The sequence below is a fragment of the Vibrio kasasachensis genome (assembly GCF_050337565.1).
Classification (GTDB): Bacteria; Pseudomonadota; Gammaproteobacteria; order Enterobacterales; family Vibrionaceae; genus Vibrio; species Vibrio kasasachensis.
The window spans coordinates 1-57671 of record NZ_JAKJTB010000017.1 but is presented as its reverse complement, the minus strand read 5'-3'; the positions used below and the strand labels follow the sequence as shown (position 1 = coordinate 57671).

General features: G+C 42.6%; 49 protein-coding genes, 1 pseudogene and 2 riboswitches (1 of these 52 running past the window's edge). Of the genes and pseudogenes, 23 read left to right on the top strand and 27 right to left on the bottom strand.

Annotation, left to right across the window (positions count from 1 at the left end; genetic code table 11):
* A protein-coding gene (locus tag L4C38_RS14520) for a Na+/H+ antiporter NhaC family protein (protein WP_428798278.1) crosses the window boundary here: on the bottom strand, positions 1-480 show its start. 1122 nt of this gene lie to the left of the window's left edge; the window shows 480 of its 1602 coding nt (coding positions 1-480); the start codon lies at positions 478-480; the stop codon falls past the left edge of the window.
* A gap of 109 nt (positions 481-589) precedes the next feature.
* Positions 590-773, bottom strand: a riboswitch (Lysine riboswitch).
* Positions 774-1316: 543 nt separating this feature from the next.
* Between L4C38_RS14520 and L4C38_RS14515 the strand changes: the two genes are divergently transcribed.
* Positions 1317-1724, top strand: a complete 408-nt coding sequence (locus tag L4C38_RS14515; protein WP_428798277.1) for an H-NS family histone-like protein — start codon at positions 1317-1319, stop codon at positions 1722-1724.
* 116 nt (positions 1725-1840) lie between these two features.
* Here the strand turns inward: L4C38_RS14515 and L4C38_RS14510 are convergent, their stop codons facing one another.
* Both L4C38_RS14510 and L4C38_RS14505 read right to left on the bottom strand, forming a co-directional pair.
* On the bottom strand, positions 1841-3145 hold the full coding sequence (locus L4C38_RS14510) for an inosine/guanosine kinase (RefSeq protein WP_428798276.1): 1305 nt from the start codon (positions 3143-3145) through the stop codon (positions 1841-1843).
* Between the two features lie 92 nt (positions 3146-3237).
* Entirely contained in the window at positions 3238-3507 is a 270-nt protein-coding gene (locus L4C38_RS14505; RefSeq protein ID WP_428798275.1) for a hypothetical protein, read from the bottom strand.
* A 243-nt stretch (positions 3508-3750) separates the two neighbouring features.
* On the opposite strand from L4C38_RS14505, the gene mnmA reads away from it, so the two are divergent.
* The 3 genes from mnmA (at position 3751) to purB (ending at position 7035) form a co-directional block, all read left to right on the top strand.
* Complete coding sequence (gene mnmA / locus L4C38_RS14500) at positions 3751-4872, top strand: tRNA 2-thiouridine(34) synthase MnmA (protein ID WP_428798274.1); 1122 nt, start codon at positions 3751-3753, stop codon at positions 4870-4872.
* Between the two features lie 28 nt (positions 4873-4900).
* Positions 4901-5518 (top strand): high frequency lysogenization protein HflD, encoded by a 618-nt coding sequence (hflD, locus tag L4C38_RS14495; RefSeq protein ID WP_428798273.1) that lies wholly within the window; start codon positions 4901-4903, stop codon positions 5516-5518.
* A gap of 146 nt (positions 5519-5664) precedes the next feature.
* A complete protein-coding gene (gene purB / locus L4C38_RS14490) occupies positions 5665-7035 on the top strand; it encodes an adenylosuccinate lyase (RefSeq protein WP_428798272.1) in 1371 nt (456 codons plus the stop codon).
* A 115-nt stretch (positions 7036-7150) separates the two neighbouring features.
* Here purB and htpX read toward each other — a convergent pair whose 3' ends face one another.
* Complete coding sequence (htpX, locus tag L4C38_RS14485; RefSeq protein ID WP_428798271.1) at positions 7151-8023, bottom strand: protease HtpX; 873 nt, start codon at positions 8021-8023, stop codon at positions 7151-7153.
* Between the two features lie 328 nt (positions 8024-8351).
* On the opposite strand from htpX, the gene L4C38_RS14480 reads away from it, so the two are divergent.
* Positions 8352-8519: a hypothetical protein gene (locus tag L4C38_RS14480; protein WP_428798270.1), complete on the top strand. Its 168-nt coding sequence runs from the start codon at positions 8352-8354 to the stop codon at positions 8517-8519.
* 65 nt (positions 8520-8584) lie between these two features.
* Here the strand turns inward: L4C38_RS14480 and bioD are convergent, their stop codons facing one another.
* From bioD to bioB, 4 genes are read right to left on the bottom strand one after another with little or no spacing between them, the layout of a single operon-like run.
* Complete coding sequence (gene bioD / locus L4C38_RS14475) at positions 8585-9265, bottom strand: dethiobiotin synthase (RefSeq protein WP_428798269.1); 681 nt, start codon at positions 9263-9265, stop codon at positions 8585-8587.
* Entirely contained in the window at positions 9262-10065 is an 804-nt protein-coding gene (gene bioC / locus L4C38_RS14470) for a malonyl-ACP O-methyltransferase BioC (RefSeq protein ID WP_428798268.1), read from the bottom strand. Before bioC ends, bioD begins: the two co-directional genes overlap by 4 nt.
* 3 nt (positions 10066-10068) lie before the next feature.
* Positions 10069-11211 carry an 8-amino-7-oxononanoate synthase gene (bioF, locus tag L4C38_RS14465; protein ID WP_428798267.1) on the bottom strand — a complete coding sequence of 381 codons (1143 nt, stop codon included), beginning with the start codon at positions 11209-11211 and terminating at the stop codon, positions 10069-10071.
* A complete protein-coding gene (gene bioB / locus L4C38_RS14460; RefSeq protein ID WP_428798266.1) occupies positions 11195-12247 on the bottom strand; it encodes a biotin synthase BioB in 1053 nt (350 codons plus the stop codon). The genes bioF and bioB overlap by 17 nt, the downstream gene beginning before the upstream one ends.
* Positions 12248-12405: 158 nt before the next feature.
* Here bioB and bioA point away from each other — a divergent pair, with 158 nt between their 5' ends.
* Complete coding sequence (gene bioA, locus L4C38_RS14455) at positions 12406-13683, top strand: adenosylmethionine--8-amino-7-oxononanoate transaminase (protein ID WP_428798265.1); 1278 nt, start codon at positions 12406-12408, stop codon at positions 13681-13683.
* Between the two features lie 210 nt (positions 13684-13893).
* Here the strand turns inward: bioA and L4C38_RS14450 are convergent, their stop codons facing one another.
* The gene (locus L4C38_RS14450; RefSeq protein WP_428798264.1) at positions 13894-14565 is read right to left on the bottom strand and encodes a YccT family protein; all 672 of its coding nucleotides are present in this window, start codon (positions 14563-14565) and stop codon (positions 13894-13896) included.
* An 89-nt stretch (positions 14566-14654) separates the two neighbouring features.
* Positions 14655-15641 (bottom strand): porin, encoded by a 987-nt coding sequence (locus L4C38_RS14445; RefSeq protein WP_428798263.1) that lies wholly within the window; start codon positions 15639-15641, stop codon positions 14655-14657.
* 511 nt (positions 15642-16152) lie between these two features.
* On the opposite strand from L4C38_RS14445, the gene dinG reads away from it, so the two are divergent.
* The 8 genes from dinG (at position 16153) to L4C38_RS14405 (ending at position 27220) form a co-directional block, all read left to right on the top strand.
* A complete protein-coding gene (gene dinG, locus L4C38_RS14440; RefSeq protein WP_428798262.1) occupies positions 16153-18225 on the top strand; it encodes an ATP-dependent DNA helicase DinG in 2073 nt (690 codons plus the stop codon).
* 49 nt (positions 18226-18274) lie between these two features.
* A complete protein-coding gene (locus L4C38_RS14435; protein ID WP_428798261.1) occupies positions 18275-19054 on the top strand; it encodes a sulfite exporter TauE/SafE family protein in 780 nt (259 codons plus the stop codon).
* Positions 19051-19599, top strand: coding sequence for a primosomal replication protein (locus tag L4C38_RS14430; RefSeq protein WP_428798260.1), 549 nt, complete (start codon positions 19051-19053; stop codon positions 19597-19599). The genes L4C38_RS14435 and L4C38_RS14430 overlap by 4 nt, the downstream gene beginning before the upstream one ends.
* A 1-nt stretch (position 19600) precedes the next feature.
* On the top strand, positions 19601-19762 hold the full coding sequence (rsmS, locus tag L4C38_RS14425; protein ID WP_428798259.1) for a pleiotropic regulatory protein RsmS: 162 nt from the start codon (positions 19601-19603) through the stop codon (positions 19760-19762).
* Between the two features lie 86 nt (positions 19763-19848).
* On the top strand, positions 19849-20658 hold the full coding sequence (gene xthA, locus L4C38_RS14420) for an exodeoxyribonuclease III (RefSeq protein ID WP_428798258.1): 810 nt from the start codon (positions 19849-19851) through the stop codon (positions 20656-20658).
* Positions 20659-20832: 174 nt separating this feature from the next.
* The gene (locus L4C38_RS14415; RefSeq protein WP_428798257.1) at positions 20833-22509 is read left to right on the top strand and encodes a type I secretion system permease/ATPase; all 1677 of its coding nucleotides are present in this window, start codon (positions 20833-20835) and stop codon (positions 22507-22509) included.
* Positions 22499-23848 carry an HlyD family type I secretion periplasmic adaptor subunit gene (locus tag L4C38_RS14410; RefSeq protein ID WP_428798256.1) on the top strand — a complete coding sequence of 450 codons (1350 nt, stop codon included), beginning with the start codon at positions 22499-22501 and terminating at the stop codon, positions 23846-23848. The genes L4C38_RS14415 and L4C38_RS14410 overlap by 11 nt, the downstream gene beginning before the upstream one ends.
* 326 nt (positions 23849-24174) lie before the next feature.
* Positions 24175-24254, top strand: a riboswitch (cyclic di-GMP riboswitch).
* A 32-nt stretch (positions 24255-24286) separates the two neighbouring features.
* Positions 24287-27220, top strand: coding sequence for a calcium-binding protein (locus tag L4C38_RS14405; RefSeq protein ID WP_428798255.1), 2934 nt, complete (start codon positions 24287-24289; stop codon positions 27218-27220).
* 64 nt (positions 27221-27284) lie between these two features.
* On the opposite strand, the gene fabV is transcribed toward L4C38_RS14405, so the two are convergent.
* The 6 genes from fabV to L4C38_RS14375 form a co-directional block, all read right to left on the bottom strand.
* Entirely contained in the window at positions 27285-28487 is a 1203-nt protein-coding gene (gene fabV, locus L4C38_RS14400; protein ID WP_428798254.1) for an enoyl-ACP reductase FabV, read from the bottom strand.
* Between the two features lie 215 nt (positions 28488-28702).
* On the bottom strand, positions 28703-30988 hold the full coding sequence (locus L4C38_RS14395) for an acyl-CoA dehydrogenase (protein WP_428798253.1): 2286 nt from the start codon (positions 30986-30988) through the stop codon (positions 28703-28705).
* 60 nt (positions 30989-31048) lie between these two features.
* Positions 31049-31675, bottom strand: a complete 627-nt coding sequence (psrA, locus tag L4C38_RS14390) for a TetR family transcriptional repressor PsrA (protein WP_428798252.1) — start codon at positions 31673-31675, stop codon at positions 31049-31051.
* Between the two features lie 355 nt (positions 31676-32030).
* Positions 32031-32426 (bottom strand): GtrA family protein, encoded by a 396-nt coding sequence (locus L4C38_RS14385; RefSeq protein ID WP_428798251.1) that lies wholly within the window; start codon positions 32424-32426, stop codon positions 32031-32033.
* Positions 32427-32464: 38 nt separating this feature from the next.
* A complete protein-coding gene (locus tag L4C38_RS14380; RefSeq protein WP_428798250.1) occupies positions 32465-33868 on the bottom strand; it encodes an ArnT family glycosyltransferase in 1404 nt (467 codons plus the stop codon).
* Positions 33865-34869 (bottom strand): glycosyltransferase family 2 protein, encoded by a 1005-nt coding sequence (locus L4C38_RS14375; RefSeq protein ID WP_428798249.1) that lies wholly within the window; start codon positions 34867-34869, stop codon positions 33865-33867. The genes L4C38_RS14380 and L4C38_RS14375 overlap by 4 nt, the downstream gene beginning before the upstream one ends.
* 203 nt (positions 34870-35072) lie before the next feature.
* Between L4C38_RS14375 and L4C38_RS14370 the strand changes: the two genes are divergently transcribed.
* The 6 genes from L4C38_RS14370 to L4C38_RS14345 all read left to right on the top strand — a co-directional run bounded on the left by L4C38_RS14370 (position 35073) and on the right by L4C38_RS14345 (position 39951).
* Complete coding sequence (locus L4C38_RS14370; RefSeq protein WP_428798248.1) at positions 35073-35750, top strand: response regulator transcription factor; 678 nt, start codon at positions 35073-35075, stop codon at positions 35748-35750.
* The gene (locus L4C38_RS14365) at positions 35747-37006 is read left to right on the top strand and encodes a sensor histidine kinase (protein ID WP_428798247.1); all 1260 of its coding nucleotides are present in this window, start codon (positions 35747-35749) and stop codon (positions 37004-37006) included. The genes L4C38_RS14370 and L4C38_RS14365 overlap by 4 nt, the downstream gene beginning before the upstream one ends.
* A gap of 66 nt (positions 37007-37072) precedes the next feature.
* The gene (locus tag L4C38_RS14360; protein ID WP_428798246.1) at positions 37073-37966 is read left to right on the top strand and encodes a 1-aminocyclopropane-1-carboxylate deaminase/D-cysteine desulfhydrase; all 894 of its coding nucleotides are present in this window, start codon (positions 37073-37075) and stop codon (positions 37964-37966) included.
* A 1-nt stretch (position 37967) separates the two neighbouring features.
* Positions 37968-38252: a DUF1496 domain-containing protein gene (locus L4C38_RS14355; RefSeq protein ID WP_428798245.1), complete on the top strand. Its 285-nt coding sequence runs from the start codon at positions 37968-37970 to the stop codon at positions 38250-38252.
* Positions 38252-38860 (top strand): hypothetical protein, encoded by a 609-nt coding sequence (locus L4C38_RS14350; RefSeq protein ID WP_428798244.1) that lies wholly within the window; start codon positions 38252-38254, stop codon positions 38858-38860. The genes L4C38_RS14355 and L4C38_RS14350 overlap by 1 nt, the downstream gene beginning before the upstream one ends.
* Positions 38861-39045: 185 nt before the next feature.
* Positions 39046-39951, top strand: a complete 906-nt coding sequence (locus L4C38_RS14345; RefSeq protein ID WP_428798243.1) for a DMT family transporter — start codon at positions 39046-39048, stop codon at positions 39949-39951.
* Between the two features lie 170 nt (positions 39952-40121).
* Here L4C38_RS14345 and L4C38_RS14340 read toward each other — a convergent pair whose 3' ends face one another.
* Both L4C38_RS14340 and L4C38_RS14335 read right to left on the bottom strand, forming a co-directional pair.
* Positions 40122-41426: a serine hydrolase domain-containing protein gene (locus tag L4C38_RS14340; protein WP_428798242.1), complete on the bottom strand. Its 1305-nt coding sequence runs from the start codon at positions 41424-41426 to the stop codon at positions 40122-40124.
* Between the two features lie 85 nt (positions 41427-41511).
* Positions 41512-42732 carry a serine hydrolase domain-containing protein gene (locus L4C38_RS14335; protein WP_428798241.1) on the bottom strand — a complete coding sequence of 407 codons (1221 nt, stop codon included), beginning with the start codon at positions 42730-42732 and terminating at the stop codon, positions 41512-41514.
* A 307-nt stretch (positions 42733-43039) separates the two neighbouring features.
* Here L4C38_RS14335 and L4C38_RS14330 point away from each other — a divergent pair, with 307 nt between their 5' ends.
* Positions 43040-43288 carry a hypothetical protein gene (locus tag L4C38_RS14330; protein ID WP_428798240.1) on the top strand — a complete coding sequence of 83 codons (249 nt, stop codon included), beginning with the start codon at positions 43040-43042 and terminating at the stop codon, positions 43286-43288.
* 182 nt (positions 43289-43470) lie between these two features.
* Here the strand turns inward: L4C38_RS14330 and L4C38_RS14325 are convergent, their stop codons facing one another.
* The 4 genes from L4C38_RS14325 to malX form a co-directional block, all read right to left on the bottom strand.
* Complete coding sequence (locus L4C38_RS14325) at positions 43471-44766, bottom strand: methyl-accepting chemotaxis protein (protein ID WP_428798239.1); 1296 nt, start codon at positions 44764-44766, stop codon at positions 43471-43473.
* 386 nt (positions 44767-45152) lie between these two features.
* Positions 45153-46253, bottom strand: a complete 1101-nt coding sequence (locus L4C38_RS14320; protein ID WP_428798238.1) for a M20/M25/M40 family metallo-hydrolase — start codon at positions 46251-46253, stop codon at positions 45153-45155.
* A 1-nt stretch (position 46254) separates the two neighbouring features.
* Positions 46255-47421 (bottom strand): MalY/PatB family protein, encoded by a 1167-nt coding sequence (locus L4C38_RS14315; protein WP_428798237.1) that lies wholly within the window; start codon positions 47419-47421, stop codon positions 46255-46257.
* Entirely contained in the window at positions 47418-48953 is a 1536-nt protein-coding gene (malX, locus tag L4C38_RS14310) for a maltose/glucose-specific PTS transporter subunit IIBC (RefSeq protein ID WP_428798236.1), read from the bottom strand. Before malX ends, L4C38_RS14315 begins: the two co-directional genes overlap by 4 nt.
* A 243-nt stretch (positions 48954-49196) precedes the next feature.
* Between malX and L4C38_RS14305 the strand changes: the two genes are divergently transcribed.
* On the top strand, positions 49197-50954 hold the full coding sequence (locus L4C38_RS14305) for a helix-turn-helix domain-containing protein (protein WP_428798235.1): 1758 nt from the start codon (positions 49197-49199) through the stop codon (positions 50952-50954).
* 5 nt (positions 50955-50959) lie between these two features.
* On the opposite strand, the gene L4C38_RS14300 is transcribed toward L4C38_RS14305, so the two are convergent.
* From L4C38_RS14300 to L4C38_RS14280, 5 genes are all read right to left on the bottom strand, one after another.
* On the bottom strand, positions 50960-51862 hold the full coding sequence (locus L4C38_RS14300; protein WP_428798234.1) for a LysR family transcriptional regulator: 903 nt from the start codon (positions 51860-51862) through the stop codon (positions 50960-50962).
* 100 nt (positions 51863-51962) lie between these two features.
* Positions 51963-52724: a LutC/YkgG family protein gene (locus L4C38_RS14295; protein WP_428798233.1), complete on the bottom strand. Its 762-nt coding sequence runs from the start codon at positions 52722-52724 to the stop codon at positions 51963-51965.
* Positions 52725-52735: 11 nt separating this feature from the next.
* Positions 52736-54151: a LutB/LldF family L-lactate oxidation iron-sulfur protein gene (locus L4C38_RS14290; RefSeq protein WP_428798232.1), complete on the bottom strand. Its 1416-nt coding sequence runs from the start codon at positions 54149-54151 to the stop codon at positions 52736-52738.
* A 12-nt stretch (positions 54152-54163) separates the two neighbouring features.
* Positions 54164-54883 (bottom strand): (Fe-S)-binding protein, encoded by a 720-nt coding sequence (locus L4C38_RS14285; RefSeq protein WP_428798231.1) that lies wholly within the window; start codon positions 54881-54883, stop codon positions 54164-54166.
* A 204-nt stretch (positions 54884-55087) separates the two neighbouring features.
* A complete protein-coding gene (locus L4C38_RS14280; protein WP_428798230.1) occupies positions 55088-56671 on the bottom strand; it encodes an L-lactate permease in 1584 nt (527 codons plus the stop codon).
* An 822-nt stretch (positions 56672-57493) separates the two neighbouring features.
* On the opposite strand from L4C38_RS14280, the pseudogene L4C38_RS14275 reads away from it, so the two are divergent.
* Positions 57494-57671 (top strand): annotated as a pseudogene (locus tag L4C38_RS14275) (IS4 family transposase); the annotation flags it as partial.

The following is a 57671-nucleotide window of genomic DNA, read 5'->3' as shown; positions in this document are numbered from 1 at the left end:
GGAGTCTAGAATATAGGCAAGCTTAGCGCGTGATACGTAAAAGCGATCAGTCACTGGGCGAGAAATCGCACCAACAGCAAGGCTGTTAAAGTAATCGTCAATAAAAATGAAAACACCAAGGAACGCAGCAAGTAGTTTCGCTCCTCGTTTACTTTTCACTCGAGATTGAGCCCAGTCAGCAAAAGCTCGGGTACCGCCAGACAATGTCAGAAGTGCTGTCATCATGCCTAAAAGCACTAGAAAGCCGATGATACTCATATTGCCAGCGTTGATGGATCCATCTTCAATGAAAACACCAAACACGGTATTTTTGACGTAAGTTAAAGTATTACCCACTGAGTAATCAGCAAGTAGAATTGCCCCAAGCACAATACCTGTACCTAGAGATAACAACACGCGACGTGTAACAATCGCAAGCGTAAGAGCCACTACTGGAGGCAGTAGTGATAAAGGGGATGATGCAAAATCGATTAAACTCATGATCTTCGAAACCAGTAATAAATTGGTTAGAGATCTACTGCAGATACATAGATACAATTATCCTATGTATGTTGAACATAGCGACAGGGAAGTGAACACTCCACCCAACCCCTACAGTAGCGCTCCATAGTTATACAAATAATAGACTATGGCAGTGTTGCCCCTATTCGAGTGCAACCCCAGCGAATGGCTTAGATATACCAGTTCACTTCGGCGGATAGGACCTTTCACATCTATTCATTGGTATCACCCCAATAAATGCTACTCATTCATTCCGCTCCTCTACCGCGCTGACCAAAGATTAAGCTAGAAACAATACTTGTTAACATAGCATTAACCGATGCAGCGCATTAGGTAACGGTCATTGTACTTATAAAAACCATATTTACAATACATCTAACTAGAATTTTATTACGTTCATCCACATCTATCACCTTCACAATAATCCTGAAAAACATCCTTGATAATTGCACATCCACAATGAAGTAATTTTAACTCTCTCAAACTTTCAATTATAGAACCCGAAAGGTCCTTCGAAACTTTGTACGTTTATTTATCTCATCATTTATAAGGCAAAGGTATTGTTCGCGAACAATCCATTAAATTAGTGTTATTTCATAAACTGACTGGCGGTTATGAAACTAAGCACTATACTTACGTGCTAGTTTTATTACTTCCCCCATAATATTGGCAATAGAATGTGAAGTGAGCTTTAAAAATCTGTCTATTTCACTTTTTTTATTGTCATTTTATTTTAATTTTCAATATTTGAATTGTATTATTCCAATTACGATATTAATATTGGTTTATTGCTTATAATTATTTGGTGAGATTTTATGTCGGAATTAACAAAAACACTTTTAAACATTCGTAGCCTTCGTGCATTTTCTCGTGAACTTACTCTAGAACAATTAGAGGAAGCACTTGAGAAACTAACTATGGTTGTTTCTGAACGTAAAGACGTTGAAGAAGAAGAACGAGCGGCTTTAGCTGAACAAGAAGCGAAATTATCCGCAATCGCAGAACAAATTGCTAAAGACGGAATTGACGTTGAAGCATTAATTAGTGCTCTAGCTGGCGAAACGAAGACAAAAACTAAATCTAAGCGCGCTCCTCGCCCTGCGAAATACAAATACATTGATCCAAATGGCGATGAAAAAACTTGGACAGGTCAAGGTCGTACACCTTCAGCGATCCAAGCGCTATTGGACTCAGGTAAGTCTTTGGAAGAGTTCCTGATCTAATTCTTGATCAAATAAATTTGATTTATAAAAAAAGCTCCCTAGACGGGAGCTTTTTTATTTGGTTACAATTTATATTTATTAATACTTATCTAAACATAAAGTATCGTAATTCTTAATTACCTTTCCCAATACGCTTCTTCCAAGCTATCTTCACGTTCAGGCAAGCCTCGAGATAAACGTGGAGAGTGTTGAACTAATACTTCATAACTAGCTCTATTAGAGTATTTGCATACCTGCGAAAAAGACGAATAGTTTAAAAAGCAGTACGCATGTTTGCTAGAGTTAGGTACATTTTCTTTATGGTATTTGTTTGCAGCCATATCATGTAATAAAGCTGACAGCGCTGCATCACCCGCACCATTGGTATTCTTGATTTTCTCAGGACCACCCATGTATGGCGCAATATGCGAATAAACTTTAATCGGATTCTCACATAATGCTTTAGATGCAGGTCGACTAAATTCATAACGATTAAATTCAGCTATACAACCTGGTAATAATGGCAAGGTGGTTTCACGCTTTGCTTCATCTTCAGTGTAACCCGCCATATATAAACCAACAGGACCCGCAGTACAAAGAACCAAATCAACCCAGTCTAAGGCTTTATTTGATGCAGCTAGAGGATCAGCTTCACCAGTTAATGCTTCCGCTTCATCTTCATTCATTGCAACAACGCTAACGTGATCACGTAGGAAGTCTTGCCAGAATTTAGGGTCATCTTGAATAACAAATTTAGTGCCTAGTGTTAATACCACTGGTACTTGGTGTTTTTTTGCATATTCAATCGCTCGCATCGTTGCTTCTGGCATTGGATCGCCGGGCTTACAACGTACTAAATAAGCGGTTAACACTAACGCGGATGCATTCTTGAAGATTTTTTCTGGAATGCTATCTGCTCGAAGTTGGTTCATTTGTCCTTCGCTAATAGCAAAAGTTCGTTCACCATCTTCTGTAATGAGTGCGAAGCAGCGACCAATCGCCCCTTCGACACCTTGTAAATAGTTCAGATCCATACGACTAGACGTATTACATAAATAACGGTAACCATAGCTACCAATTTTTATATCTTGGCTCATTACACCAAGTAGCGTCGATCTATCATCCGCTAGTACAGAATAGTTATGAAGAGTGTTACCGATCGTACCGCCCGCATATTCATTGGTAATAAGCGTGTTCTCTTTCAATTCATTGTAAAGAGCTTCTGCCGTTTGATCATCAATAACAAGTGAGTGTCCTTTACTCAAACCGTATTTTTCAATTAGCTCCGAGCCAACTTTTGCTTCAATGTCCACCAATGTTTGATCAATACCAATAATATGGGTGCGTGACATTCTCTTACTAGATTGCGCTTGGCTCACTAGGGGATCACGCGCATGTACCGGAAAGTAGTGCTTTGATTTACGTTGACCAGGAAATTTCATAACTATGATTCTGAATAAGGGAGGACAGGAAAGCGGATTCTACCTCGCCATTAAAAGTGCGGCAATATCTGTTATTATAGCAAACGTTTACTCTACTCACCTTCCATAAAACTGAGATCAGGTAGACGCTCTAAATGCTCAGAATAACGTTTTAAGTTGAACTCAGCTTCATTTTTCATTACATCATAAATCTCAATTGAAACAGCACAAGCCATCATTGCCAGCGCATCTTCGCGGCTTGTTCCTGTCATCATTAAACGCATTAAGGTTTCTTTTACTTTAATTGGACTGCCATCTTCCAATTGGTTCTCAATAACTTCAATCAAATCTGATTCTTGAAAAACTTGATTCTCTTCGCTCATGCGCATTTTTACCTAATAAAGTACTAATATTGCCAGTAAACAACCAGAGATAGGTGCTACTAACGCTTGAATTTCACCTACTATGCCATATATAGAAGACTTGTCGTAATCAATAACGCAGGTTTTAACCGATAAAACTGTTAAAAATCACGTTTTTCGAAGTGTGATTTCGATCTCGGATCTGTCCCAGTTAGACGGTTTCTGTTAGAATCTGCCCCCAGTTAATTTTTGTGGTGTTAAGTAATGTCTGAGAACTGTACTGACAACAGTCAAAAGAAAGTCATCGTTGGTATGTCTGGCGGTGTAGATTCATCGGTTTCTGCGTATCTTCTAAAGCAGCAAGGCTATCAAGTTGAAGGTCTGTTTATGAAGAACTGGGAAGAAGATGACAACGAAGAATACTGTACTGCGGCGCAAGATTTAGCCGATGCTCAGGCAGTATGTGACAAGCTTGGCATCCACCTACACAAGATTAATTTCTCCGCTGAATATTGGGATAACGTATTCGAATACTTCCTTGAAGAATACAAAGCAGGTCGTACGCCAAACCCTGATATTCTGTGCAACAAAGAAATCAAATTCAAAGCATTCTTGGAATTCGCTGATGAAGTACTAGATGCCGATTTTATTGCGATGGGTCATTATGTGCGTCGTTCATTCCCTGAGAATGGTGATAAGCCACAAATGCTACGCGGTTTAGACGGTAACAAAGATCAAAGTTACTTCTTATACACACTAAGCCACGAGCAGGTGGCACGCAGCCTATTCCCGGTGGGTGATCTCGAGAAACCAGAAGTTCGTCGTATCGCAGAAGAGCAAGATCTAATCACGGCGAAAAAGAAAGATTCAACCGGTATCTGTTTCATTGGCGAGCGTAAATTCACTGATTTCCTATCTCAGTACTTGCCTGCTCAACCGGGTAAAATTGAGACTCCTGAAGGTATCGTTATCGGTGAACACCAAGGTTTGATGTACCACACTCTCGGTCAACGTAAAGGCCTTCACATTGGCGGTCAAAAAGGCGGCGGTGGTAACGAAGACCCTTGGTACGTTGCAGAAAAAGACCTTAAACGTAATGTGCTTATTGCAGTTCAAGGTGCTGAACACCCACTTTTAAAATCTAATGGGTTAATCGCGTCACAATTACACTGGGTCGATCGCACACCAATTCATGAACCGTTACAATGCTCAGTGAAAACACGTTACCGTCAAAATGACATTCCGTGTACTATCATCCCAATGGATGACAACACTATTAAAGTTATCTTCGATGAGCCTCAAGTTGCAGTGACTCCAGGGCAATCAGCTGTATTCTACCAAGGTGAAATTTGTCTTGGCGGTGGTATCATCGAACAGCGTATTTAATTAGACGTATTATCAGGAGTAACTCTTCGTGGCTAACACTCTTTATGACCGCACCATTGCATTTGCAGGCATCTGCCAAGCTGTCGCTTTAGTTCAGCAAGCAGCGAAAAACGGTTATTGTGACTCTGAAGCGTTTGAAACCTCATTAAAAGCAATCCTGAACACTAACCCACGTAACACTGTGGATGTATTTGGTCGCGAAGCGGACTTAAAAATTGGGTTAGAATGCTTAGTTAAAGGCATCGATAGCACGCCAGCTGGCAGTGAAATCACCCGTTATATCATCAGTTTAATGGCGCTTGAACGTAAACTAAGTAGCCGAAACGACGCTATGTCTCAGCTTGGTGACCGCATCCAAATGCTTTCTCGCCAAGTCGAGCATTTTTCGCTCACTGACGATCAAATGATCAGTAACTTGGCCAGTGTTTACCTTGATGTAGTGAGCCCTATCGGTCCTCGAATACAAGTCACTGGCACGCCAAGCGTACTGCAGCAAAATAGCAACCAAAGCAAAGTGCGTGCTTTATTGCTATCTGGTATTCGTTGTGCCGTGTTATGGCGCCAAGTTGGTGGTAAACGCCGCCACTTAATCTTTGGTCGTAAAAAAATGGTCGAGCAAGCACAAATCCTACTCGCTCGACTGTAACAACTTGTAGCTCGCGCCCCTTGCCGCGAGCTAATTTTTTAGAGTTACTTAACTCGCACGCAAACGTTTGCGTAATACTCGTGACAATTGCCACGGTTATTGGTATAAAGCTCACAAAATATAGAAATTCAATTCAGGAGAAGATCATGGAATTGTCAGCATTGACTGCTGTTTCACCAGTAGACGGCCGTTACGGAAGCAAGACGATTGCGTTACGCGAAATTTTCAGTGAGTACGGTCTCCTAAAGTACCGTACTATCGTTGAAATACGCTGGCTACAAAAGCTTGCCGCCACTGCTGAAATTGCAGAAGTGCCCGCTTTCAGTGCAGAAGCCAATGCTTTTCTTGATGCCCTAGCAGCCAATTTCTCTGAAGAAGATGCTAGCCGAATCAAAGAGATCGAGCGTACGACAAACCACGACGTAAAAGCCGTTGAATATTTCCTAAAAGAGAAAGTCGCTACTATTGCTGAGCTTCATGCTGTTAATGAATTCATCCACTTTGCCTGTACTTCTGAAGATATTAACAACACATCTCACGCTTTAATGCTGAAAGAAGCGCGTGAAACTGTGATTCTTCCTGAAATTCGTAACTTGATTGATGCAATCAAAGCACTTTCAGTCGAGTACCGCGACATCCCGCTACTTTCTCGTACACACGGTCAGCCAGCTTCTCCTAGCACAATGGGTAAAGAAATGGCGAACGTAGCGTACCGTATGGAACGCCAGTACAAGCAAATTGAAAATGTAGAAATCCTAGCAAAGGTTAACGGCGCTGTTGGCAACTACAACGCACACTTATCTGCTTATCCAGAATTAGATTGGCACAAGTTTAGCGAAGAGTTCATCACTGAATCTCTCGGTGTAACGTGGAACCCATACACAACTCAAATCGAACCGCATGATTACATTGCCGAGCTATTCGATGCGGTTGCTCGTTTTAACACCATCTTAATCGATTTCGATCGTGACGTTTGGGGTTACATTGCACTGGGTCACTTCAAACAAAGAACCATTGCAGGTGAGATCGGCTCATCTACCATGCCGCACAAAGTTAACCCAATCGACTTTGAAAACTCAGAAGGTAACCTAGGCTTAGCAAATGCTGTATTTGGTCACCTAGCACAAAAACTGCCTATTTCTCGCTGGCAGCGTGACCTTACTGACTCAACGGTTCTACGTAACCTTGGTGTGGGTGTTGGTTATGCGATCATTGCTTACTCTTCAACAATGAAAGGCATTAGCAAGCTAGAAGTAAACCGCGAAGCGCTTCTTAAAGAGCTTGATCAAAACTGGGAAGTACTGGCAGAACCGGTACAAACGGTAATGCGTCGGTACGGTATCGAAAAGCCATACGAGAAGCTAAAAGAGTTAACTCGCGGAAAGCGCATTGACGGCGAGGCTATGCGTAGCTTCATTGATGGTCTTGAACTTCCAGATCACGAGAAAGCTCGTCTAAAAGAAATGACGCCAGCAAACTACATCGGTCAAGCAATCGAGCTGACTGACAAGCTTTAACCGCTAAGTTTGATGCTATAGAAAGTAAAATGGTATAGAAAAGGCTTCCAATCGGAAGCCTTTTTAATATCTCTGACCCGTCCTAAATTAGGCGTTCAGTAATGAAATTGTACTATTACAAACCGCTACGAAGGGCTGCAATACGCTTATCAAGTGGAGGGTGGCTCATCAGTAGTTCCGTCATCGAACGTTTACCGTTGATACCAAACGCCATCATTGAACCTTCAAGTTGAGATTCTTGGCTCATCTTCAAACGCTCTAATGCTGCAATCATCTTCTCTTTACCAACGAGCTTTGCCGCACCAGCGTCGGCATAAAACTCACGATGACGGCTGTACCACATGGTTATAAAGCTTGCTAGGAAACCAAACACCAGCTCAAGCGCCATAGACACACCGAAATACACCATCATATTGCTGCCACCTTCGCCTTCTTCGTCACTACTGCTCGATGAAACAATATTGGCAATGAAACGAGACAAGAAGATAACAAATGTATTCACTACACCTTGCATCAGCGTCATTGTTACCATGTCACCGTTGGCAATATGGCTCACTTCATGTGCTAACACGGCTTCCGCTTCATCACGAGTCATATTATGTAAAAGACCCGTTGAAACTGCGACCAAGGAATCGTCACGCTTAGCACCAGTGGCAAAGGCATTAATATCGGCAGAGTCGTAAATCGCAACCGTTGGCATACCAATACCCGCCTGTTGAGACTGACGACGTACCGTTTCCATTAACCAATGCTCTGTCTCATTACGAGGGCTTTCAATAGCCATACCGCCTACCGAGCGAAGTGCCATCTTCTTTGACATCAGCAAAGATATAAATGAACCACCAAAACCGAACACGGCGGCCATAACTAGTAAACCCGACAAGCTACCAGGCTGCATACCAGTGACAGCATAAACAATATTCAGAACAACACTTAACACCAGTACTACGGCTAAGTTAGTTGCTAGGAATAACATAACTCGTTTCATTACTTTTCTCCGAAACAGAAAGCTTTCTTATTGTTGGCATTCAAATCAATAAATATGAATGCCTTTATTTGCATAGATGCTAGTCGTTAGTCGACTATGTTTAGCTATTCTCTAGGCTAGCACATAGATATAGCCTAATCACATTAAACTCAAGCACTAGACGCAAATTGATACATTTGTTTTTCCACTGATGAAAACAAATCGCTCGTGAAAGCAGAATAAAAGCTACAACGGAAAAGACAAGCTTAGACTTTGGTCGAATTGTGAGCCGCGAAAAAGCTGCTAGATTTAGCTATAGGAAAAGAATAACGTCGGTAAGGATAAGCTCATGGTCGAAAATAATAATTACCAAATGGCAATAGATTTACTTCGTTGTCACTTAGGTATAACTGAAGAAGAAGCCAAGCAGCAACTAGGGCTCTCAAACGAACAAGTAATGCAAAAGCGTATTATTGAAACCCAATCCGCTCTCATGGGATTAAATAGCGAGAAATAGCCAGAATTGAACGTTGTAAAAAGGGCTGCCAATGGCAGCCCTTCTGTTTTATACCCAACAAGGTTTTAACCAACAAGTGGCGTTACATCGATGTACTTTGCTAGTTCTTTGCGCTTTACGCTAGGCACATATGGAATCTCACCTATTTTCGGAGCATCAATTTTTTGCTCCAACATTGCAATGATTTCTGCATAGTGCTCGGTACCCGGATTGATACGGTTAGCCACCCAACCAGCTAATTGCAAACCGTCTGCTTTAATTGCGTCTAAAGTCAATAATGCATGGCTCAAGCAGCCTAGTTTTATACCAACCACAAGAACAACAGGGAGCTGCTCACGCTGAACCCAAGTTGATAAGCAGTCGCTATCGGATACTGGAACGCGCCATCCACCTGCACCTTCAACCAATACAATGTCTGAATTTTGTTTATGTTGTGCCAGTTTGTCACTCAAAACATCATAATCAATCACGACATTTTCGCGTTTTGCGGCAATATGTGGTGATGCTGCTAATTCAAGTGCGTAAGGGTTTACGTCATCGTAGTCAACTTCCACAGTCGCCGCTTCTTGCAGATACAATGCATCTGAATTACGCATACCCTGTTGTGTTTTTTCGCTATCAGACGCCACTGGCTTATAGCCAATCGTTTTCAAGCCTTTTTCTGCTAAAGCGTTTAAGATCGCTTTAGACGCTACTGTTTTTCCTACATCGGTATCCGTACCAGCAATAAAAAATGCATCGATCATAGATTAATTGTCCCCAAACAAACCTGATATGTTGCGGGTACTAGCCCCTGATGATTGTGCTCAAAACTTTGGTACTCACGTTCTAAACGCTTTAGTGATTGGCGGCTAGTCAACCCATGAGATCGACCTGCAACATGATTTGCGCCAATACCTTTCAAATCGCGCATTAATGAAAATGCCGACGAATACCAAACTAATATTGTGGCCAAGTCTAAGTGATGGCTTTTACAATGGGCTTGCGCTAACGCAATTTTTACCTGATTGGAGGTTATAAAATCATTGACGTGTTGATATGAGTCAATTTTTGCCCAAGCTTGCTTGAGTTCAGATAGTGAACCATCCAGCAAAGTTGAGAAAAAAACTTCCCCCCCTTCACGCGTCACTCTGCGCATTTCAGAGATAGGAAGTGAAAGATCTTGGCACCACTGCAGCGCCAAACTTGAAAATACATAATCAAATGTTTGATTTTTGAAAGGTAAAGATTCCGCATCGCCTTGATGATATTCAGCAAATTCAGCCCCACAGCGATTTTTAGCTTGTTCAAGCATTGCCGGAGACAAATCACAACAAACGACATGAGCCCCACGCTCGAGTAATAACTGACTAAAGTAACCAGTACCACAACCTAAATCTAAAACCCGTTGACCTGATAAATCTAAAGGCAACCTCTCCAACAAACGCATACCGACATCACGCTGAAATGCCGCATGATCATCATAGCTGCTTGCTGCTTTGCCGAACGCATCTGCAATTGCTTGTTTATCGAACATTGGTGAGTTAACGAATACTGCATTATTCATCAGTTAACCCTCGATCAACGAATGAAGTTCTGTCGCAAGTTGTTCGACTTGCTGTTTCGTATGGTTAGTGGTTAACGTAATTCGTAATCTTGCTTTACCTTTAGCCACCGTCGGTGGGCGAATAGCAGTAAGCCATAGCCCCTTTTGCTTCAAATCACTTGCCAATTGAATGGACTGAGCAGCATCACCAACAACAACTGGTTTGATAGGCGTTTGTGTATATTGATAACCCGGTAGCGTACCCAATTGCTGATCATAATAGTGATAGAGTTCAAAAAGCTTATCTCTACGCCATTGCTGTGAGGCAATTATATTTACAGCCTCATTTAATGCATGAGCTTGAGATGGTGGTATCGCCGTTGAATAAACATGATGGCGAGCAAACTGAGTGAGGTATTCACCTGTCATCTCATCACACATAATCGCGGCGCCAGACAAACCAAAGGCTTTACCAAAAGTCACCACTAGCAGCTGAGGTTTAATGCCTGCACGCTGGCAACTTCCTTTCCCTTCTTCGCCTAAAACACCTATTCCGTGAGCATCATCAACCGCCAGCCAAGCTTTACCTTGTGTGGCTTTAGCAATATCAGCCAGCGGGGATAAATCACCATCCATACTGAAAACGCCTTCTGTGACAACCAAGGTATTGCCAGCTATCTGGTTTTCGAGATGACTAATATCATTGTGATGAAAGCGCTTCATACTCGCAGGACAAAGCAAACCAGCTTCAATCAACGAGGCGTGGTTAAGCTTATCTTGTAAGAGCAAATCTTGTTTTTCCATCAGCGCGAACAACATGGCTTGATTGGCTGAAAAACCAGAACTGAACAAAATAGCCCGAGAGTAACCAAGCCAAGTACATAATCTTTCTTCTAACGCTTGATGGGCATAGCTAAACCCCGTGACCAAGGGAGAGGCACCGCTACCGTTACCATATATGTCGATACCTTTCTGCCACGCCTTGGCTAAGCTTTTATCTGCCGCTAACCCAAGATAATCATTACTAGAAAAGTTAACAAACTCTTGATTGTACTTACGCAGCGATGTTGTATTGCCGTTACTCACCGCAGATAGTTGGCGATGTAACCCTTGCCGCTTACGAAGCTCAAGGCTTGACGCAATCCTTTGACTAAACTGTTGCGTCATAGAAAAGATCGTCTTTACCGGGGCGAGCTGACACGCGTTCTACTACTCGATCAAGCAGTTCATTTTCCTCTATTTCATCCGGACGCTGAGATACTTGTTGGCTGTTTATGCCAAGCTTGCTAAACAGCTGCATATCTTTATCTTCAGACGGGTTTGGCGTGGTCAACAACTTACAGCCATAGAACACCGAATTGGCACCCGCCATAAAGCAAAGTGTTTGCATCTGCTCGTTCATGTTTTCTCGACCAGCAGAAAGACGAACAGCCGACATCGGCATCATGATACGCGCAATCGCTATCAAACGAATAAAATCAAATGACTCGACATCTTCCGCATCCTCTAGTGGCGTCCCTTTCACTTTAACCAACATGTTAATTGGTACACTTTCTGGATGAGTCGGCAGATTTGCCAATTCGACTAATAAACCCGCACGGTCGTTGGCGCTCTCACCCATACCGATAATGCCACCAGAACAAATTTTCATCCCTGCATCACGCACATGTGACAAGGTATCTAAGCGGTCTTGATAAGTACGTGTGGTAATAATATTGCCGTAGAACTCTGGGGAGGTATCAAGATTGTGGTTGTAGTAATCTAAACCTGCATCAGCCAGTTGAGTTGCTTGATCTGGCGTCAACATGCCCAATGTCATACAGGTTTCTAAACCCAACTCTTTAACCCCTTGGATCATCTGAGTTAAGTGAGGCATATCACGCTGCTTAGGGTTTTTCCATGCAGCTCCCATACAAAATCGGGTCGAACCCGCCGTCTTTGCTTTATTCGCGGCATCGAGTACTCGTTCAACTTCCATCAAACGTTCTTTATCTATGTCAGTGGTATAACGTGCACTTTGCGGGCAATATTTACAATCTTCAGGACAAGCACCGGTTTTAATCGAAAGTAATGTGCTCACTTGTACATAATTGTGCTGCTGGAATTTTCTATGTACTAATTGCGCTTCGAATAACAGATCCATAAACGGTTTTTGCATCAATTGGTTCACTTCACCAACTGTCCAGTTATGACGTACTTCCACGTGTCTTCCTTATTTGTGATCCATGCAGGGTGATGACCCAAAGCGAGGTGGATTTTTATTTTTGCTCTTGGCTAGTCTAAAGCCACACGGTAGACTGTCAACAATAAAGAAAATTAAAAGTTTACGATTGGTTATTTTTTAACCCATAGCGAGCAGTCATGGATCTAGTTTTTGATCGCCAACACATTTGGCACCCGTATACCTCTACCTTAAGTCCACTGCCTTGCTACCCAGTAGAGCGTGCTGCTGGTGTTTCTATTTTCCTTGAATCTGGCGAAGAGCTAATTGATGGAATGTCTTCTTGGTGGGCCGCGATTCATGGCTATAATCATCCGCATTTAAATAGCGCAGCACACCAACAAATTGATGATGTTTCCCACGTTATGTTTGGTGGGCTCACCCACGCTCCTGCAATTAACTTGTGCAAAAAACTGATCGATATGACCTGCGACTCCCTTCAGCATGTCTTTCTTGCCGATTCCGGATCAGTAGCAGTTGAAGTGAGTTTAAAAATGGCGTTGCAGTATTGGCATGCGCGAGGCGAAAAACGCTCGAAATTTCTCACCCTAAGGGATGGGTATCATGGCGACACTTTTGCAGCCATGTCTGTTACCGATCCTGATAACTCAATGCACTCACTGTATAAAGGCTTTCTACCTGAACACATTTTTGCCAACTCACCCAACACGCCATTTGATCAGCCTTGGGATCCTAGGGGTCTCGACGATTTTGCCAGCAAGATCAAAGCAAACTATCAAGATATCGCGGCAGTTATTCTAGAGCCGATCGTGCAAGGCGCTGGTGGAATGCGCATTTATCACCCTGAGTTTTTGAAAGGCGTTCGCAGGCTCTGTGATCAATATAATGTGCTGTTGATCCTAGATGAAATCGCCACCGGCTTTGGGCGAACTGGTAAGCTGTTTGCTTATCAACATGCCAATGTTGAACCTGACATTTTATGTTTAGGCAAAGCCATTACTGGTGGGTATATGACGCTATCGGCGACGTTAACCAGTACTCATGTCGCCAATACGGTTTGTGGTGGTGAAGCAGGATGCTTTATGCACGGTCCTACTTTTATGGGTAACCCATTAGCTTGCGCGGTTGCCACCGCCAGTATGGAAATATTGGAGCGCAACGAATGGCAGGCACAAACTAAAGCGATTGAAACCCAATTTTCCCAGTTGCTACCAAGATTAGAACAACATCCGCTAGTTGAAACTGTGCGTTGGTTAGGAGCGATTGGTGTTGTTGAAGCAAAATGTGCTGTGAATATGGCGGTGATTCAAGATCACTTTGTAAAGCAAGGTGTATGGATTCGACCATTTGGCAAACTGATATATATGATGCCACCTTTTATTAGTCAGCCCCACCATATTGAAAAGCTCGTCGCGGCAATTGAAAGTGCGTTGAATACCCCAGCTTGTTTTCAATAAAATGACCGTGAGATAGCTCTTGTCGTATGGTTAAATAGCAAAAGGGCTGGCACTGCCAACCCTTTCCAATCTATACCCAAGAAACTTGAAGGTTCAGGTAGGCGGCAAGTAAGAAAGTCCCCTGAGCATAGGTGAACTATGTGATTGGGGGGCACGAACACACAGCCAACACCGCTGCAACTTCAAGTATGACGGGCATATGCTCGATGATTACTCTTGGTCAATCATCCAACGACGGAATTCTTTACGCTCTTGCTTATCGGCTTGTAGATACCAAGCTTTAAGCTGCTCTACATTTTTAGTCGCTTTAGTTACTTCAGCAGCCGCAGTATTGGTTGCAACTTTGCCGGCAGTAGCCACTGTGCTAACCATAGCCGCTTCAACAGCCACTGGCTTATCAAGCAATTGACCGTTTTTGAAGTAGATGCCATTTTGTTTATTGTGCTCAGCAAGCAAACTTTCCATGCCTGCATATGGCATAAAACCTTTCTTGCCTGGCAACATTTCTTGTTTGACTTCAACCTGGCGACCATCAACTAGGACTTGCCAGCCTGGAGCTGGTTTTTCGAAAGCGTTTCTTGCTTCTGCAGCACTGTTAAATCGAGGTAACTTAATTTCAAACTCCGAGCCTTTACCATCGAAGTTAACAATGTATGGCTTAGATTCAAAGATCTCTGCGCTAGCACCGTGACCTAATTTACTATCTAATTTAACAATCGCTTGCGTGAAGCCCTCATCAACTGAGTTGCTACCCAATTTCTCTTCCGCTATTTGTCCATTAATTAATAGAATGGAAATACCTTTTTGAGCACTTAGCTCTGCGGCACTTAAAGGCAATGCAAGCATCGCAGTAGCGAGGGCAATGAGTTGTTTCGTTTTCAAAGGATGCTCCTTGAGAAATTATGTATCTACTTCATAACTAGAAAAAGCCACCCAAGGGTGGCTTTCTACATATATTAGCTAAAATTCAATTAGAATTCAGCTTTAACACCGATAGCTAGAGCAGTATCTGTGTCAACATTGTCTTTCTCTTCACCACCAATTTCAGCGTAAACTGTAGTGTTAGGAGCAATGCCGTAACCAGCGTTTAGGAACCAGTTGTCTTGGTCATTTGCTTCTACATCGTGGTCACCAACAGAGTAACCAGCAGCAAATACCCACTTGTCCATAGTGTAGTCAGCAGCCACTGCAACAACATTGTTGTCTTCGTTGTCTGCATCAGATGAAGTCGCGTAGTAAGCCGCTGCTAGGTTAACATTTTCGATACCAGCGAAACGAACTTCAAAGCCGTAACCTGAGTGATCATCAATAGCATTAGCACCTTGAGCTGCTTGGTACACTTTGTCTACATCAGTATTTGAGTAGAATGCAGATAGATCTAAGTCAGCTACACGGTAACCAATACGACCATCCATGTAGTTAGTATCTGTACCAGCGTCGTTAACATCGTTAGTTTGTGTAGTTGCTAGCTTATCTTGAACGTAGCCAAGAGTCGTGTAGAAAGTACCGTTGTCGTAATCGTAACGAACACCTTCGTCTGCACACTCGTTAGTCTCGTTATCTAGGTAAGTTTTGATACCGTATTGGTAATCAGAACCGATACCTAGGTCATCAACTGCAGTACATAGACGACCGAACTTGATAGAACCGTAAGTCTTAGTGTAAAGCGCTACGTAAGTATCACCGTTTTTGGTTTCTTCAGCGTTAGTGTGCTTAGAACCGTCAAACTCCCAGTATGCACCGATAGAATACTCGTCGTTTACTGCGTAACGAACATCAAAGCCAAAATCCGCGTCTTGGATTTCTTGCTTCATAGAGCTTTCAGAAACTGTGTTCATGTAAACAACTTCGATGTCACCGTGTAGACCAACAGTAACGCCGTCTTGGTTGTAAAGTTCGATTGCTTGCACAGACGTCGCTGCTGCAAGTACTGAAAGAGCTACTAGAGTCTTTTTCATAGTTAATCCACTGCCTTTTCTTAGATTTAGGGATTCCTTTTTGGATCCCTTTTATTTTTTTGGAGGTGCTTCAAGCACTGTGGCTTGACACCGCCGCTTTCAAATTTCGATGCTAGATTGCAGAAGTTCACCAAAACTGTCAAATCTTATAAAAAGATCAACAAAAAAAACATAAAAACCATATAAATCAAGTTGTTACATGATTTGCATTACCAATTTCGACTAACTTCTAACCACTATGATAGTTTAATCAATACGTGAAATGCATCGCATAGCAAGATATTAATACTAAATTGAGCGTAATAAATAAAAAATTGCAGAAGAAAACACTGGTAAGGTAGCCTTTTGATGGTGTTTTATTTTACATATTTAGACTTTTTTCTAACTCATTGAAGGTTCAACTTTTTTTTGTGAGGCATGTCTATTTTTATCAAAAAAGCATCCGGTTTCGTGAACTACATAACAGTTAAGGAAGTGTGCTAATATCGCTTTCCGTTAGTAAGGCGCCGATATGACCAACAGTAAAATTCAACAATCAATTCGCAGCAGTTACCAAAATCTGCAAGCTCAACTCGATAACTTCGTTCCCCGCAGAGCTCAAAATTACCTTGTTGCCGAAATCACCAAAACCTTATGTGGTGAATACCACAACAAGAATCGAATCATCGTAGCTGAAGCGGGAACCGGCATCGGTAAATCACTTGCCTATCTGATGGCGGTCGTTCCTGTTGCTTTTCTAAGCCAGCGTAAAGTTGTCATTTCAACTGCCACTGTCGCCCTGCAAGAACAACTGATTAATAAAGATTTACCTCTATTTAGACGAATTACCGATCTGAATTTTTCTTTTTTGCTGGCGAAAGGTCGACAAAGATACTGCTGCGGAGAAAAATTGGCGAGTGCGGGTAGTAGCGAAGGGCAACAAACACCACTATTTGAAAGCAAGCCGAAGCGCAAGGATATTGAATTGCTCGAAACCATGCATAGATCGCTAACGCAAGGTAAATGGGATGGCGATCGAGATTCATGGCCAAAACCGATTGATGACGGAATATGGCAGTTAATTGTCAGTGACAAACATAGCTGCAACAACAGCATGCCTTCACATCGTGGCTGTCCATTTCAAAAAGCGCGTTCTGAACTAGATAAAGCCGACGTCATCATTGCCAACCACAGTTTGGTCATGGCGGATGCTGATTTAGGCGGTGGGGTTATATTACCTGAACCTGAAAACACCATTTATGTGTTTGATGAAGCGCATCATCTACCACATGTTGCTCGCGATCACTCATCCGCAGCAGCAAGCTTAAAAGGCGCCGCTTCATGGCTAGAAAGGCTTAACCAATCAGTGTCGAAGTTTGCCAACTTAGCTGATGAAAAGCGTGTCGGGCGTTTTCGCAATGAATTGCAAGATTCTGTGCAACAACTCATTCCATCTTTAACGCAGCTTGCATCACGCTTTGATACCACTCACTTCAGCGAAGGGATCTACCGATTTGAACATGGCGATCTGCCGGATTGGTTGTTTAATGAATCGAAAGAACTCAAAAAACTATCGCAAAAAGGCGCGCAAGCAACAGCCAAAATAGCCGATTTAATTGCCGAGCGAGTAAAAGACGGCGAACTAAGCTCGCGCCTTGCGGAGCCCGCACTGGCTGAATTAGGTTTCTATATTCAACGAATGGATAACCTCGCACAAGTATGGCGACTAATGGCTGAGCCACCAAGAGAGAAAGGCGCTCCGCTGGCGAGATGGTTAAAAATAGATACTGAACGTGAAGGCGACTTTAGCGTCAACGTTTCACCTCTTGAAGTAGGTTGGCAGCTAGACCAACAAATCTGGAGCCGTTGTTTAGGTGCAGTACTGGTTTCAGCAACCATGCGCGCACTTAACTCATTTAGTTTTTTCTGCCGACAAGCTGGCATCAGTGAGAAAGCTGAGGATGGAACACGCTTTTTAGCCCTTGCTTCACCGTTTGATTATCAAAACCACGCCGAATTGCGCATACCAAAGATGAAGTATGAGCCGCAAGCAAAAGAGTTTACGGAATATCTTATCGATATTTTGCCTAATCAAATTAAAGACAAACAAGCCAACTTAGTTTTATTCTCTTCTTACTGGCAAATGAACCAAGTTGCCGATGCAGTTGAGTCTCTTTTTATCAAAAAAGGTTGGACGCTACAGGTTCAAGGCAAAAAATCTCGCTATGAAATTCTAAATAAACATAAAACGCTGGTTCAATGTCAAAAAACCAGTGTTCTATTTGGCACTGGCAGCTTCTCTGAAGGCTTAGATCTGCCAGGAGAACTACTAGAGAATTTGATCATCACCAAGATTCCTTTTGGTGTGCCAAGTTCACCCGTAGAACAAGCGCATGCCGAGTATATTGAACATAAAGGCGGCAACCCATTTATGCAGATCACTGTTCCTGAAGCGAGTAAAAAACTGATCCAATCCGTAGGACGCTTACTGCGAAACGAACGTGATTCTGGTACAGTCACCATTCTGGATCGTCGACTTGTGACAAAGCGATATGGCAGTTCGCTACTCGACTCACTGCCACCTTTTAAGCGTATTATCGAATAATTAACTGACCAAGCGGCGTAGAATAGCCGTAAAAATAGAAGAATAATTAATGGAAATGTTAGAACCAACCGTATTGTTGGTGCTCGCGCTGGTCGCTTTTGTTGCTGGATTTATTGATGCCGTTGCCGGTGGGGGCGGTATGTTAACCGTCCCAGCGTTACTCTCTCTCGGCTTGCCTCCACATATTGCACTGGGAACGAACAAACTCGCGGCCACCTTTGCTTCATCTACTGCGGCGTTTACCTATTATAAAAAGCGCCTTTTCAAACCCCAATGTTGGGGAAGAGCATTTATTGCCACATTGATAAGCGCTACGCTTGGCACGCTCGTGGTTAATTGGATAAGCACCGAGTGGTTAGAAAAAGCGTTACCTTTGGTTATTCTTGCTGCCGCAGTTTATTCGGTATGGCACAAAACACCCAAAAACAGCAGCAATGAACTTCCACCACCTAGCTCATCGTTTCACAAAAAGCAGTTTGTTCAGGGCTCTATTCTCGGTTTCTATGATGGCGTCGCTGGACCCGGTACTGGCGCTTTTTGGACAGTCAGTACAATGGCACTTTATCGACTCAATATTTTGTTGGCGTCGGGCGTTGCCAAAGCAATGAATTTTACCAGTAATATTACTTCTCTCATTACCTTTGCTATTCTAGGGCATATTGATTGGGTGCTAGGTTTAACGATGGGTATCTGCTTGATGGCTGGTGCATTTGTCGGCGCGCATTCCGCGATTCGTTTTGGCGCCAATTTTATACGCCCTATTTTTGTTACTGTCGTCAGCGTTTTGGCAGTGAAACTTGCCTATGAAGCATGGTTTATCACTATATGAGTCAACTTAAACAACTTGTTAGCACTCTTGAACAAATGGCTATTCAAGCAGCTCAATTGGATAGATCAAGAGGAGAACATCATCAAGCGTTATTTGATGCACACCTTTTCCATAACAGCACTCGCTTGTTGGCGCCGTGTGTTAAAGAAGCCAGCGCAACACTCAATACCCTGATGCGTGAGCAAGACAGCGGTAGGTTGACCTCCTTACGAGCCGAATATCTTTCAGAGCGTCTTTTTTCACAGATTAGTGCAATTCAACGAGAACTTGCCACTCAATCTATTCGCAAAAGAGAACCTAAGCACTACCGCCACTTCCAAAAACCAATTAACGCTCTATATCAAGAGCTAGCCCAACATCAAGAATGGGAAAGACGGTTAATGGAATTGGTACGAGATAAGCAAATAGATTTGGAAAACGCCTCCCCATTTGCCCAACAACAAGCTCAACAAGCGCTTTTAGTCACCGAGCAACGGCTCGAACGTTGCCGTAGTGCTAAAATCAAGTTGGAAAATCAAATCACCTATAGAGAGAGACACCAATAACATGACCTCCCCTGCTTCAAGCCTTGAAAACGCTCCTGATGAAATAAAATTAGCAGTGGACCTCATCTATCTGCTAGAAAACAACAAGGTTGATCCCAAAGTTGCACTTGCTGCATTAAAAATCGTACAAAACGATCTTGAAGCTAAGCTGGAAAATCAATAGGTTTATCTATCGAGTTACTATCTCAACCGCAGACGTAACTTGGTAAAAAAAGAAAGTGAGTCATTCGACTAAGCAGAGGAACATCAATGAAGGTAGTTTCATTTAATATCAATGGTCTAAGAGCCCGTCTTCACCAATTAAAAGCACTCATCGACAAACATCAACCGGATGTCATTGGTTTACAAGAAATCAAAGTGCATGATGAAGCGTTTCCGCTCGAAGACGTTGAAGCAATGGGATACAAAGTCTACTTCCATGGACAAAAAGCGCATTACGGTGTTGCAATGCTTTGCAAACAAGAACCGCTTTCCGTTCAGAAGGGATTTCCTACTGACAATGAAGATCATCAGAAAAGAATGATCATGGCGACATTCGAAAACTCTCAAGGTGAAAAAGTTACCGTACTAAATGGCTATTTCCCTCAAGGAGAGAATATTAACCATGAAACCAAATACCCTTATAAAAAAGCGTTTTATAAGGACCTCATGCAATATTTAAACGATCATCATGACAATGGTGATAATATTATTGTAATGGGTGATATTAATATTAGTCCTTTAGATTTAGATATCGGTATCGGTGAAGTAAATAAGAAACGTTGGTTAAAAAGTGGCAAATGCTCATTCCAACCAGAAGAGCGTGAGTGGTTGAAGAAATTATTAGATTGGGGCTTCATCGATACGTTCCGATCTATTCATCCCGATGTAAATGACAAGTTCTCATGGTTTGATTATCGCTCGCGGGGATTTGATGACAATCGTGGTCTTCGCATTGATGTCGTCCTTGCAACACCTTCACTTGCAAGTAAGTGTATTGAATCAGATATCGATTACGAATTGCGAGCAATAGAAAAACCATCCGATCACGCGCCTATATGGTCTAGCTTTAATTTATAAATCTATTTAATGGCTTTCTTACATATAAGAAAGCCATTGTAATTCAATGTTTTTAAACACAAAAACCCAAAGCACAACCAAGATGTATTCAACCAGTTTCAAACCGACTATCGCCTCTCGAGATAATTGAATGTTAGGATTGCGTCAACTCTTAATAATATCAATTAGACAGATATGGATATCAATAAAAGCCACTGGAATGAAATAACACCTTTCAATAAAAAAATCATATCTAGCCTAATTTTTGCTGGTTTTTTCCTCAATATTTTAATATTGGTAGTTCCAATATATAGTCTACAGGTATTTGATCGTGTTCTGACGAGCCGAAGCCTTGATACACTATTTCTAATCAGTGGCATTGTTTTTTTTCTGCTCTTTATTCAAGCTGCACTCGATATTTTAAAAAATCGCTACTTACATATCAAATCAGCCAAACTCGATGCATTGCTCTCTGGGCAGTTATTTGCAGCATCGGCTTACAGCTCAACCAACGCGACGCTACGAGATGTGAAAGAGGTAAAATCATTTATGATTTCCCCTGCTTTTTCTCTCCCATTCGACATCATTTGGACGCCCATTTTCCTTAGCGTAATGTTTATATTGCACCCCATCGTTGGCATCGTCGGGTTATCCGCAATTACTTTAGTTACTGGGTTAGCACTTTTCATCCACAAAGCAAAAGCCAACCAAACAACCGAAGCGCAAGTAATGAATAGCGCTTGCAAGAATGCCAGCGATCAAGCCAGCAATCACACTGAATCCGTAAAGGCACAATATTTAACCGAAGGGTTACGAGCCCAGTTCCAACACCTAACCGCAGAACGAGTCTGGCACGATTTACAACTAGGTCTCACTTCCAGCACTCTCACTGCTATCGCTAAATGCTTACGCTTTACTTTGCAAATGGCGATCATGGGTATTGGCGCATGGTTGGTTATAGGGAACAGCATGACCGCAGGTGGGATTATTGCAGGTTCAATACTCATGTCTCGCGCCTTACAACCACTAGAACAGTTACCAAGTACATTGCAAGGTTGGCGCAGTGCGATGGAGGCTAATTCACGCTTGTCCCAGTACTTTTCTACATTAGAACAATCACAGAACACAACCGACTTTAGCGAAGTAAAAGGCTGTTTGCACATTGATAGCTTATCTTGGTATCCACCTAAGGCGAAGTTGCCATTACTAAAAAATCTTCGCTTTAAGCTCGAAGCAGGTAATCGTGTGATGCTGATGGGGTCAAGCGGTAGTGGTAAATCAGTGTTGTGCAAATTACTGGTAAATCTGTATCAGCCTAGTTCAGGCAATGTGAACATTGATGGTGCTCGCTTGCCTCAATGGAACCCAAACCAACTGAAATACGTTTTAGGTTATGTCCCTCAGCGCATCGACTTTGTAACGGGTTCAATCAAACAAAACATTGCCCATTTTGAGCCACAGTTAACGGATTCTCAAGTCATCGCAGCGGCAAACTCAATTGGCATCCATCAAGATATTATTAAACTTCCCGATGGGTACAACACCATCATCGGTAGGAATGGGCTCCCTCTCTCGGCCGGATTGGAAAAAGGGATCGCCATCGCTAGAGCACTCTACTATTGCCCAAAGATTCTAGTCCTTGATGAAGCTGACGCCAATCTAGACAACGAAAGACTAACAGCCTTGCAGGCTCTACTTGAACAACTCCGTAAAGACAAGGTTGCAGTGGTCATGGTTTCACACAATAAAGAGCTGATTGCACACGTTGATTGGGTTGTTCAACTCGAAAATGGTGAAATCATCACCGCTTATAAAGCGGATCAAGCAGTAAAAGTACACAATATAAAACAGGCGGCATCCAATGGCAGATAGGCAGTTCCACTCTATAGATGAACAAGGTATTCATTACCATGATAAGCGCCATCTCTCTTTCGCTACTGGCTTAGCTCTGAAACTTGCCTTCGGTAGTGTGCTATTAATGTTCGGAGTCTTTCTCATATGGGCATCGGTGGCAAAACTTAGCAGTGCCGCTATTGCGCCCGGTGTCATTATCGTCGAATCAAAAAGAAAGCCAATCCAACATTTAGAAGGTGGCATCGTTGAAAGCATTCATGTTGCCGACGGTCAATTTGTTGAACAAGGTCAATTACTTATCACTCTAAATTCCTCTAGAGCACAAGCACAACTATTTGGGTTAAGAGCAAAATGGCAAAGTGAAACTGCACGCCTGAATCGACTTCACGCAGAATTACTCGGGAAGAAAAGCATCTCTTTTGATAAACATTTACTTGAATTTGAATCTGATACCCACGTACAAAATGTTCTAGAGACGCAAAATCAACTATTCACGAAACGTCGCTCTCTGCGTGATGGTGAAGATAAAGTTTTGGATGGTAAAACGGCGCAAGCACACCTTGATTTGCAAGGGTTAAAAAAACGTTATCAAGCAGACCAACAAGCTCTGGTTTATTTAACCGAGCAATTAGAGATGCATGAAACCTTGTTGAAAACAGGCAACACATCGAAGTCTAAAATGCTTGATTTGAAACGAGAGTACACCAAGTTAAACGGTAATTTGGCTGAACTCGAGTCAAAAATTCATCGCGCACATCGCTCAATTTCAGAAGCTGAACTACAAGACAGCAACGCCGATTTCGATTATGCCAAGCAGCTTGGTGAAGAAATACAACAACTCGAAAAATCGATTCGTGAAACTGACGAAGCCATGATCGAAGCACAACAAGTTCTAACACGGATTGAGATACGCGCCCCTCAATCAGGCGTGGTGGTTGGCTTAGCGATTTTCTCTAAACAATCAGTGATCAGCGCTGGCGAAAAAATCATGGAAATTGTGCCCCAACAAGATCAGCTCGTAGTTGAAGCGCTTGTGCAACCAGAAGATATTGATGTAGTGCATATTGGGCTCGATACAGAAGTTCGCTTAACAGCATACAACTTCAGGCGCACCCCGCCAGTTAGAGGGAAACTAGTACATATTTCGGCAGACCGCATTACAGATCAAGCTTCCGGATCATCAGCGTACTTAGCGCAAATCAAACTCAATCAAGAAGATCTGGCGCGTCTGAAACAGGTCACATTACATCCCGGAATGCCAGCTGAAGTCATGATTTTGCTCAATAAGCAAACTCCGTTGGACTATTTACTTAATCCACTTTCGGTTAGTACATACAAAGCAATGAGAGAAATTTAGTTTATACCCAAGTGACTTCAAGATGCAGGATTCAGAGCCTTGTCACTGGTACCAGTTTAAGGAAAATAACGACGTGGAATAGCCATCTATTTCCGAGTTGTTTGACGAAAAAATGGTTCCAGTGACAGGCTCCCGAAGGGCGAGTTTGTTAGGTTCGCAGATTACGTTATCGATTCTTAATTTAGAGCGACTAGATTTGCAAATCGACGCCTTGCCTGCAAACCTAACAACTCTCGCTGAACTAAGCATCTTGAGGTGACTTGGGTATAGGGCATAACTGAGACCAAAGCCCTTTAAGTACCAATTCCGGTCTCAAATTCATAACAGAGTGAAAAAGCCAAACTTATCGCGAGGTAAGGACGGAAAGCTGCAGATCTCAAAATATTGAGATGGCTGAGCTGCCTCACATTAATCATCAGATTGATAGAGGAAACCTTCATGACGTCTAAGCACGTAAAAACTGAACAAATTGAAAACCGAGTCGACTTAATAGATAGAGAACCAGTAGAAACTGGCGCACCATCTGTCGAGCTCTATGGAAAAAGCTACAACCCTATTTCACAGCATGATGCGGTAGATAATGTTGTTAACAGTGGCGACGGCAATGATCTAATACTACTTAATTCCGAAGAATTTGAAGTTCATGCCGGTGAAGGCAATGACATTGTCAATGCCGGTGAAGGTGATGATGTCGTTTTTGGTAACAGTGGCAATGATGTCTTAATCGGCGACGATTTCGGACGTCACGTCACTTACGATCATGCTGGTCAAGCGATTATCGATTTTAGCGATGCGACAGCAGCAGATCTTAGTTTAGCCAAAGTGTATAACCCTGATGGTACAGAAGCAGCCTTGTATGAAAAACATGGCGCGTATGGCGTGCTAGGTAATGAAGAAAGTGGTCGAGGTGGTCAGATTGGTTACAGTTTTGACGATGACGGAAGCAAAGGCGATCGAGCTGGAGCATCTGAAGTTTTTTCTGTTTCTTTAGAAGAGAACAGCTACGCGGCGAAAGTTTCTATTGGTCGACTGTTTAAAGATGAAGGTAAAGCCGAAGGCTCATATGTCAAAGAGATCAATGAAGTAGGCGTATGGACGGTATTGCGTGATGGCATCGTTGTCGAACACGGTTACTTTACCGTTGAAGAATTCGACCAAGCCACTCTAGACGCTTATGGATTGGATCCTGCAAAAGATAATCTAAAAGTTCTGCAAGAAGGCAATGGTCGTTCAAACGGTGAATTTGTCATTGAACCAGACGATGTAGGCTTTGTCGCATTTGATGAGATTCAATTCTCTGCTGCTATTGGTCACTTCGATAAAGGACGTGACCGACTGGATTCAAGTGACTTTTTGGTTGGCGAAGTAGAGTATCTTACACTAGAAGCTGACGGTACGAGCAATGACGATACCCTCTTCGGCGGTAACGATAACGACGTGCTATTAGGTGGTATCGGTGATGATATCCTTTTCGGCGATGACCGATATGCATTTGAAGATGGAAGCTCGCTTGATTTGAGTGCGGCGCGCGCTTATAACCCTTCAATAAAATCAGGGGAAATCAGCACCGCGGACGGTAGCATCGGTGTAGAAGGCAACCAAGAATCCGGCAAAGCTGATCAATTAGGTTATACCTATTATGAAACAACCAAGAAAGGCGAATCGGAATCACTCTCTTATGATTTACCTGAACAGCAAAGTGCTGCGCGTGTAACCATTGACAAGCTTTACGCAGATGAAGCTTTTAACGGTAGCAATGAAGTCGGTATGTGGACGGTATTAAGTGCAGGCACAGTTATCGCTACTGGTTATTTCACCGCAAAAGATATTGATCAAAACACTCGTGAAACACACGGTATTGAACTAACCGACAACATCAAAGTTCTGCATAACGAAAATGGTTCTATTGATGACGGATACTTCGACATCACTCCAGAAGACACCAACGGTCAGAGTTTCGATCAAATAGTCTTTGAAGCCGCTGACGGAATATTTGATCGAACTGGGCAAGAACGCTGGGATTCAAGCGATTACTTCATCAAAGAAATCACCGTAATCGACAGTGATTCACTCGTTGGTCGTAATGAAGGCAACGACTGGTTAGATGGTGGTGAAGGTAATGACCGCCTACAAGGCGGATATGGTCAAGATGTATTAATTGGTGGTAGCGGCAATGACATTTTACTTGGCGACTTTGCTCAAGCGACTGATTTAGCAACCAGTACTAAAGAAACCGTAACCGAAGCGGTTGCACTCAACCCTGATGGCTCAATGACCGATCTAACCGACACTGATCGTGGCGTTGGTATAGCGGGCAACCAAGAAAGTGGGCAGTCTGCTCAAATTGGTTACAGTTTCATTGAAAGCAAGGAATCCGGCGATGTTGGAGATCAATCAGAAACACTCTGTCTTTTTGTTGACCAAGACACGGTAGCTGCTGATGTTTCTGTCAATCGCCTATTTGCCGACGAAGCATTTAATGGTGCCAATGAAGTCGGTATCTGGACAGTGTTCGACCACGGTGTTGAAGTGGCGCGAGGTTATTTCAGTGCTGGAGATATTGATCCGCAAACAATGGCAACCTATGGCATTGATCCCGATAGCGATAACATCAAAATATTAGATAATGGTAACGGTGAACACAGCGGTCAATTCTCTATCTCACCGATTGACACAGATAACGCCAGCTTTAATGAAATTCAGTTGTCTGCAGCCCCTGGCACCTTCGACAAGACGAGTTTCGGCGCTCTTGATTCAAGTGATTATTTTGTAAATGCTGTAGAAACTTACCAAATGGATGACCTATTAGTCGGCGGAACGGGTGATGATCTACTCGCAGGTGGTAAATGGCTTGATGTCGTCGATGGTGGCGAAGGCAATGATGTCATTCTTGACAATGGCAACGACTTTGTTGATGGCGGGAATGGCTTTGATGTTGTGGTAGCGGCAGATGCAAGCTTCGATAGTTCATTTAATCTATCCATCGAAAATGCCAAGCATGGTGTTGATTTTGAATTAACCAGTTCATCTAAACTGCAAAATGTTGAGATGGCTGTAGGTAGTTCAATGCACGACTCATTGCTGCTGGATTTAGATGTAGTCGGAAATTCCATTCAGACATTAGACGGCGGATCATCTGATGCATTCCTTGCCCTTGGTATTGAAGAGTTTGCTTTAACTAACAATGACTACCATGTAGCAGATAGTAAAACTCTCTCTTTGAATGATCTCGACCCTACCGTTGCCGATCAACTAAGTCAGTTCGGTGCAACGGGCGAAATTTACAGCTACACCTTTGCAAACGGTAGTGACACTGTCTCGGTTCTTAGCGACGTTTCTTGGGACAATGTTGAAACTGAATACGGCGTATAACGCCCAATAATAAAAAAGACCGGAGCAAATACTCCGGTCTTTTTTTTATAAATGTATCAACGAATTAGATGTTGATGAAACCAGCTTCGACAGCAGGGTTCACTTCTGCTTCATAATCAACACCTTCAACACCAAAACCGAATAACTTCAAGAACTCTTCTTTGTACTCAACGTAATCGGTTAACTCTTTCAAGTTCTCACTGGTCACTTGCGGCCAGAGATTACGACAATGTTGCTGAATGTCTTCACGTAGCTCCAAGTCATCTAAACGTAGACGGTTTTGATCATCCACTTCAGGTGCACTGCCATCATCTTGGTAAAGACGCTGACTAAACATACGGAAGATCTGCTCCATACAACCTTCATGTACACCTTCTTGGCGCATTTTCTTAAATACCATTGCAATGTACAGTGGCATTACCGGAATAGCTGAACTTGCTTGCGTCACAACAGATTTCAATACCGCAACATTCGCAGAGCCACCTTTCGCGCCTAGCATCTCATCAAGTACTGTCGCTGCACGGTCTAGGTCCATCTTCGCTTTACCTAGCGCACCATCCCAGTAAATAGGCCAAGTTAGCTCAGTACCGATGTAGCTGTACGCGACCGTTTTACAACCGTCAGCCAAAACTCCAGCGTCTGCTAGCGCATTGACCCACAATTCCCAGTCTTCACCACCCATTACAGTGATAGTGTCTTGAATTTCTTGCTCGGTAGCAGGCTCAACACTTGCTTCGATGATGATATCTTTATTGGTATCAACAGCAGTCGCAGTGTAAGTCTGACCGATAGGTTTTAGAGCTGAGCGAATTAACTCACCACTTTCTGGCATTTTACGTACTGGCGAAGCCAATGAGTAAACGACCATATCGATTTGACCAAGATCTTGCTTAATAAGATCAATGGCTTTTTGTTTAGCTTCATTAGAGAAAGCATCGCCATTTAGGCTTTTTGCATACAGACCAGCTTCACCGGCTAGCTTGTCAAAAGCTGCGGCATTGTAGAAACCTGCAGTACCCGTTCTCTTCTCAGTGCCTTCTTTTTCGAAGAACACACCAATGGTTGATGCGCCACCGCCAAATGCAGCTGCAACACGAGAAGACAAACCGTAGCCACTTGAAGAACCAATAACAAGTACACGCTTAGGTGCATTTTTGATTGGACCTTGCGCTTTGGTGTAGGCAATTTGTTCTTTTACGTTAGCTTCACAACCCACAGGGTGTGTTGTGGTACAGATAAATCCACGAATTCTAGGTTTGATGATCATATTCAACTTCCTTTAAAAATCTTCGCTAGGATAAAAGTTTCAACGGCAAATCTCATTAAGTTTCTTAAAAATAGCCCCAGAAATGCAAGTGGTTGGAGCTGTTTCAAGCAAAAAATAGGCATAAATACGAAAAAGGCACCATCAAAGGTGCCTTTCAAATCAAGTGGGATAGCCAACGGTATAAATTGATAATTCAAAACATTGGCTAAAAACCGCTAAGCTACACTGTTTAGTTTGGGTTTACGTACCACTTCACCGGTCCTAACTTCACTAAAGTCATGGCTAAAATTGTCCACCTGAATCGCTTGATAGCGCAACTTGTCAGCGGCAAGCACTTGCTCAATTTCTTGCTCATTTAGCACGCCAGCTTCCTTAGCTTCAGCTAACCTATCAGCAAGAAGCCCTTTGCGAGCAACTTTACCTTCTTTCGCTGCCCGATACAGTTTTCGCTCTATACTTTGTACACCATACATTGCGATAAACGCATTCTCCATCAAACCGACACTATCATCAGCGCGCTTGCCGATATAACACAAATGCGTTAAACGATCACGGTGCGATCCTGGTGTCATCAAGCTTTCAGCTAATTTTACCGTCAAGTCATCACTTGGTTTTTGAAAGCGATTCCCTAGTGGGAAAATCACCACTTTCAACAAACGCCCCACTCCTTTATATGGGTAATTTGTAAAGGCTTGTTGTAGAGATTGAGCAGCATGATATAAGCAGTGTTGTACTGCATAGTGCACGTAATCTAGATCTTGCTGCTGACGACCATCATCCTCGTACTTTTTCAATCCCGCAGATGCCATGTATAAATACGCTAACACATCGCCTAATCTGGCCGAAATCATCTCTTTTCGCTTCAAGTCACCACCCAATGTCAACATGGCAAAGTCCGCACTAACTGCCAGTGCTCGGCTCATACGAGTTAGATCTTGGTAATAATGTTGAGTGGCTCCACTCATGTTGGCTTTAATTAAGCGAGACCCAGTTAATGCAGCGCCAAATGCTCCTAAACTATTTTTACTCGCATGCCCAACATGCTTGAACAACAATTTATCAAAATCTTCCGCTGCTTGAGTCTGATCTGGGTTTGCTGCCGCTTCCATCTCTTTCAACACATATGGATGGCAACGAGTAGCACCTTGACCAAATATCATCAGGTTACGGGTCAGAATGTTTGCTCCCTCCACCGTGATGGCAACCGGAATACCGAGATAATGTTTGGCTAGATAATTCATTGGGCCATCTTGAATAGCACGTCCGGCATGGATATCCATCGAATCGTTTAATATAGTACGGGCCATTTCAGTCATATGGTACTTAGCAATCGCTGTGACGATGCCGGGTTTCTCTTTAAGGTCAAGTGAGGTGGTAGTTAAAGTGCGTGTTGCTTCCAATAGATAAGTTAACCCACCTATCCGTCCGAGCGCTTCTGCCACACCTTCAAACTTACCTATCGACATACCAAACTGTTTACGAACATAAGCGTAAGCACCCGTAGTACGCGCTGTAAGATGACCAATAGCCGAGCCTAATGCAGGTAAGGAAATACCACGCCCTGCCGACAAACATTCCACCAGCATACACCAACCTTTACCCGCGTATTCTTCACCACCAATCAACCAGTCCATCGGAATAAACACATCATTACCGCGTGTCGGACCGTTCATGAATGCTAAGCCTAACGGATCATGGCGGTCACCTAACTCAACCCCTTGATGATCTGCTGGAATAAGGGCACATGTAATGCCAATGTCTTCTTTATCGCCCAATAAAGCATCTGGGTCTTTCAGTTTAAACGCCAAGCCCAAGACAGTAGCAACCGGTGCGAGTGTAATGTATCGCTTATTCCAAGAAAGTCGGATACCGAGTACCTGTTCACCTTGGTGTTCCCCCATACACACCACACCTTCATCGGGAATACCGCCAGCGTCAGAGCCCGCTTCTGGTCCTGTTAAAGCAAAACAGGGAATGTCAGTACCATCAGCTAAACGAGGTAACCAGTAGTCTTTTTGCTCTTGTGTACCATAGTGAGAGATCAATTCACCCGGCCCCAATGAGTTCGGTACCATCACAGTGACTGCAGTACTAATGCTCCGTGTTGCAATACGAGAGACGATGGTAGAGTTGGCTAAAGCAGAAAACTCTCGCCCACCAAACTGCTTAGAAATAATTAGCGAGAAAAAGCGCTCTTTACGCAAAAACTGCCAAACTTCTTCTGGTAGATCACGATCCTGTTTGTTAATGGTTTGATCATCAAGCATCTCCAGCAAAGTCTCAAGTTCATTATCCATGAAGGATTGCTCTTCAGCCGTTAACGTCGGTTTTGGATAATGATGCAGCGTTGCAAAATTTGGCTTGCCTGAAAACAACTCACCATCCCACCAAACGCTACCCGCCTCCATCGCCTCTCTTTCTGTATCCGATAGCGGAGGAAGTACTTTTTTGAACATTTTGAATGCTGGATCACTGATCCATTTTCTTCGTAGAGAGCTCATAACCAGTTCCTTTTGTTCACGATTTCACCTCTGCGGTGACTTATTTTTATTGTTAAACTGTTACTCTGCTGAAACCCCAGCAGCAAGGTATGGGATCAATTGATCCAAAACAGATTGAGCATCCACTTTCTGACCGTAATCATTGTGCGCAATTTCCGCCAACGCTTGGCTAGAAGCCATAGTGAATACGCATGTGCCTAAGGTAAAATGCAAACGCCAAAATAGTTCTTGCTTGGAAAGAGTTGGTTTTGCTTGCAATACCGATTCAACAAACAGTGCCAACGTGTCTTGATAGCGGGTGCAGATAAACCAACGCAAATGTCCTTGTACATCGGTATAACCACGACCGATTAGCAGCATAAAGCGACTCGTGCCATTCGGACGAACATGGTTTAGCGCCATGAGAGGTCCTCTTAACGCTTCAAAAACCTGATTCATTGAAATGTTAGAGTTGAGATTAAGCGTAATCAATGCATCGGATACCGCTGGCATGAAAGCCTCTAGATAACGGTTGAGTACCGCTCTTACTAAAGTTTTTTTATCACCAAAATGATAATTGACCGAAGCTAGGTTTACCCCTGCTTTACTCGTAATAGTACGAAGCGAGGTGTCGTTGAAGCCATGCTCCGCAAAGAGCGCTTCAGCGACATCAAGTATCTTATCTTTGGTCTTGAGCTTGGCGGTCATTTCAATCACCTGTATTAAACACTTGTTTGAAATATACAACTAGCACCAACAATTAACAACCGATTAACATCACACTTTGCAGTACTGGTTAGGCCAGGTTAAATTATTAAATCGTAACCACATGAAAAATATCGGAATAGATGTGAGGGTGAAAAAAATTTAAATTTTATGGAACTGAATGGGAATCGCTCGGTCTGAATTAGTGTAGATAACAAGGCATTGATCGTTTTACAGGCCGTCAAACTTTTTCTTACTGAGAGTCTATTTATTTACGCTGCTTTTTTCTTAATTAACTCCTAAATTATTTTGTATCGGCCCAGAGCACAATTGCTCTGGGCTTTTTTTATTTACGTCTCTACTGACGCTCAAAAACCCATCGGCTACTCAACAAATAGTTACTCACCATACCAACCAACACCCCCAATATTAATGCGATATAAGGGATAAATCCTTGTGATCCAAACGCAACCAAGATGACTTTGAATACGAGGAAGTTAGGTAACGCTGAAACACATGCACTTACCATAAACCTTAGCCACTGCTTTAGGTTAGAAGCAACACATACATCACTTTGACTTCCCTGATGCGTCTTAAATGTAAACCAACGATTACCTAACCAAGTAACGGTGGCTGCAACAAAAAAGGCCACCACCCTCGCCGAAAGCAAGGGTAGCAACCATAATTTAAAACACACTGTAAACATTACCGCGTCGGCGATGAAGCCAACACTGCCCACTAAGGCAAACTTCATCAGTTTTGAATCCCAAACAAGGGTCACTGACAACTCTCTCATTTTGAGGGACTACAACGATACAAGCTACGTTCACTTTTCGCTGTATATTCCACCACACAGTTAAGCGCCCGCTCTTCTACCAATGTTGCCACATCGTGCTTTTTGCCAATCAGTTGAAAACGAGGCACGGTCAGCGTATCACTTTCCAAATCTAATTTTTTCGCTTTTCCTTGACTATAAAATTGCCCAGAAAACGGTCTGCTACCTACATAATAAGTGGGTAATGTGTTGTCCGCTTGTTCAAAGATGACTTTGTCACTCTTCTTATTACCTACCTCAAAATGAATAATAAACAAGGCAATCACGAGCAGAATAGGCACAACCGCGGCACTCGCTTTGAACCACTTAGGATCGTGTTCTATATCGCTAATCAGAATGGCAATCAAAAGGCTAATGGCTGGTACACCCGGCAAGACATAAGCAGGTAAAATATTGCCCGATAGGGTGAACAACAATAGCGGAGACACCATCCAACAAACCAAGAAGCTGACAATGCCTGACTTTTTCACCGATTCGTTTTGTATTACATGTCGCTTCTTCCACGCAAGTATAGGTAGCACAATCGACCACGGCGCCGCAGAGTAGAGCCAAAATACCCAAATCATACCTCTTGGTTCATCGTGAGCACTGCCATAAAGATCACCTTGCCAACCACTCACTAAAAAGCGTTTAAAGTGCTCACCGACAATGAAATAATCTATGAATCCTGGCGTAGCTTGTTCCGCTAATATGTACCAAGGCAAAGCAATCGCTAACATCACTGCAAGCCCAGAAAGCAAAGGAAAACGCTGCCATAAAGTGATAAATGCCCCTTTAATGCCATGCTGTATCACTAACCATGGCACCACCGCAATTCCCATAATGACAATCACCAAAGGTCCTTTGGCTAATAATCCTATTGCAAGACCAACGAATCCCGCATAGCCCCAAATTTTACTACCTTGCCAACAGCGATAAAAACTGACCATGGCAAGCGTTACCCCCAAGGTTAACGCCATGTCCGTCATTACGGCGCCTGCCGAAATAGTAAATACCCCACAAGTTGCCAGTACGACCGCTGTCACTAAGCCGCTAAACCCTAGCTTGCGAGCAAGGTAAGCCATTAAGATCACAACAACGATCGCGGCTAACCAATGTGGCATACGCACCGCAAATTCGTTGATACCAAACACCTCAATACCAACTGCGCTCATCCAAGTGAAAAGTGGCGGTTTACCCCAAAATGGCACCCCATAGTCAAACTGAGGGGTTAGCCAATTTCCTGTTTCAACCATCAAGCGAGCCATCTCGCCGTATCGTGCTTCTGTCGTATCCATCAATGGATAAGCACCAAGCGAAATCAACCGAATAAACAGCGCAGCGCCCAATATTCCCCATAAGTGCATGCGGTTAATACTCACGCGCGTTTCTCCATTTTTTCAAAAATCATGACGGCCGGCTTTTCTTTAACTGATTGAACCAAGAACAAAGGTCGTTGTTTTGATTCAATAAAGATTCTTCCAATGTACTCTCCGAGCACACCAATACATAAAAGCTGAATACCACCCAGAGCAAGTTGCACTACCATCATCGATGGATAACCAGTAACAGGATTTCCCCACAGCATTGTTTGCGCAGTGATAAACATTCCGTAAAGAAATGCCCCTCCGGCAATAAAAATTCCAAGGAAAGTAGCTAACCTCAATGGGCTGATCGAAAAAGAAGTAATGCCGTCCACGGCCAAGCCAAATAATTTAAAGTAGTTCCACTTGGTTTCGCCGCAAAAACGAGCGTCTCGATCAAATTGCATCGTGTCTTGTTTGAAGCCCGGCCAAGAAAATATCCCTTTCATATAACGATTACGTTCAGGCATAGCATTGATATGATCAACAACTCGACGGCTCAACAAGCGAAAATCACCGACATTTTCGGGAATCGACGATTTCACTAAAGAGTTTAGTAATCGATAGAATAATGCCGCTGACTGACGCTTGAACCATGTTTCACCATGACGTTCTTTTCTCTGCATATTGACGACATCATAGCCTTCACGCCATTTTGCCAGCATTTGAGGGATCAACTCGGGCGGATCTTGTAAATCGGCATCAATCAGTATTACCGCTTCTCCGTAGCTATACTCAAGCCCGGCGCTCATTGCCGATTCTTTACCAAAATTTCGACTAAGGGAGAGACTACGAACAATACTGCTGCTAGATTGGAAATTTTCAACCACCTGCTGGCTACCATCGCTGCTGCCATCATCCACATAGATAATTTCGCAGTGATCGGGGATCGAATCCAACACTGCAGACAAACGTGAGTGTAATGCGGGTAATACTTCAACTTCGTTAAAGTACGGTACAATAACTGACAAAGTAATCGCAGATTCAAATCGTTTTTGAGTGATAGAGATTAAATCCATAAAGCCGCCATATTCGTTTAAGCTGTATTTTAATGATGCAAAGCTCAATACTTTGCAGCGCTTTGTGATTACTCTATGCAGTAAGGCGTGAAAAGAATGTCATTGACGTTTTTTTCACATTGTTTTTGCTTCTATATAGTCAAAACAAAACTTAAAAAATGACTGCATACACTCAATGAACTGAGGTCTCGCTGGTAGCGATTATGAAGAAAATATTGTTAGTTGAAGATAACCGTGAAGTCGCTGGTATTCTGTTTGACTACTTTGAATGCCTAAACATGGAATTGGACTATGCTGATAACGGCGAACTAGGGTTACAGCTGGCACTAGAAGGCAATTTTGATCTTATTATTCTCGACTTAATGCTACCTAGAATGAATGGGCTTACTGTATGTAACGAGCTACGAGACGCCGGGAACACAACTCCAGTGTTGATGCTCACTGCGCTTGATAATCGTGACGATATGCTGGCAGGCTTTAACCACGGAGCGGATGACTATCTCACCAAGCCGTTTGATCTCGATATCCTTGAGGCTCGAATGAACGCATTAATTAAGCGCTATAGAGGAACAATAGCCGCCACCAAAATAATCGTTGGTCCTATTGTTATCGATCAAAAAACACGCAAAGCTTACCGAGAACAAAAGCTACTGGCTTTGAACCCAACCACTTACACCATCCTCGAAATCCTCTGTAAAAGAGCCCCTGAATTGGTCACACGCCAAGAAATTTCCGTACAGCTGTGGGACGAATCCGAACCAAACAACGATGTTTTACGCAGCCATATATACCAACTTCGTACTCAGCTTGATAAACCATTTGAGGCAGCTATGCTGGTCACCGTGCCTAAAATTGGTTTTCGCTTAGAGATCCCCGAATGATCCGTATTCTGCACAGTACCAAATCATTAACCAATAGCTTGGCGCTGTTCTTTATCGGTATCTCGATGGTGATAGGGATAATTACTTTCAGCGTATTCTCTCTAGCTGTTCATTGGTCAGAGGACCGTATGGGTGAAAGGCGAGTATTGCTTGACCGAGATATAGCCATTGAAAAATACATCGCGGGTGGAAAGGGGAAAATAAAAATTGATGTGTTAACCGATGCCTACAATGATGACGCTCTGATCCCCATTGAATACATAAATTATCTTAAAGGTTATGAAACGTATTTGGGCGAAGTTGAGTTAGACAACGGAACTATCTCTCGTATGGTGTACAAAGGGTCTTATACACACAAGGGGAAAAATCATACTATTATCCTGCTCTCTCGTATTGATAATGTCGAGTTTGGGTTTGATGAAATCGTTTATTCCAGCCTAATTGTCGTTGCTATTATCTCAATATTAATGTGCGTCTTCGGTACCCTACTATATAGATTGTCTATTCAGTTAATAGAGCCTCTTAATGGCATCGCTGAACAATTAGAGAATCATACTGGCAATAGTGACCATGCATTTACGATTCCCCCCGAGGCGGCAGATGAATTTCAAATACTCATTGAACGGCTAAATCAATATCGAACCGAACTCAATTTAGCCTTGAAACGAGAACAAGCATTTGCGCGTTACGCTAGCCATGAATTGCGGACCCCTCTGACGGTAGTTAAAGGTGCCAGTAAACTACTTACACGCACCGAACTAAATACCTTTAGCCAACGCCAAATTAAACGTATTGATGGTGCAACTAACCAAATGATTACTATGGTTGATGCATTACTAAGCTTGGTTCGTTATGAGCGCAATATTGACGACGCGCCAATACGCACTGTATCAAACTCGGAATTTGAAACTATTGTGGCTGATAACTCGACCCAAGCCAGTGATAAAGAGATAACTATTCAACTGATTATCTCATCCACGCCCACAATTCGAGCTACGCCTCCGGTGATGCATATGATCATCGGTAATCTGATCCGCAATGCCATTGCGGCAACCGCGCAAGGAGAAGTCACGATCAATGTCAGCAACACAATGATCTCTATCATTGATGATGGACCGGGGTTAGCCAGCAAACCCGATTCGAACGGTCATGGGCTAGGTCTATTGATCGTCGATGATTTATGCCAACGTTACCAATGGAAATTTAGCTTAGTCAATCACCAAGAGCGCGGTTGTATTGCAAGCATAGAATTTTGACCAAAGCTTAGTAAACCCTTACTTTACTGAGGTATGATAGAGGCTGTTCTCTCTGGCTTTACGATAATGAAACTTGCCAATACCCCTATCACTCAACACCAATTTGCCAACATCCCGTTTTACCTCAAACGGGATGACCAACTCCACCCTCAGTTTTCGGGTAACAAAGCACGTAAATTTATGGCGCTTTTAGACAACGACTACCCTGAGATAACAACACTCATTGGTTATGGTAGCGCGCAAGCTAACTCACTTTACTCAATGGCAGCACTTGCGAGTCTCAAGGGTTGGCAATTAGAGTTTTATGTCGACCGAATTCCTAACTGGTTGCAACAACAGCCCATTGGCAACTATCAGGCTGCACTGGAACTCGGCGCACAAATCATTGCTGTTAATGACAGCAACCAACACCCTTTGAACTACATTGAACAGATTCGCCAACCTCGCGGAGAGTGCCTTGTCGTGCCGGAAGGCGGTCGATGTGATTTAGCTGAATATGGCGTCACGCTGCTTGCCAAAGAGATCCTGCAATGGATTCACTCTCAAGCCGATAAGCAATTTACTGTCGCACTACCTTCAGGTACTGGCACGACTGCACTCTTTCTCCACAAAGCGCTTTCCCCACATGGTATCGAAGTGTTGACCTGTGCCTGCGTTGGCGGAACAGAATACTTAAAAGCACAATTTGAACAACTTGGTGAAAGTGATCACCCCATCGTACTCGAGTTAGAAAATAAGCACCATTTTGGCAAACTTTACCAACAAGACTATCGGCTATGGCAGCAGCTTAGCCAAGATACCGGAGTAGAGTTTGAGTTACTTTACGACCCAATGATGTGGCGCTGCATTCTTGATTGGTATGCGCAGAATCAGCACAAACAGCTGATTTATGTACATCAAGGTGGATTGCTTGGTAACGCCAGTATGCTACCTCGTTATCAACGAAAATATGGAGATTGATATGAAGGCTGTTTTGATACTGTGGTTGAGTTTTTTCTCCTTAGTCGGTTTTGCCAGCGAAAAAAGTTATTCGACTCCAAACCGAGCCGCCATCGTCGTCGATGCGGAAAATATCAACCACCGTGTTTGCTATTACCAAGACAAAGCCTTCTCCCTCGGTGCCTTGCTCGAAGTGGGTGGCTATCTTTTACGTTGTGAGGAAGCGAATAACTTCGAAAGCAATGGACGCCTAAAATGGGTAGCCTTTGGCAAAACAGAAACAACCCAAACACAAGACGAGCAGTAATGGACATTTATTTGAATGTTGAAGGGCACTTGGTTCTTTGCCCATTAAGTACAACTGTTGAAGATCTGAAAATCATGGTGCAAAGAATTCGCACCTATCAAAAAGTGGGTATTGAGCCAATTGCAATTATCGAAGGGTACTTAGCCAAAAATACCGATGACAGCAAAGACAAAGCGTATCAATTATTGCTGGCGTTGGCGATTGAACAACAGCTGATAACGTTTGAAGACTTAAATAACTCGGTATGGTTATTTTACAACCCAAACAGCGACAAATTGCTGCGCTACGACCCAAGTAAAACCGTTACTGTTTGGTTACATCATGCGGTGAGTGATAAATCCACCAGCTACTCTTTTCCATGCCAAGAATTTATCGCATTTGTTCTGCAAGCCATCGATATGACTGAGCATGATTTTATTCCTGAAGATTTACCAGAAAACGCGGCACTATTTCATTCACTGGGTATTTTAGCTAAACATGAAAGCCTAGCGTTCAACCAGAGCATTAGCCAAGGAACAATCAATATTATATTGGCTGATATGTCACCGGCATTGATTGAAAGTGATACTGTCTTTATTCCCGTAGAATCAAACACCACGGTACATTGAGTGACCCCTTATCCAAGCGTTTTTAGGCTATTTCTTATGAAGGTAACGTAGCCAAGAGTGTAAGGTTTTCATTTACAGGCGTAAAAAACAATAAACAAACACACTCTGTTTGCTTAGTGAGTCGGTCTATCTCTCAACTGGCAGTTAACGTATTATGGCGACTTCAAAATCCAACGTGACTCATCATGTTTACAAAAATTAATGCCGCAATCCCAGTTGGGGTTCGGTTTATGCTGCTATCTGCGCTTGGTTTCGCGCTTATGTCTGCTTGTGTCAAATACGTTAGTGTTAATGGTATACCTGTATTTGAAATTGTCGCCGCACGCGCTTTGGTTTCTCTTATTATCAGCTTTTTAGACGTCAAACGGAAAGGTATTTCCATCTGGGGTAACAATCGAAAGCTGCTACTTTTGAGAGGTGCGGTAGGCACAATGGCGCTGATGTGTGTTTATTATGCAGTCACCACTTTGCCCTTGGCTGAAGCAACCATCCTCCAATATGTGCATCCTGTTTTTACCGCTTTGCTCGGTGTACTCTTTCTCAAAGAGAGAGTACAAGGTGCAACCATGATTTGTATTACACTGTGTCTATTTGGTTTGGGATTGATGGTGCAGCCAAACATGGCAAACTCAATGACTGAGCATGCCCTACCGCTGCATAGCGTGTTGATCGCTTTGCTAGGTGCATTCGGTAGCTCCATTGCATACGTGATTGTAAGGAAGCTAAGTCAAACGGAAGATAGCTCAGTGATCATCTTCTATTTCCCTCTCGTAGCCCTGCCTATCTCTACCACGCTGATGTGGAATGAATTTGTATGGCCAAGCTTGGCCATCACGTTTGTTTTGGTTCTAGTTGGGATTTTTACCCAAATAGGCCAATACGGTTTGACCAAAGCGATGCAAACACAAGAAGCAGGCAAAGCCTCTGCCTACTCATATGTACAGATTGTATTCTCAACGTTACTTGGCGTATGGATATTTAACGAAGCACCTTCTGTTTGGACATACCTCGGCGGTGGTTTTATTGTCACAGGCGCTCTGATTAATGTGTTTGGTAAAAAGCTGATCCCTCGTAAATTTAGAAGCGCTTAGCGCCAAAACAACACCTATACCCAAGAAACTTGAAGGTGCAGGTAGGCGGCAAGTAAGAAAGCCCCCTGAGCATAGGTCAACTATGTGATTGGGGCGCACGAACACAGCCAACACCGCTGCAACTTCAAGTATGACGGGTATAATGTCACTAGCCTAGGGAATCATTTCCCTCAGGCTGAGTTAGCAATTTTATTCATTGCCTTTAATAATTTTTCACGCAATGCATAATTCACATGAAAGTTATTGATAAATAGAAGCACCCCACTTCCATTGACCGGGTTGACGTAGGCAGAAGATACCACGCCCGGTCCGCCACCATCATGCCCCCACTGAACATTACTGTGAGCATCTTGCTTTCTAAACCAGCCCAAACCAAGCTGGGTACCCAATGTTTTATCACGCCGTTGTGTGGTTAATATCTGAGTCACCGTCTCTGGCTGTAATAGAGCAAAGTCGTTGACCTTACCTTGATTCAAAAAGGCGAGAAATAGTGGCACCAAAGATTGCATACTCGAGCCTAGCAACCCCATCGGATAAACTGGAGAATAATAATCACAATGGACAAAGTTTAAAAATTTTCTTCCATCTGGCATTAACGAAACGGATTCCCCCGTATAGCCTTGATCAATCATTGCCTTAGTATAAAGCTGCATTATTGGTGCTCTAGGGCTGTACTCCGCTTCATAATGAGTAATCCAGTGCAACGGCTTCTCCTTATTCCAAGAGGTTTGCCTCATCGAACAAGGTTCAAAAATCGCATCTTCACAATAGACGTTAAACTCCTGACCTGTTACCCGTTCAACAATATAAGCTCCCACCACCGCATTTAAGTTGGAATAGCCAGAAACAACACCAAGTGGATCTTGACTCACATTTGAAAAATCGCCGGCTTGGTATTCATCAAAGACCAGCACGTCTGAAAAGGATTCACTCGACGGGTTCAGATTTTGAGCGACCCATTGGGCAAGCGTTTGATCTTGGTTTTGACAAAACGAATCGGCCATCGGATAAGGCTTCGACATCAATTTTCTTGATGATAGTGAAGAGCTATGTGTCATTAAATGGTAAGCAGTAATTGGTGTTTGCGGATAATAGGGAGAACGCAGTTTAAAGCCAAGGTAGTCACTTATATCACGATGTAGATCAACAAGACCACGCTCTATCACCTGCATAAGCGCAGTCCAAACTACCAATTTAGATATGGAACCTATGGTTTGCCAAGCGCTGTTTTCTGCCATTTTCCTTCGTGAATCAAGGTCTTCATACCCATAGTTCTTATGCCAATAGAGTTGATTATTCTTAATTATGGCGGCACTGATACTAGCAGCGGGTAGATCTTGTATTGCTCGATTTAGTTCCTCATCCAACTTCACTAGCGGATCTTTGAGAAAGTCATATCCAACAGTTAAGCCAACCCCGGCACACCCAACGGCTACACCTGTTTTTAATACATTTCTCCTTGTAATACTCGCCATTGTCTTTCCTTATTATTTCAATTCAAATTATTAAAATTGCTAATATCATTTTTGATGTTACAAAAATAGCAAAATATAAAATCAACTACTCAACGGCGATATATTTAGCATTATCAATACCAAGCGATGGTAGAATATAATTTACTAACAACTCAAAAGGGTAATCTTCATCTTGTGTAACATACGCTCCAGACGTCATTACGAACACCAAATCATATTCAGGTAAAATAAACATTTCCTGACCACCAGCACCACGCATTCCAGCTATAATAATATCCTTATCATCCACAATGATTCGCGGAAACCACCAATTATTTCCATATTTAATCGTGCGACTTTGCCAGAATTTCCCACTTGGTTTTAAGCTATCCTCAGCCCAACTCTCTGCAAACAATCTATGGCCATCCCACACCCCTTGATTAAGATACAACTGTCCTAACTTAGCCAAATCTCGCGAGCGTAGATATAAACCAGAGGATCCTAGATACTCCCCTGTAACCTCGTGAGCAAACCAATCGAAATGGGTAATACCCAATGGTTGAAACAGATTGAGATCAGCATATTCTCTTAAATTTATGCCTGACACTTTCTCAATGACTCCTCCCATCAGCACGCTCATCCCCCCCTGGTATACATGCTTTTCTCCTGGTGGATAAGCGACACCTTTTGACAAAACATAGCGGTACGGATCCTTTGATATCCACATATTCATTGCGTCACTAGGCGTTACTCCCCATTCGTTCCAATTGATTCCGCTGTTAAAATTTAGTGCATGCTGAATGGTAATTGCTCTCTTATCTTTCGAAACAACAGATCCAGTATCTTCAAAAAATGGATAGAGCGGCGTATCGACATTCGGAAGCTGATTCTGATAGAGCATTTGTCCAATCAAGGTCGACACTATCGTTTTAGTAATCGAACGCATTTGATGGTAAGTGTCAGGTGCTGGCGGGTAATAATTAGGTAACGGTGTTCTATCGTTTTCAGCTCGAACCGAATAGTACTGCTCAAAGACCAGCTTTCCTTGCCTAACAAGTAACAATGAGTGAACTTTTTTATTTCGATTTAATTCAACATGTGAATGAAGATTTATAAGTTTAGTCGGCGACAACCCTACCATTTCTGGCGAACTAACAAGCCAATCATCTTGTTTCGATATTTGTGTCCAGTTAAAATTATACGTGTCAGGCTTAGGTGGAAACACAAGATAATATGCAGTTAAAAACACAGGTAAAATAATAAATAGCATCACAAATATTATTTTTACTATTTTGGTTTTATAACTAGATTTCATTTCCTTGCTCATAGATTCTCCCATTGATGACCATAAACCCATATATATCCAAGAAACTTGAAGGTGCAGGTGTATGACGGGTATAACAATCAGTGAACAAGACAATGCCAGAACATATAATGTACTAACATCAAGCAACAAATGATTTGAGAGCGACGTGACAATTATTAATCTAATTTTAATGTTAAGCGAAAAGATCAACGGCTGAGCGATGAGTAATTCGTTTTAGTATGGATTTTCAAGACAAGGATAGCTAAAGTAGCGCCCATAACTGACGATGGCACTTCATACAAAAAGAAGTCACACAAGAGACAAAAAAATGATTAAAGACGATAGAGTTATTGAATCACTAGAAGAACTTGAAGCATTCCTAATGGCGATTGAAAGCGGCATGCTAGGCTTGCAAAATGTCGCGGGGGTTGCACTGGCTACCCACAATGCCGATGGTCGTCACTTCGTTGCCGTATTGGATGACAAGCACCAGTTATTACTTGGTCGTTGGGTAACAGAAGAAGTGTTCAAAACAGGTCAAGATCTAGTGCGTAACGGCGCTAAACCAAAACACTAAACCAAAACTTCCATTTGGGAGCGATTTGCTAAAAACGCAGAAGCCAGAGCATAGTTCTCTGGCTTTCTCTTTTATTTCTCTCAATATATCCAAGTGACTTCAAAGTGCAGGTTTCAGCGGCTTGTCACTGGTTCAAGTGACAAGCTCCCGCACGGCGAGTTTATTAGGATACTTGGGCATAGTTAAACCAGCTTATGCTCGTTTAGGCTCATCACAGTATTGGATACATTCTCAGCCCCTTTGTAGATTTCATTCATCACGGTCGAAACTTCAGCCATCTTAGAGCTTCCAAGATCAGATGTGGTCGCCACTTCTTGCATAAACTGTGTAATATCCGTTGTTAATTGCTGATTCTCATCTACAACATGGGTAATTTCTGCGGTAGATTCTGCAGTTCTCGATGCAAGCTTACGCACCTCATCCGCAACAACCGCGAAGCCTCGCCCTTGCTCACCTGCTCGCGCCGCTTCAATCGCCGCATTCAAAGCTAATAGATTCGTTTGCTCTGCAATACCCTTAATGGTTGAGACTATCTGAGAAATGCTATGCGAACGTTCATTAAGATCGGCAATTTTATTTGCTGCACCAGCGACTTTCTGGCTAATGTCGTGCGAGACCTCAACCGATTCCTGTAGCAGTTTTGAGCCTTCCATCGCGATTTGCGAAGTTTCAACTGAGGTGCTGTAGGCAATTTCTGAAGCTTGTGAGATAGCCAAATTCCGTTCAACTTGGTCGGTGACATCAGCAGCAAATTTAATCACACTACTTACCTTTCCATTCTCATCGAAAATTGGATTATAAGTCGCTTCAATCCAAACATTTCGTCCAAATGAGTCTCTTCTTAGAAACTGACCCGACTTATGTCGACCTGACTTTAGATCAGACCAAAAGTCAGGATTTTCGCGGTAAAAATCCTCAAAACAAAATATGCGATGATGCTCCCCCAAGATCTCACTTTCTCTATATTTGAGCGTCTCTAAAAAGTTGCTATTTACGCTGAGCACTTTACCTTCAATGGAAAACTCAATCACTGCCATTGATTTATTTAACGCATCAATCACGCTTTGTTTCTGAGCGTCAGCTTTATGAACACTCGTGGCATCAGCGGCAATCTTAATCACACGTTCAACCTTACCAGCGGAATCAATCACCGGAATGTATGTCGCGGAAAGAATCACATAGTGACCGCCCTTACAAATACGAGTAAACGTTCCTTCAAAAGTCTCGCCCGTAGCGAGGGCACGCCAAAACTCTTGGTATTCTTGTGAATTGGTATAGCTCGCTTCACAAAAAATTCGGTGGTGTTTGTTCTGGACTTCATCCAGTGTATAACCGACACAATTCAGAAACTTATGACTTGCAGTCAGAATATTGCCGTTCATATCGAATTCAATGTAAGCAGTGTTCTTAAATATCGCACTGTATAAGTTTTCTTCAAATGTTGGCTGAGTTACATTCGATTTCTTTTTGAAAAACATTCTATTACTTTCATCCTGTTCATTTTTATAGTTATTTACATACAAGTATCAGTATGCCATACCATTTTCTCATAAGTTTAACTAAAATGAACCCGTCTTTACTCCATTCTTTGCCAACAGAAATAACTATCGTCGTTAGGTTATTAATTAACATTAAAAAAATCAGCATTAAAATCGATAAGTTATTGATATTTAAAACCTGAACATAGTGCCATAACAATTACCTATCAAAACCATAATAATAATTTCAGTAAATGTTGATTCCTCATCATGTAAAACATAAAGCCCCAGCATTTCTGCTAGGGCTTAGGTATTCGTCATTCATTTTTGCTCGTTATTAAACAAGCTTCAGTAGGGTATGGTTATGTCGCTTACCCGTATTCATACTAACTAAGCAAACTCATCACTAAATCTCGACAAGCAATGATATCTGATTTTTTAATACACTCATGAACGCTATGGATATGCCGCATACCGACACTGATATCGGCGCACGGGATCCCTTGCTTATTAAAAATGTTGGCATCAGACCCGCCCATTCCATCTAACAATTGCACTTCTATGCCTTGAGCAGAACAACACGATGCAAACCGAGTTAACACTGGTGAGCTTGGATCTAAACGAAAGCCTGGCGTTCCTTGTGCTAAGCGGTTTTCATAGTTGATCGGATAGGTTTGCTGTAATACTTGTAACTGGTATGAGACATTTTCAATAAAAGAAGTCACTTTCTCTGGAGAGCGGGAACGCACCTCAAAGGTAATATCGACACTTTCCATTATGACATTGGTTGCATCACCACCGTTGATCAGCCCTATATTGCTGGTTGTTTCTTCATCGACTCTACCTATCGGTAGCTGAGTAATAAGCTGGGCAGCAACAAGCATGGCATTACAGCCAGTTTCTGGTTCACTGGCATGCCCAGAAATGCCTTTAACCGTCACGATACCTTTAGCTGAATATGGCGCAGAAATATAGGCAGTACCTATTTCCCCCCCAGCATCAATCACATATGCCGCATCTATTGACGGCAAACGGTCGAAATCGAGCGCCTTTGCTCCTTTCAAACCAACCTCTTCACCAATGGTAAAGATGGCTACGATAGTAGAGTGAGGTCTTGGGTTAGTCGCTAATTCAATGAATACATCCAGTATCACTGCAATGCCAGCTTTGTCATCACCACCGAGTACGCTGTTGCCATCGGTTTTAATCCAATCGCCCTCTTCGACGATAGTAATATCATCGCAAGGTGTCACTGTATCCATATGGGCAGATAGCGCTACAGTACCAGCAAGCGTACCGGGTAGTGTGGCAATCAAATTGCCACACTGTGCGCCTTCAGCTTGATACGATTGCTGAGCACTATCCTCATAAAAAGTAATACCATACAGTGACAACTGCCCTTTGATATATGCACTAACTTGGGCTTCTTTGTAGGATGGTGAGCTAATTGCGGCCATCGCTAGAAAGTGTTCAATAACCTTGTCCATACTATTCCCTTAGCTGCGCAATTACCTGTTGTAAGCACTCCAGCCCTTGCTCAATTTTGCTACGAGGACACGCCACATTAAGTCGAAGATAATGCTTACCACCTTCACCATAGGCATCACCGAGCATGATCGCGACACCAGCTTGAATCATCTGTTGTTTCAACTGCTCAGCACTCACTTGCAAGGCTGAATAATCAATCCAAGCAAAATACAAACCTTCTGGGTAAATCATCTTCAGATCAGGCATTTCTTGTCGTAAGTACAGCTGCACAAAATGTAAGTTATCTTGCAAGTAGGTTTTTAGCTCATCTATCCAGTAATCACACTGCTGATAAGCGGTAATAGTGGCAAGTACGCCAAAAATTGAAGGTGACGATAAACCATGCTGAAACTTCAACACATCCATAAATCGCTTATGTAAATCAGCGTCTGGGATCAGCACATACGAGCCGCCTAAAGCCGGAATATTGAATGCCTTAGACGCTGAGGTACAAATAGCAACCTTGTCCGTAGACAATGTCGTGATTGGGCAATACGGCACGCCAAAGCAAATATCCATATGAATATCGTCTGAAATAACGAACACCCCGTGCCGTTGACATACCTCAAGCAGATAAGCCAACTCTTGTTTTTGCCACACTCGCCCAACAGGGTTGTGTGGGTTACACAGTAACAGCACCTGACAGTTCGCCACTTTTTGTTCAAAGTCGAGCTTGTCGATTTCAAAATACCCTTTGTCATCGATAAGCGCGCTAGTGATCATGTTGCGCCCAGAGTGCTCAATACAGCTGAAAAAACCATCATAGGCAGGAGTAAACAGTAAAACGTTGTCCCCCGCTTGGCTGTTCAAAGCAATCAGTGTTGCAATTGAATAGATCACGCTTGGGCTATAGGCTATCCAATTATCTGATATCGAGCTATCAAAGCGGCTTTGATACCAGTGACAAATAGCCTGTTTATAATCATCATGATTCCAACGGCTGTAACCATAAACTGGGTGTTCAATACGACTCTTCAGCACCTGTTGTATTTCATTCGGTGATGCAAAATCCATATCTGAAATCGTGAAAGGCAATAACCCCGGTTTACCAAAACGGTCTTCAACATAGTCCCACTGAGTACAATAGGTATTCGTTCTATCGATTACGCCGTTGAAATCTATTTTCATGCCATTGCCATCTCTAGTTTTTTGCGCATTGTGTGTACTTGAGGACCAATAACAACCTGCAAGTTTTGCCCATCCAAACGAACAACACCGATCGCACCTGCGCTCTTTAGCAGCTTCTCGTTAATGACTTCAGTTGAGTGCAATACCAAACGTAAACGGGTAGCACAATTGTCGATAGTGACAATATTATCTTTACCACCCAGCCCCTCAAGCATATGTGCAGCTAAACCTTCCGCACCCAATGCACTGACGATTGAGTCAGACTCATCTTCACGACCAGGAGTCTTAAGGTCTTTTTTGACAATGACATATTTGAAAACAGAGTAATAAGCAGCAAACCAAACCACACCCAGTAGTGGGACCAAGAACCAGTTGGTTTTGAAGCCTTGCAGCACGCCGAAGACAAAGAAACCAATAATGTCACCACTTGGACCAACATTGACATTAAATAGTGACAGCGTCAGGTAGCCTAAACCCGTCATAAAGGCGTGGAATAGGTATAGCATTGGTGAAATAAACAGGAAGATAAACTCAATCGGTTCTGTAATACCACTCACCACAGCGGTCACCGCACCTGAGATCAATAAACCGCGAATTAACGGGCGATTTTTAAACTTAGCCGTATGGTAAATTGCTAATGCAACCGCAGGTAAGCCGAAGAAGAAGCTCAGCATGCGACCTTGAGCCAACAAACTCACTGTCTCCATTGGTGTTTCATAACCCGCAGCAAGGTTGGTGTAGAAAATGTTCAGCGCACCAATCACCTGTTGCCCATCAATAATCGCTTCGCCACCTACTGGGGTAAAACGAATCATCGCAGTTAGAATATGATGCAGACCGAGTGGGATCAGTAGACGTTCACTGGCACCAAAAATCATCGGTCCAAATACATCTGACTGTTGGATGATGTAGCCAAGGCCTTTGATCATAGTATCAAACAACGGCCAAATATAAGGTATGAACATACCAAACAGCGACAGTACAACCAGAGAAACAATTGGTACTGCGTGTGGACCACCAAAGAAAGCAAAAGCATCTGGTAACTGTGTATCTTTGTAGCGTTCGTGAAGACGCGCAACAATTACACCAGAGAAAATACCACCAAGGACACCAGTTCCAATAGTTTGTACGCCAAGAATCATCACCTGACCTGACGCTCTCATTTCTTCAGGACCGGCTAATGTACCTGTCTGTTTCAGCACAAAGTTAGTACCCATAATCATAATGAGATAACCAACAAAACCAGAAAATGCAGCCACGCCTTTTTCTTCTTTGGCTAAACCCAAAGGAATTGCAATGGCAAAAAGAACAGGCATGTTCTTGAAGGTAAACACACCGACCATAGTGACGTATTGAAAAAAGATGTTGATCGGTTCGTAGGAAAGAAAAGGCCAAAGTTTTTGTAGTTGCGCGCCCGTTAAAGAGCTACCTAAACCTAACAATATGCCGGAAATACCCAAAAGAGCGATTGGCAAAACAAACGTTTTACCTAACCCTTGGATAAAACCCCAAAGCTTCATTTTATGACTCATAGTAGCCACTCCATTTTTATATTCATTTTATATTTGTAGGGATAACGGCGACACCTTACTCAAGGTTGCGCAAAAACAGAATCGAAATGTGCTTCTATAAAAACGGAAATAAATTTTCAGATATTTGACTCATTGATACGAAAAACAAGCCCCAAATCACACATTCAATCAAACCAGTATGATAAAAACGCCTAACTCAAATCATTAATGTGATTTTCACCTTACTTTCTATTCGGACACCTCATGAGCATTACTTCTAACGAAGTTAAGTTGATCAACACACTGTTACAGAGGTCTCATTCTATTTCTGAATTGGCTGAAAAGATGGAAGTCAGCAACCGTCATATCCATAACTATATCGCCAATATCAATTACTATATTGAACAAGCCATCTGTATAGAAAAAGGCGATGCCCTACTACTGATGAGTGGTGATAAATGGGCGCAGAAAATCAGAGAAGTACCAATTGCGCATTACCGCCCTCGCTCTTGTGAGCGACAAGATTACCTACTCGACAACTACTTGTTTTTGGCGCAAAACAAATACCAAGAGATCGAAAAATCACTGGCAATCTCCCGCCCTACACTAAAAAAAGATTTAAACCAACTGTCGTTAAAACTGCAACTTAACGGACTCTCTATTCAATATAATGACGGTGGGTTTTCAATTTACGGGACAGAAAAAAAACTACGCCATTTAATGATGGAAAGGATCAATAGGCAGGTTACAAAAGTAACCCCTGAGATAGAGTTTTGCATTGCCACTACACCGCTTCAGCATCATACCCAACAAGTCATTTCACAGCGGCTAGCGACACTGCCATTAAAAGAAACATATGTTGTCATCAATAATATTTCTCATGCTATTGATGGCAAATTTCCGGCAAACTTTATTAAATTGATGTTCCTTTATTTGAGTGTCTCGTTATATCGAATACAGCAGCAACACTTTATTTTGCAGAAGAATAATGCCGACTATTTAAGACGTACTACCAAATACAGGTTGGTATACAAGCAACTAAGTTTACTGATCAATGAACAGTTAGAATATGAACACCTACATTTGACGGAGTACTTCTTTAGCGGATGTGAAGATGATAATTTCCACGAAAACCAGCTACGAGTTGAAATGTGTTCAATGTTATTTTTGCGCCAATTAGCTCAAACATCATCATTATCAAATAGCCAACTATCTCAACTGCATGCACAACTTTGCCAATATTTGCCTTCGGCAATCTACCGTATAAAAAACCATGTGCGATTGCACTCAATACCAGGGGACAATCATCATATTTCACATTGGTACCAAACAACCATTAGCGCGATGTCTTATTGCCAACATTGGCTCCTTGAGCCATTGAGAGACGAAGAGTTATATCAAATTGCTCTGTTTGTTGAACAAGTAGAACAGTATGAAGAATCAAGCAAAATTGCTTTGGATGAATTGCTCGCGACAGTGAAAAAACATGTCAAACAAATGGAATATGAACCATTAAAGAAAGCGCTGTTGCAACAATACCCTACGTTACTTTCAGATCACGCTCGTCCTGAGTATTTAACTGCTAGTTGGTTTTCCAATGCTGATATACATTGGATTGGTCAATCCGCAAATTTGTCTGATATTGCTAAGTTGGGTGCACTCCGTTTAGCCAACAAACTTAATATTGACTATCAAGAGGTACAGCTTCCATTGTTCAACGTAGTGAGTGGCTTTATTCAATATTTGCATATCGGTTCAAATGTCTATCTGTACTCAGCAAAAACAGCATCACCAACACAATCATCAACCCTGCAACTCATCTTGCAACCAATTAATAGTGAGAGCAATTCCTCACCGATCTATTACTTCTTTTTGCTGCATAATGAGAGCGCTACACCACACGAGCTTCTATTTTCTCTTCAGCAGTTCGAGCAACAAAAACATATTTATGAAGGTAATTTAGTCACTAGCTCAAATATCGACTGGATAACGACATTAATCCATCAAGAATTAATGTGTTAGGCAGTTTAAAAGCACTCTTGCATGTCAAGATAACGCTGACGGATATGCTCTATCAACGCTTGAATACGTTTGGCAGGTCTTTTGGTGTAGGGATAAACCGCGTATATACCGACGATTTTACTACTGTATGGCTGTAATAATTCTATCAATTCCCCTTGCCTAATTTCATTATAAACCAGGCATTTAGGTAAATATGCCACGCCATTTCCAACTAACGCACATTGTTTTAAAGCGGCGGAATTGTCTGATGAGAAATTCCCTGCCACCTTTAACGTGTATGCATCACTGTTATTTTTAAATTGCCAATCAAACGTACCGGCGCTGTCATGGGTATAACCCAAACAGTTATGATGACGCAGATCTTTAGGCGTTTCAGGCGTGCCGCATTCAATTAAATAATCGGGAGAGGCACAAACAACCCAATGAGAATTGAAAATATAACGCGCAATAAGGCTGGAGTCTTCTAGATAACCAGTACGAATGACCAAGTCGTAATTGTCCGCGATTAAATCGACAAAGTTATTATCCATCGACATATCAACCGTTAAACCCGGGTGCTGCTGACAAAAATCAGAAATAGCTTGCGCCAATAGTAACTCACCGGAAATCGTCGGAACCGACATTCGAATATGACCAGATAAGTTGTCATTGTAGCCAGTCACGGCATCAAACGCGGATTTTGCGGTAGAATGGATATCTTTCGAGCGGTAGTACAACACCTCGCCCGCTTCAGTCAAAGTGAGCTTTCGAGTGGTACGGTAGAGCAATTGAGTGCCTAAGTCCGCCTCCAGTTTACTGACTCGCTTACTCACCATAGATTTGGTGATGCTATTCGCTTCAGCCACTTTACTAAATGAACCAAACTCAACAACTTGAGTAAATAGCACAAGGTCATCTATATGGGGCATATCCTGCTCTCTAGATTTTTACTGGTCAGTTAATTATATACAGATCGCAGTCGAGATACGACGCCAACCGAACATCAGCTAGCGTCGTAGTAAACACTAACTACATGTCATCAATGACTACGTAAGTGGCATAAATTGGCCCGTGAACCCCCACGACTTTGATCAATTCAATATCCGCAGTAGAGCTAGGACCTGAGATGAAATTAACACAAGAAGGCAATCGCTCGCCTTGTTTAGATTTTTCATGCAGTCGATCGGTCGCTTGGGTTAAGCGTGCCACCAGCGCGCTTTTAGGCACAACAAAAACTGACGCTTCAGGCAACAAGCTCACCGCTCTACCTTGAGCTGAGTGGCTATATAACACCATAGTGCCTGATTCAGCGAGCGCTTGCTCGGCAAAAACCACGCCCACTTTTGCTCGTTCTGCGATGACAATATTCGCATCATAGCCCGCGCTTTGATCCCATACATAGACATGATGCAGTTCTGTCTCCAATGCCTGCGCAGAGACTAATTCCATCAATGGCTCGGAAGCGGATAACAGAGTCTCACCTTGTACGGGTTGCCCTTTCTCATCCTCACAATATGACAAACACACCTGTTTAAGTGTCTCTTCAAATTGGGATTTGGTTGTAACGATTGCTTTGGCACCCAATGTTGTTTGGGCGTAACCGAGCAACTCGTCTTTGAGTTCATCTTGGCTAAATGAGGCCATTACCTCTTTATGGCAAGTGTATTTTAACGCAGGGCGATCAACCTGTGACAAGGGTTTAGTCCGACCAAGTTGACCAGCAATATTATCGAGAAACGAATCTCGATTATGCAGACGTTGCACTCTGTTAGCTGTTTTATCGTATGTCATAACCGTCAATCCTACTTCTTGTTTCTTGTTTCAAACCAGCTGCGGAATGATTGCCCATCCGGCTGTGGTAAATCACGAGTCTCTGCCCACTTACCAATAGCACCAACGTTTAATGGCATCTTTCCGTTTTTGATCACCTTGCTCGCTATTTGTGCACCCACTTTTACCCCAACATTCCATAACAAAGGCGTAGCGTTTAGCACATTAAAACCGCGAACAACAACCCGCTCACTTAGCGGTGTAATATGCTGCTCAGCCATTTTCTCACGATGCTTCATGAGCAAATCAGAGAGAGGGATCTTAACTGGACACACATCATGACAAGCCTTACACAAGCTGCACGCATAAGGTAATTCTTTAAAGTCATCGTATCCGCCAAGTAGAGGAGATAACACAGCACCAATCGGACCTGAATAGATCGAGCCGTAAGACTGCCCACCAATATGACGGTATGCAGGACAAGTATTAACGCATGCAGCACAGCGCACACAGCGTAGGATATCTTTAAATTCAGAGCCTAAAATCTCAGAACGACCATTATCAACAATAACTAAATGAAACTCTTCTGGTCCATCACACTGTTCATCTTCGCGTGGTCCGGTTAACGCAGTAACATAACCCGTGAGTGGAATACCTACAGCACTGCGACACAACAAGCTAATGACAATATCCAACTCTTCAAAGGTAGGAACAATTCGCTCCATCCCCATCACTGCAATATGTGTTTTTGGTAAGCTTGTCGCTAAACGAGCATTGCCTTCATTAGTCACTAAAGAGACGGTGCCTGACTCTGCTACGGCAAAGTTACAGCCTGTAATACCAATGTCGGCTTCTAAGAAATCATGACGAATATGATTACGCACAAAACGCGTCATCTCTTCTGGATCATTACTGCCTTGGTAATTCAGTTTATCTTTAAAGATCTCTTTGATTTGTGTTCTATTTTTATGCAGCGCAGGCACGACGATGTGCGACGGTGGATCGCAATCATCCACTTGCAAAATATACTCGCCTAAATCCGTCTCGATAACTTCGCAATTATTGCGTTCAATCATCTGGTTCAGGCCGATTTCTTCCGTCACCATCGATTTGGATTTAACCACTTTCTTAGCGTCTTTAGCTTGGATGATCTGCTCAACGTAATCCGTTGCTTCTTGAGCGGTTTTAGCAAAAAAGACATGACCACCGTTGTCCAACACCTTCTCGCTGAGTTGGTGCAAATAGTAATCTAGGTTTTCTAGTACATGATTGCGGATATCCATCCCCATCTCGCGCCACTCTTCCCAGTTACCGAGTTTATCTGCCGCAATTTGTCGATTAGTGAACATACGCTCTTGTGCATTTGCCACAGACTTACGCATGAAGTCATCTTTCATCTGCACGTCAATTCGTTGTTTGAAATTAACGTCGCTGGTTTTCATAGACATGGCTCTATACTCCTATCGGCTCAACAGAACATCGACGATGTGCATAACCTTAACTGGCTGACCTTCACGGGTCATACGCCCGCCGATATTGATCAAGCAACTAATGTCTGCTCCGATAAGATATTCAGGCTCTACTGCGCTAATATGCTGCACTTTTTCTTTTACCATCTCGCCAGAAATTTCCGACATTTTGACCGAGAATGTGCCGCCAAAACCACAGCATGTCTCTTGGTTTTTGATCGGTACCATCTCTAAACCTTCAACATTCGCCAGTAGCGCTAGAGGTTCTTCGCGCACCCCTAGTTTGCGAATCAAACTACACGATGGGTGATAAACCGCGCGTCCTTTCAAACGAGCGCCAACATTTTTAACCCCTAGCTGATTAACAATAAACTGAGTCAATTCGAATAGTCGGTCAGCCACCTTTTGTGCTCTCGCTGCCCACTCAGGTTCATCCGCTAAATATTCTGGGTATTTTTTAATCGATGCAGCGCAAGAACCCGCAGGGGTAACTATTGGGAAATCGTTGCTTTCAAACGCCGAAATTAAGTTTTTCATTGCAGGTTTGCTCTGCTCTATATACCCACTATTGAGAGAAGGTTGACCACAGCAGCCTTGTTGCTTAGGAAAGAGGATTTCACAACCAAGTTCTTCCAATAAAAGAACCGTTTTCTTCGCCACATCTGCCTTTACCGTGTCACACAGACAGGTAACAAAAAAGTTAACCTTCATAATATCGCTCCAATTAAGGGATACATTGTTTCTTTATTAAAGATATACCCAAGTGACTCAAGATGCTGGATTCAGAGTCTTGTCACTGGTACCACTGACAAACTCCACAGGGCGAGTTTGTTAGGTTACTTGGATAAAAAAGTAAGCTCACCTTCGCGCTCTGTTGCCAAAGCCCCTACTACAGGATAGGTGAGCTAAAATGAATTAGATTGCAAGACTCACGATGGCGACAATAACCCCATAAAGAATCATGGGAACAACCGTGCGTTTAATGATGTAACCTTCTTTGTTCGAGATACCGAGAATGGTCGATACGGCGATGATGTTATTAATACACACCATATTACCCATTGAACCGCCAACCGATTGAAGCGCTAAAACAAGATGCTCTGACAAGCCGACATTCTGCGCAATACTCTGTTGAATTCCGCCGAACGTCAGGTTAGATACGGTTGCCGAACCAGAGAAGAACGCTCCTAGCGCACCTAGGTAAGATGCGAAGAACTGCCAGTTGGTCCCTGTAAGATCAGAAAACGCTCGTCCTGTCGTCATAATTGGTGAGTTCTCACCGCCCATCATCATGAACTTAACCATAATCAGCGCGCCAACAAGGGCAATAAATGGCACTTTGATTCGGCTTCCCGTTTCAGTAAACACCTGCTTGAGCTGTGATTTGGACATGCCAAAAATAAAAGCAGAAATGATAACCACAAGGAAAAATGGAATCAGGGCTGGCACATAAAGTGTCTTATAAGCCCAACTGGTGTCAGTGCCTAAAATATGGGCAAACTTGATAATTAGCGCGTTGCTGATTGTAAATTCACCAAACCAACCTAAGTTGAAATGCAGCATTGGTGTCGCATCAACAAGCAAAGCCTTGATACCCAGTTGCTGAATTCGTGTAACAATCAAAATAGCAATCAACAACAGTGTTGGGCTCATCGCTTTAAACACTTGTCCAAACGGAATTTTAGCGGTTGGCTCTTGATTAGTTTCACTTGGTTTTTCCATACCAATATTAAATTTAGCCAGCAGGATAGAAAGCGATAAACCAATCGCGCCGCCAACTAAAGCTGGAAATTCATAGTTCCACTGGGCAAACAACAAATAAGGCACAGTACAAGAGAAAATACTTAATTGAATAAAGATGAAGTTGCGGGTAATTGAACGCCAATTGACGACAAAGCTAAGCGCGATGACAGGAATGACAATCGCGGCCACTGCATGTAAAAATGCTGAGTATTGTCCAATAGTTAAAAGCGATGCCTCATCTAAACTCAAGCCACCAAAACCAAACCAAGTCGGCGTACCAACCGCACCAAACGAGACCGGTACAGAGTTCATGATCAATGCCAGCATCGCCACTCGAAGAGGAGGAAACCCTAAGCCAACTAAAATAGGAGCGGCAATTGCCGCTGGTGTACCAAACCCTGATGCACCTTCTATCATGAAGGCAAATGCCCAACCAATGATCATCAGCTGCGCGATTTGGTTACGGCTAATACTCTCTAACCAATGACGAATAACTGTTTCTGCACCAGATAGCGCTATAGTACGATTTAATAAAATAGCGCCTGCGATAATTGATATTGGCGTAATAGCTGAAAGGCTACCTGCAATTATATTTGCAGTAATATTGGTAATATCTGAACCAAAATAAAATAATTGAAGTGTTCCAACTAATAATGCGGTAATAGGTAGAGCAAAGTGTGATGGTAAAGCATTCTTTTTCGTCATCATCCAAATTAAAAGGATAATAGGTATTGTAGAGATAATCAGATTTAACATGATATTGTTCACTAATAGTTATTATTGCTATTTGTACTGCTAGTAATATTCATTACCAAGCATCCACTTTTTATGTCCTTGCTGTGGAATTTATTTTAGAGCTTTTTAACTCTCTTACTATCGCTAATTATTTACACCTATTAACAAGCCCGCATCATTTGTGACGAACAACCACATCAAAAATACGGTCAAAATAATTATTTCTATAAAAACAATGCATTAAATAAGAACGGGCTTTTTGGGCAATGCCATTACAACCAGAATGGAAACAAAGAAAGTCAAATTGGATACCAATTAAAGATAATATGGGACAACGTCAATACAAATGATAACTAATACCGATGCAAGGTTAAGGGGAAATATCTAACCTTGTGTCATTATGTTAATGTAATGAGCGAGCTTATATAGAGAATTAGATTATTTTTAATAACGACTAAAATGAGTAACAGCATCAAAACCAACTCATTTTTCATTAAAATCTTTAACCTAAAAAGGTTCAAGAAACACACTTCTTGATATGATTACACGAATTTGGCGGGAATAAATCACTATTATTTATATTTAATAGTATTGATATAAACTAGAGTCATATCATCTTCATATGATTATAAAAAAAAGGTGAGCCATTTGGCTCACCTTTGAACATCAGTTATTACTTTATATATACCCAATAAACTTGAAGGTACTGCCAACACCGCTGCCTCGGGAATCCCCTCATAATTTCCAACAAAAACAATGAGTAGACGCGCATCGCTCATTCTGATCTAATGAATTTCGCCAAAAACACACCTTATCAAATGGATTTAATAGGGATACCTAACGATGCGCGATATTCAAATTCTACAGCAAACTCTTGAAGACCAATGCCCTAATATTCACAAAAAACGACTTAGATCTCTTATACTTGCCACTAAAAGCGTTCTCAATGGTTCTGATTTAACCTTAACCAAACTTGGCAGAAAACTTGAAACGAAAACCACCGTCAAACACGCAATTAAAC

Excerpts from the sequence above, each read along its gene's own strand:
- L4C38_RS14350 (WP_428798244.1), top strand. The coding sequence starts at position 38,252 with ATGGACATTTATTTGAATGTTGAAGGGCACTTGGTTCTTTGCCCATTA.
- mnmA (WP_428798274.1), top strand. The coding sequence starts at position 3,751 with ATGTCTGAGAACTGTACTGACAACAGTCAAAAGAAAGTCATCGTTGGT.
- bioD (WP_428798269.1), bottom strand. The coding sequence starts at position 9,265 with ATGATCGATGCATTTTTTATTGCTGGTACGGATACCGATGTAGGAAAA.
- dinG (WP_428798262.1), top strand. The coding sequence starts at position 16,153 with ATGACCAACAGTAAAATTCAACAATCAATTCGCAGCAGTTACCAAAAT.
- rsmS (WP_428798259.1), top strand. The coding sequence starts at position 19,601 with ATGACCTCCCCTGCTTCAAGCCTTGAAAACGCTCCTGATGAAATAAAA.
- xthA (WP_428798258.1), top strand. The coding sequence starts at position 19,849 with ATGAAGGTAGTTTCATTTAATATCAATGGTCTAAGAGCCCGTCTTCAC.
- L4C38_RS14320 (WP_428798238.1), bottom strand. The coding sequence starts at position 46,253 with ATGGACAAGGTTATTGAACACTTTCTAGCGATGGCCGCAATTAGCTCA.
- L4C38_RS14285 (WP_428798231.1), bottom strand. The coding sequence starts at position 54,883 with ATGAAGGTTAACTTTTTTGTTACCTGTCTGTGTGACACGGTAAAGGCA.
- L4C38_RS14355 (WP_428798245.1), top strand. The coding sequence starts at position 37,968 with ATGAAGGCTGTTTTGATACTGTGGTTGAGTTTTTTCTCCTTAGTCGGT.
- L4C38_RS14515 (WP_428798277.1), top strand. The coding sequence starts at position 1,317 with ATGTCGGAATTAACAAAAACACTTTTAAACATTCGTAGCCTTCGTGCA.
- L4C38_RS14505 (WP_428798275.1), bottom strand. The coding sequence starts at position 3,507 with ATGAGCGAAGAGAATCAAGTTTTTCAAGAATCAGATTTGATTGAAGTT.
- L4C38_RS14410 (WP_428798256.1), top strand. The coding sequence starts at position 22,499 with ATGGCAGATAGGCAGTTCCACTCTATAGATGAACAAGGTATTCATTAC.
- L4C38_RS14295 (WP_428798233.1), bottom strand. The coding sequence starts at position 52,724 with ATGACATACGATAAAACAGCTAACAGAGTGCAACGTCTGCATAATCGA.
- purB (WP_428798272.1), top strand. The coding sequence starts at position 5,665 with ATGGAATTGTCAGCATTGACTGCTGTTTCACCAGTAGACGGCCGTTAC.
- L4C38_RS14415 (WP_428798257.1), top strand. The coding sequence starts at position 20,833 with ATGGATATCAATAAAAGCCACTGGAATGAAATAACACCTTTCAATAAA.
- L4C38_RS14360 (WP_428798246.1), top strand. The coding sequence starts at position 37,073 with ATGAAACTTGCCAATACCCCTATCACTCAACACCAATTTGCCAACATC.
- fabV (WP_428798254.1), bottom strand. The coding sequence starts at position 28,487 with ATGATCATCAAACCTAGAATTCGTGGATTTATCTGTACCACAACACAC.
- L4C38_RS14330 (WP_428798240.1), top strand. The coding sequence starts at position 43,040 with ATGATTAAAGACGATAGAGTTATTGAATCACTAGAAGAACTTGAAGCA.
- L4C38_RS14370 (WP_428798248.1), top strand. The coding sequence starts at position 35,073 with ATGAAGAAAATATTGTTAGTTGAAGATAACCGTGAAGTCGCTGGTATT.
- L4C38_RS14280 (WP_428798230.1), bottom strand. The coding sequence starts at position 56,671 with ATGTTAAATCTGATTATCTCTACAATACCTATTATCCTTTTAATTTGG.
- L4C38_RS14315 (WP_428798237.1), bottom strand. The coding sequence starts at position 47,421 with ATGAAAATAGATTTCAACGGCGTAATCGATAGAACGAATACCTATTGT.
- L4C38_RS14340 (WP_428798242.1), bottom strand. The coding sequence starts at position 41,426 with ATGGCGAGTATTACAAGGAGAAATGTATTAAAAACAGGTGTAGCCGTT.
- L4C38_RS14435 (WP_428798261.1), top strand. The coding sequence starts at position 18,275 with ATGGAAATGTTAGAACCAACCGTATTGTTGGTGCTCGCGCTGGTCGCT.
- L4C38_RS14300 (WP_428798234.1), bottom strand. The coding sequence starts at position 51,862 with ATGCCCCATATAGATGACCTTGTGCTATTTACTCAAGTTGTTGAGTTT.
- bioA (WP_428798265.1), top strand. The coding sequence starts at position 12,406 with ATGGATCTAGTTTTTGATCGCCAACACATTTGGCACCCGTATACCTCT.
- htpX (WP_428798271.1), bottom strand. The coding sequence starts at position 8,023 with ATGAAACGAGTTATGTTATTCCTAGCAACTAACTTAGCCGTAGTACTG.
- L4C38_RS14375 (WP_428798249.1), bottom strand. The coding sequence starts at position 34,869 with ATGGATTTAATCTCTATCACTCAAAAACGATTTGAATCTGCGATTACT.
- L4C38_RS14335 (WP_428798241.1), bottom strand. The coding sequence starts at position 42,732 with ATGAGCAAGGAAATGAAATCTAGTTATAAAACCAAAATAGTAAAAATA.
- L4C38_RS14395 (WP_428798253.1), bottom strand. The coding sequence starts at position 30,988 with ATGAGCTCTCTACGAAGAAAATGGATCAGTGATCCAGCATTCAAAATG.
- L4C38_RS14325 (WP_428798239.1), bottom strand. The coding sequence starts at position 44,766 with ATGTTTTTCAAAAAGAAATCGAATGTAACTCAGCCAACATTTGAAGAA.
- bioC (WP_428798268.1), bottom strand. The coding sequence starts at position 10,065 with ATGAATAATGCAGTATTCGTTAACTCACCAATGTTCGATAAACAAGCA.
- L4C38_RS14290 (WP_428798232.1), bottom strand. The coding sequence starts at position 54,151 with ATGTCTATGAAAACCAGCGACGTTAATTTCAAACAACGAATTGACGTG.
- malX (WP_428798236.1), bottom strand. The coding sequence starts at position 48,953 with ATGAGTCATAAAATGAAGCTTTGGGGTTTTATCCAAGGGTTAGGTAAA.
- L4C38_RS14430 (WP_428798260.1), top strand. The coding sequence starts at position 19,051 with ATGAGTCAACTTAAACAACTTGTTAGCACTCTTGAACAAATGGCTATT.
- L4C38_RS14385 (WP_428798251.1), bottom strand. The coding sequence starts at position 32,426 with ATGAAGTTTGCCTTAGTGGGCAGTGTTGGCTTCATCGCCGACGCGGTA.
- L4C38_RS14445 (WP_428798263.1), bottom strand. The coding sequence starts at position 15,641 with ATGAAAAAGACTCTAGTAGCTCTTTCAGTACTTGCAGCAGCGACGTCT.
- psrA (WP_428798252.1), bottom strand. The coding sequence starts at position 31,675 with ATGACCGCCAAGCTCAAGACCAAAGATAAGATACTTGATGTCGCTGAA.
- L4C38_RS14305 (WP_428798235.1), top strand. The coding sequence starts at position 49,197 with ATGAGCATTACTTCTAACGAAGTTAAGTTGATCAACACACTGTTACAG.
- L4C38_RS14480 (WP_428798270.1), top strand. The coding sequence starts at position 8,352 with ATGGTCGAAAATAATAATTACCAAATGGCAATAGATTTACTTCGTTGT.
- bioF (WP_428798267.1), bottom strand. The coding sequence starts at position 11,211 with ATGACGCAACAGTTTAGTCAAAGGATTGCGTCAAGCCTTGAGCTTCGT.
- L4C38_RS14405 (WP_428798255.1), top strand. The coding sequence starts at position 24,287 with ATGACGTCTAAGCACGTAAAAACTGAACAAATTGAAAACCGAGTCGAC.
- L4C38_RS14510 (WP_428798276.1), bottom strand. The coding sequence starts at position 3,145 with ATGAAATTTCCTGGTCAACGTAAATCAAAGCACTACTTTCCGGTACAT.
- L4C38_RS14345 (WP_428798243.1), top strand. The coding sequence starts at position 39,046 with ATGTTTACAAAAATTAATGCCGCAATCCCAGTTGGGGTTCGGTTTATG.
- L4C38_RS14365 (WP_428798247.1), top strand. The coding sequence starts at position 35,747 with ATGATCCGTATTCTGCACAGTACCAAATCATTAACCAATAGCTTGGCG.